46 protein-coding genes are annotated in these 45823 nt (G+C 59.1%); 27 read left to right on the forward strand and 19 right to left on the reverse strand.

Annotated elements, in window-relative coordinates:
• Positions 1 to 106, forward strand: a 106-nt coding sequence (locus tag ACQZ5G_RS24780; protein ID WP_448738599.1) for a hypothetical protein, incomplete at its 5' end; no start/stop codon positions are given.
• Positions 107 to 172: 66 nt separating this feature from the next.
• On the opposite strand, the gene ACQZ5G_RS24785 is transcribed toward ACQZ5G_RS24780, so the two are convergent.
• Positions 173 to 895 (reverse strand): CPBP family intramembrane glutamic endopeptidase, encoded by a 723-nt coding sequence (locus ACQZ5G_RS24785; protein WP_448738460.1) that lies wholly within the window; start codon positions 893 to 895, stop codon positions 173 to 175.
• A 221-nt stretch (positions 896 to 1116) separates the two neighbouring features.
• Between ACQZ5G_RS24785 and ACQZ5G_RS24790 the strand changes: the two genes are divergently transcribed.
• The 6 genes from ACQZ5G_RS24790 to ACQZ5G_RS24815 all read left to right on the forward strand — a co-directional run bounded on the left by ACQZ5G_RS24790 (position 1117) and on the right by ACQZ5G_RS24815 (position 7403).
• Positions 1117 to 2349 (forward strand): ABC transporter substrate-binding protein, encoded by a 1233-nt coding sequence (locus tag ACQZ5G_RS24790; protein WP_448738461.1) that lies wholly within the window; start codon positions 1117 to 1119, stop codon positions 2347 to 2349.
• A gap of 143 nt (positions 2350 to 2492) precedes the next feature.
• The gene (locus tag ACQZ5G_RS24795; RefSeq protein ID WP_059758547.1) at positions 2493 to 3395 is read left to right on the forward strand and encodes a carbohydrate ABC transporter permease; all 903 of its coding nucleotides are present in this window, start codon (positions 2493 to 2495) and stop codon (positions 3393 to 3395) included.
• The gene (locus ACQZ5G_RS24800) at positions 3388 to 4329 is read left to right on the forward strand and encodes a carbohydrate ABC transporter permease (RefSeq protein ID WP_448738462.1); all 942 of its coding nucleotides are present in this window, start codon (positions 3388 to 3390) and stop codon (positions 4327 to 4329) included. The genes ACQZ5G_RS24795 and ACQZ5G_RS24800 overlap by 8 nt, the downstream gene beginning before the upstream one ends.
• Before the next feature lie 5 nt (positions 4330 to 4334).
• A complete protein-coding gene (locus tag ACQZ5G_RS24805) occupies positions 4335 to 5423 on the forward strand; it encodes an ABC transporter ATP-binding protein (protein ID WP_059758596.1) in 1089 nt (362 codons plus the stop codon).
• A 57-nt stretch (positions 5424 to 5480) separates the two neighbouring features.
• Positions 5481 to 6245 carry a sugar phosphate isomerase/epimerase family protein gene (locus ACQZ5G_RS24810; RefSeq protein WP_065656302.1) on the forward strand — a complete coding sequence of 255 codons (765 nt, stop codon included), beginning with the start codon at positions 5481 to 5483 and terminating at the stop codon, positions 6243 to 6245.
• A 24-nt stretch (positions 6246 to 6269) separates the two neighbouring features.
• Positions 6270 to 7403: a Gfo/Idh/MocA family protein gene (locus ACQZ5G_RS24815; RefSeq protein WP_003525105.1), complete on the forward strand. Its 1134-nt coding sequence runs from the start codon at positions 6270 to 6272 to the stop codon at positions 7401 to 7403.
• A gap of 97 nt (positions 7404 to 7500) precedes the next feature.
• Here the strand turns inward: ACQZ5G_RS24815 and ACQZ5G_RS24820 are convergent, their stop codons facing one another.
• Entirely contained in the window at positions 7501 to 7671 is a 171-nt protein-coding gene (locus ACQZ5G_RS24820; RefSeq protein WP_003523777.1) for a hypothetical protein, read from the reverse strand.
• Complete coding sequence (locus ACQZ5G_RS24825; RefSeq protein WP_003523778.1) at positions 7664 to 7801, reverse strand: hypothetical protein; 138 nt, start codon at positions 7799 to 7801, stop codon at positions 7664 to 7666. The genes ACQZ5G_RS24820 and ACQZ5G_RS24825 overlap by 8 nt, the downstream gene beginning before the upstream one ends.
• 224 nt (positions 7802 to 8025) lie before the next feature.
• Between ACQZ5G_RS24825 and queC the strand changes: the two genes are divergently transcribed.
• The 3 genes from queC to queE are packed head-to-tail and all read left to right on the forward strand — an operon-like array spanning position 8026 to position 9844.
• The gene (gene queC, locus ACQZ5G_RS24830) at positions 8026 to 8736 is read left to right on the forward strand and encodes a 7-cyano-7-deazaguanine synthase QueC (RefSeq protein ID WP_448738463.1); all 711 of its coding nucleotides are present in this window, start codon (positions 8026 to 8028) and stop codon (positions 8734 to 8736) included.
• A complete protein-coding gene (gene queD / locus ACQZ5G_RS24835; protein WP_269832188.1) occupies positions 8736 to 9092 on the forward strand; it encodes a 6-carboxytetrahydropterin synthase QueD in 357 nt (118 codons plus the stop codon). The genes queC and queD overlap by 1 nt, the downstream gene beginning before the upstream one ends.
• Complete coding sequence (gene queE, locus ACQZ5G_RS24840; RefSeq protein WP_448738464.1) at positions 9089 to 9844, forward strand: 7-carboxy-7-deazaguanine synthase QueE; 756 nt, start codon at positions 9089 to 9091, stop codon at positions 9842 to 9844. The genes queD and queE overlap by 4 nt, the downstream gene beginning before the upstream one ends.
• A 194-nt stretch (positions 9845 to 10038) precedes the next feature.
• Here queE and ACQZ5G_RS24845 read toward each other — a convergent pair whose 3' ends face one another.
• The 6 genes from ACQZ5G_RS24845 to ACQZ5G_RS24870 form a co-directional block, all read right to left on the reverse strand.
• A complete protein-coding gene (locus ACQZ5G_RS24845; protein ID WP_142780458.1) occupies positions 10039 to 11088 on the reverse strand; it encodes a Gfo/Idh/MocA family protein in 1050 nt (349 codons plus the stop codon).
• A 6-nt stretch (positions 11089 to 11094) separates the two neighbouring features.
• A complete protein-coding gene (locus tag ACQZ5G_RS24850; RefSeq protein WP_046801358.1) occupies positions 11095 to 11880 on the reverse strand; it encodes a ThuA domain-containing protein in 786 nt (261 codons plus the stop codon).
• A 57-nt stretch (positions 11881 to 11937) separates the two neighbouring features.
• Positions 11938 to 12966: an ABC transporter ATP-binding protein gene (locus ACQZ5G_RS24855; protein WP_448738465.1), complete on the reverse strand. Its 1029-nt coding sequence runs from the start codon at positions 12964 to 12966 to the stop codon at positions 11938 to 11940.
• Positions 12967 to 12976: 10 nt separating this feature from the next.
• Positions 12977 to 13810 (reverse strand): carbohydrate ABC transporter permease, encoded by an 834-nt coding sequence (locus ACQZ5G_RS24860; RefSeq protein WP_046801356.1) that lies wholly within the window; start codon positions 13808 to 13810, stop codon positions 12977 to 12979.
• On the reverse strand, positions 13807 to 14781 hold the full coding sequence (locus ACQZ5G_RS24865) for a carbohydrate ABC transporter permease (RefSeq protein ID WP_059758565.1): 975 nt from the start codon (positions 14779 to 14781) through the stop codon (positions 13807 to 13809). Before ACQZ5G_RS24865 ends, ACQZ5G_RS24860 begins: the two co-directional genes overlap by 4 nt.
• 64 nt (positions 14782 to 14845) lie before the next feature.
• Positions 14846 to 16111 carry an ABC transporter substrate-binding protein gene (locus ACQZ5G_RS24870; RefSeq protein ID WP_448738466.1) on the reverse strand — a complete coding sequence of 422 codons (1266 nt, stop codon included), beginning with the start codon at positions 16109 to 16111 and terminating at the stop codon, positions 14846 to 14848.
• Positions 16112 to 16380: 269 nt separating this feature from the next.
• Between ACQZ5G_RS24870 and ACQZ5G_RS24875 the strand changes: the two genes are divergently transcribed.
• The 3 genes from ACQZ5G_RS24875 (at position 16381) to ACQZ5G_RS24885 (ending at position 18190) form a co-directional block, all read left to right on the forward strand.
• Entirely contained in the window at positions 16381 to 17394 is a 1014-nt protein-coding gene (locus ACQZ5G_RS24875; RefSeq protein ID WP_448738467.1) for a substrate-binding domain-containing protein, read from the forward strand.
• Positions 17395 to 17568: 174 nt separating this feature from the next.
• On the forward strand, positions 17569 to 17766 hold the full coding sequence (locus ACQZ5G_RS24880) for a hypothetical protein (RefSeq protein ID WP_003523793.1): 198 nt from the start codon (positions 17569 to 17571) through the stop codon (positions 17764 to 17766).
• A gap of 229 nt (positions 17767 to 17995) precedes the next feature.
• Positions 17996 to 18190 carry a hypothetical protein gene (locus ACQZ5G_RS24885; protein ID WP_448738600.1) on the forward strand — a complete coding sequence of 65 codons (195 nt, stop codon included), beginning with the start codon at positions 17996 to 17998 and terminating at the stop codon, positions 18188 to 18190.
• Here ACQZ5G_RS24885 and ACQZ5G_RS24890 read toward each other — a convergent pair.
• Positions 18159 to 18740 carry a DNA-3-methyladenine glycosylase gene (locus ACQZ5G_RS24890; protein ID WP_448738468.1) on the reverse strand — a complete coding sequence of 194 codons (582 nt, stop codon included), beginning with the start codon at positions 18738 to 18740 and terminating at the stop codon, positions 18159 to 18161. The two genes, ACQZ5G_RS24885 and ACQZ5G_RS24890, sit on opposite strands and share 32 nt — an antisense overlap.
• Positions 18741 to 18837: 97 nt before the next feature.
• On the opposite strand from ACQZ5G_RS24890, the gene ACQZ5G_RS24895 reads away from it, so the two are divergent.
• The 4 genes from ACQZ5G_RS24895 to ACQZ5G_RS24910 all read left to right on the forward strand — a co-directional run bounded on the left by ACQZ5G_RS24895 (position 18838) and on the right by ACQZ5G_RS24910 (position 22040).
• Entirely contained in the window at positions 18838 to 19221 is a 384-nt protein-coding gene (locus ACQZ5G_RS24895; protein WP_020811489.1) for a hypothetical protein, read from the forward strand.
• 2 nt (positions 19222 to 19223) lie between these two features.
• A complete protein-coding gene (locus tag ACQZ5G_RS24900) occupies positions 19224 to 20003 on the forward strand; it encodes an SDR family oxidoreductase (RefSeq protein ID WP_448738601.1) in 780 nt (259 codons plus the stop codon).
• Between the two features lie 176 nt (positions 20004 to 20179).
• Positions 20180 to 21235, forward strand: a complete 1056-nt coding sequence (locus ACQZ5G_RS24905) for a L,D-transpeptidase family protein (protein WP_020811491.1) — start codon at positions 20180 to 20182, stop codon at positions 21233 to 21235.
• Between the two features lie 19 nt (positions 21236 to 21254).
• On the forward strand, positions 21255 to 22040 hold the full coding sequence (locus ACQZ5G_RS24910) for a L,D-transpeptidase (protein ID WP_448738469.1): 786 nt from the start codon (positions 21255 to 21257) through the stop codon (positions 22038 to 22040).
• Between the two features lie 94 nt (positions 22041 to 22134).
• On the opposite strand, the gene ACQZ5G_RS24915 is transcribed toward ACQZ5G_RS24910, so the two are convergent.
• Complete coding sequence (locus tag ACQZ5G_RS24915; RefSeq protein ID WP_448738470.1) at positions 22135 to 23955, reverse strand: methyl-accepting chemotaxis protein; 1821 nt, start codon at positions 23953 to 23955, stop codon at positions 22135 to 22137.
• A gap of 143 nt (positions 23956 to 24098) precedes the next feature.
• On the reverse strand, positions 24099 to 25433 hold the full coding sequence (gene aptA, locus ACQZ5G_RS24920; RefSeq protein ID WP_448738471.1) for an omega-aminotransferase AptA: 1335 nt from the start codon (positions 25431 to 25433) through the stop codon (positions 24099 to 24101).
• 144 nt (positions 25434 to 25577) lie between these two features.
• Here aptA and ACQZ5G_RS24925 point away from each other — a divergent pair, with 144 nt between their 5' ends.
• From ACQZ5G_RS24925 to ACQZ5G_RS24940, 4 genes are all read left to right on the forward strand, one after another.
• The gene (locus tag ACQZ5G_RS24925; protein ID WP_003523802.1) at positions 25578 to 26126 is read left to right on the forward strand and encodes a cupin domain-containing protein; all 549 of its coding nucleotides are present in this window, start codon (positions 25578 to 25580) and stop codon (positions 26124 to 26126) included.
• A 619-nt stretch (positions 26127 to 26745) separates the two neighbouring features.
• Complete coding sequence (locus ACQZ5G_RS24930) at positions 26746 to 27426, forward strand: sugar transferase (protein WP_003523803.1); 681 nt, start codon at positions 26746 to 26748, stop codon at positions 27424 to 27426.
• Positions 27427 to 27620: 194 nt separating this feature from the next.
• Entirely contained in the window at positions 27621 to 28877 is a 1257-nt protein-coding gene (locus ACQZ5G_RS24935; protein WP_448738472.1) for a polysaccharide biosynthesis/export family protein, read from the forward strand.
• Positions 28878 to 28884: 7 nt separating this feature from the next.
• Complete coding sequence (locus ACQZ5G_RS24940) at positions 28885 to 30153, forward strand: O-antigen ligase family protein (protein ID WP_448738473.1); 1269 nt, start codon at positions 28885 to 28887, stop codon at positions 30151 to 30153.
• Here ACQZ5G_RS24940 and ACQZ5G_RS24945 read toward each other — a convergent pair.
• The 5 genes from ACQZ5G_RS24945 to ACQZ5G_RS24965 form a co-directional block, all read right to left on the reverse strand.
• Entirely contained in the window at positions 30150 to 30644 is a 495-nt protein-coding gene (locus tag ACQZ5G_RS24945) for a hypothetical protein (RefSeq protein ID WP_003523808.1), read from the reverse strand. The genes ACQZ5G_RS24940 and ACQZ5G_RS24945 overlap by 4 nt on opposite strands.
• An 85-nt stretch (positions 30645 to 30729) precedes the next feature.
• A complete protein-coding gene (locus tag ACQZ5G_RS24950; protein WP_142780450.1) occupies positions 30730 to 32088 on the reverse strand; it encodes an HlyD family type I secretion periplasmic adaptor subunit in 1359 nt (452 codons plus the stop codon).
• A gap of 8 nt (positions 32089 to 32096) precedes the next feature.
• A complete protein-coding gene (locus ACQZ5G_RS24955; protein WP_448738474.1) occupies positions 32097 to 34295 on the reverse strand; it encodes a type I secretion system permease/ATPase in 2199 nt (732 codons plus the stop codon).
• 83 nt (positions 34296 to 34378) lie between these two features.
• A complete protein-coding gene (locus ACQZ5G_RS24960; RefSeq protein ID WP_448738475.1) occupies positions 34379 to 36397 on the reverse strand; it encodes a hypothetical protein in 2019 nt (672 codons plus the stop codon).
• A 152-nt stretch (positions 36398 to 36549) separates the two neighbouring features.
• The gene (locus ACQZ5G_RS24965; protein WP_003523814.1) at positions 36550 to 37515 is read right to left on the reverse strand and encodes a hypothetical protein; all 966 of its coding nucleotides are present in this window, start codon (positions 37513 to 37515) and stop codon (positions 36550 to 36552) included.
• A 912-nt stretch (positions 37516 to 38427) separates the two neighbouring features.
• Between ACQZ5G_RS24965 and ACQZ5G_RS24970 the strand changes: the two genes are divergently transcribed.
• The gene (locus ACQZ5G_RS24970) at positions 38428 to 39201 is read left to right on the forward strand and encodes a helix-turn-helix domain-containing protein (protein WP_035239795.1); all 774 of its coding nucleotides are present in this window, start codon (positions 38428 to 38430) and stop codon (positions 39199 to 39201) included.
• Between the two features lie 59 nt (positions 39202 to 39260).
• Here the strand turns inward: ACQZ5G_RS24970 and ACQZ5G_RS24975 are convergent, their stop codons facing one another.
• Positions 39261 to 39611 carry a hypothetical protein gene (locus ACQZ5G_RS24975; RefSeq protein WP_003523817.1) on the reverse strand — a complete coding sequence of 117 codons (351 nt, stop codon included), beginning with the start codon at positions 39609 to 39611 and terminating at the stop codon, positions 39261 to 39263.
• Between the two features lie 393 nt (positions 39612 to 40004).
• On the opposite strand from ACQZ5G_RS24975, the gene ACQZ5G_RS24980 reads away from it, so the two are divergent.
• The 5 genes from ACQZ5G_RS24980 to ACQZ5G_RS25000 are packed head-to-tail and all read left to right on the forward strand — an operon-like array spanning position 40005 to position 45440.
• Complete coding sequence (locus tag ACQZ5G_RS24980; RefSeq protein ID WP_003523818.1) at positions 40005 to 41027, forward strand: UDP-glucuronic acid decarboxylase family protein; 1023 nt, start codon at positions 40005 to 40007, stop codon at positions 41025 to 41027.
• 1 nt (position 41028) lies between these two features.
• Complete coding sequence (gene galE, locus ACQZ5G_RS24985; RefSeq protein WP_020811999.1) at positions 41029 to 42012, forward strand: UDP-glucose 4-epimerase GalE; 984 nt, start codon at positions 41029 to 41031, stop codon at positions 42010 to 42012.
• The gene (locus ACQZ5G_RS24990; RefSeq protein ID WP_448738476.1) at positions 42009 to 43946 is read left to right on the forward strand and encodes a glycosyltransferase family 2 protein; all 1938 of its coding nucleotides are present in this window, start codon (positions 42009 to 42011) and stop codon (positions 43944 to 43946) included. Before galE ends, ACQZ5G_RS24990 begins: the two co-directional genes overlap by 4 nt.
• A 14-nt stretch (positions 43947 to 43960) precedes the next feature.
• Complete coding sequence (locus ACQZ5G_RS24995; protein WP_003523821.1) at positions 43961 to 44464, forward strand: DUF995 domain-containing protein; 504 nt, start codon at positions 43961 to 43963, stop codon at positions 44462 to 44464.
• A gap of 13 nt (positions 44465 to 44477) precedes the next feature.
• Positions 44478 to 45440, forward strand: coding sequence for a glycoside hydrolase family 26 protein (locus ACQZ5G_RS25000; RefSeq protein ID WP_448738477.1), 963 nt, complete (start codon positions 44478 to 44480; stop codon positions 45438 to 45440).
• Positions 45441 to 45490: 50 nt separating this feature from the next.
• Here the strand turns inward: ACQZ5G_RS25000 and ACQZ5G_RS25005 are convergent.
• Positions 45491 to 45823, reverse strand: a 333-nt coding sequence (locus ACQZ5G_RS25005) for an AGE family epimerase/isomerase (RefSeq protein ID WP_448742687.1), incomplete at its 5' end; no start/stop codon positions are given.

Genomic DNA, 45823 nt, shown 5'->3' on the forward strand with positions numbered 1-45823 from the left:
TGCCAATGAGGGGCAGATCCCGCTCGAACTGGTCGAAATCCAGACCGGAGCCTATATCGGCGAGGATGATGTCATTCGCATCGAGGACGATTATAAAAGGCAATAGAATTGCCGCAAGCGCTGAAGGTTCAGAGAAGGTGAGACGGATAGTTGTCCGGCTCGCCTTTTCGGCTCAGGAGATCAGCGCGTTCACGCAATGGGCAAGGGCATGGGAAAGCATCGCGGCCTCCAGCCCCCGACGCCAGAACAGCCATCCGAACAGCAGGCCGGGAATGAAATTGGTGAGCAGGACTGCAAGGATCAGCGCCGCCTGCGGCTGAGCGACAATTGCAAACAGAAACGGCAGATGACCGGCAGCGAAGAGTGCCGCCGCCATAAGAATGGCGGCCCACAAAATCACCGGTCGAATCTGTCCTCTTCCTCTCATGCGCCAGAGTGCCCAGGCGAAAAACGACATCAGGCCCCATCGGGTCAATAACTCTTCCGTAATCCCGCCATAGAGGATCCGGGTCACCAGCGGGATATTGAAAGCGGTCATTTTTGCCACGGTGGCCGCATCCGCGACCGATGGCAGGATCGCCGATGAATAGGCGATCATCAGCAGGCCGACGGCAATGCCTACCGCCAGCGCGGGCGGCACCTGTGTTCGCAGCACCGCGCGCGGGTTGCCGCCTGTCAGCCAGCTATCGACCAAGGGGGCGCCAAGCCCGAGTTTTGCGGCCAGAGCCTGACCGGTCGCAACCGCCGCAACGGTCAGTATTGCCGGCTGGATGAGGATCAGCAGGCGCATTCCGAATGAAAGTTGCTGTCCCGGTACAAGCTGCTCAAATGCCGCCAATAAAAGCGATGCGACGCCGGTTAGTCCGATGATCAAAAGAATATGCCAGCGTTTCATGGTCTCTTCACCTGTTTTCCTCGCTGCGAAGTTTTGTAAGCGACTGGCATTGCGTGTGGATTACGCAGCGCAATCCCCTGTGTCGAACGCTTATCCGGCGCATTTTCCAATCGTGCGAAATGCCTCCTGCGGGCGCTGTGAGATTCGTATTTTAGGCGGTTGCCTAATCAAAAATCTTCGCATACGTTCCAACTGCAACGTTTCAGTGAGGGAGGAGACTCATGCGAATGCGTGTTATTTCTGCGGCCTTTTTGGCCAGCGTCATGATTCCGGCGGGTATCGCCGGGGCCACCGATCTTGAGGTGACCCATTGGTGGACATCGGGCGGCGAAGCCGCCGCCGTCGCCGAACTGGCCAAGGCTTTCGACGCAACCGGCAATAAATGGGTGGACGGCGCGATTGCCGGTTCGGGCGGCACGGCCCGTCCGATCATGATCAGCCGTATCACCGGCGGCGACCCGATGGGTGCGACCCAGTTCAACCACGGCCGTCAGGCGGAAGAGCTTGTCCAGGCAGGCCTGATGCGCGATCTTTCCGATGTCGCCGCAAAGGGCAACTGGAAGGACGTCATCAAGCCGGCAAGCCTGCTCGACAGCTGCACCATCGACGGCAAGATCTATTGTGCACCGGTCAATATCCATTCCTGGCAATGGCTGTGGCTTTCCAATGAAGCCTTCAAGAAGGCGGGCGTTGAAGTTCCGAAGAACTGGACGGAATTCGTCGCAGCCGCACCGGCGCTGAAGAAGGCCGGCATCCAGCCGCTCGCTCTCGGTGGGCAGGCGTGGCAGGCCAACGGCCTGTTCGACACGCTGACGCTTTCGATCGGCGGCAAGGACCTTTATCAGAAAGTCTATGGCGACAAGGATGCCGAAGCGGCGGCCGGGCCTGAGATGGCGAAGATTTTCGCGGCTGCCGTCGAGGCGCGCGATATGGCCAAGGGCACCAATGTTCAGGACTGGAACCAGGCCACCAACATGGTCATCACCGGCAAGGCCGGCGGCCAGATCATGGGTGACTGGGCGCAGGGTGAATTCCAGCTGGCCAACCAGAAAGCCGGCACGGATTATTCCTGCCTTCCCGGTCTGGGTCTCAGTGAGTATCTCACCACGGGTGGCGACGCCTTTTACTTCCCTGTTTTGAAGGACGAGGCGAAAACCAAGGCGCAGGATGTTCTCGCCGCAACCATCGTCGATCCCAAAACGCAGGTGGCCTTTAACCTGAAGAAAGGCTCGCTGCCGATCCGCGGTGACGTTGATCTCAATGCAGCCAATGACTGCATGAAAAAGGGTCTGGCAATTCTGGCCAAGGGCAATGCGCTGACCAGCACCGACCAGCTGATTTCCGCCGATACGCAGAAACAGAAGGAAGACCTGATGGCGGAATTCTTCGCGGGCTCGATGTCGGCGGAAGACGGGCAGAAGCGCTTCTCGGACATTATCGGTTCGGCGGACTGAGTGTGATCTCTCCGGGTGGGAAAGCGGTTCGCCGCTTTCCTTTCCAGCGTCCTGCCTGTGCAACAATGACCAGCACGGGCAGGGGTTTCATGCGGTGAGGCTTTTGCCTGACTGTTGACTGTAACGTTACAGGAGGAGGTAACATGGCAGGTCAAGCGCGCTCGGGGCGCCCCAACCAGCTTTTCCGCAATCTCAATTCCAAGATTGCCTCCATTCCCATGATCTTGACCGCCATGGTGATCTTCCTCGGCGGAACGATCTGGACGGTGGTTTATTCCTTCACCAATTCAAAGCTTCTACCGCGCGCGAGTTTCATCGGTTTCGATCAATATGAGCGTTTGTGGGCAGCACCACGATGGATCGTGTCCATCCAGAATCTGGCGATCTACGGCGTGTTGTCGCTGATTTTCAGCCTCGTCATCGGTTTCGTGCTGGCGGCGCTGATGGATCAGAAAATTCGTTTCGAAAACACCTTCCGCACCATTTTCCTCTATCCTTTCGCCCTGTCCTTCATCGTCACCGGCCTCGTCTGGCAATGGCTGCTGAACCCGGAATTCGGCATCCAGTCCGTGGTCCGCTCGATGGGCTGGGAAAGCTTCACCTTCGATCCGCTTTATAATTCGCAGATCGTCATCTACGGCATCCTCATTGCGGCGCTCTGGCAGGGCACGGGACTCGTCATGTGCCTGATGCTGGCCGGTCTTCGTGGCATTGACGAGGACATCTGGAAGGCGACGCGTGTTGACGGCATTCCCATGTGGAAGACCTATATTCTCATCATCATTCCCATGATGCGGCCTGTCTTCATCACCACCCTCGTCATCATCGCCAGCGGCATCGTCAAGGTCTACGATCTGGTGGTGGCGCAGACGAGCGGCGGGCCGGGTATCGCGTCCGAAGTGCCGGCGAAATATGTCTATGACTACATGTTCCAGGCGCAGAACCTGGGGCAGGGCTTCGCCGCCTCGACAATGATGCTCCTGACAGTCGCGATCATCATCATCCCATGGGCCTACCTCGAATTCGGAGGCAAGAAGCGTGGCTAATATCAGCACATTGAACACGGTCGTGGCCGCCACCGATGCGGTTACCAAAGACCTTTCCGGCCCGCGCGGCAGGAAGCCGAGGAAAACCTTTTCCCGCCGCAACATCGTTCTTTACGGCACGCTGTTCGTGGCTGCCGCCTATTACCTGCTGCCGCTTTACGTGATGGTCGTCACCTCTCTGAAAGGCATGCCGGAAATCCGGCTCGGCAACATCTTTGCGCCGCCGGTGGAAGTCACTTTCGAACCCTGGGTGAAGGCCTGGGCCAATGCCTGCACGGGCCTGAACTGCGACGGGCTCTCGCGCGGCTTCTGGAATTCGGTGCGCATCCTCGTGCCTTCGGTGGTGATCTCGATCGTCGTCGCCTCCGTCAGCGGCTACGCCATGGCGAACTGGAAGTTCAAGGGATCGGAACTGTTCTTCTCCATCCTCATTATCGGCGCCTTCATTCCCTATCAGGTGATGATCTATCCGATCGTCATCGTGCTGCGCGAAATGGGCGTTTATGGCACGCTGACCGGCCTCGTCATCGTGCACACCATTTTCGGCATGCCGATCCTGACGCTGCTGTTCCGCAACTACTTCGCCTCGCTGCCGGAAGAACTGTTCAAGGCGGCGCGCATCGATGGCGCCAATTTCTGGCAGATCTATTTCCGCATCATGCTGCCCATGTCGCTGCCGATCTTCGTCGTGGCGATGATCCTGCAGGTGACCGGCATCTGGAACGACTTCCTGTTCGGCGTGGTGTTCACGCGGCCGGAATATTACCCGATGACGGTGCAGCTCAATAACATCGTCAACTCCGTGCAGGGCGTGAAGGAATACAACGTCAACATGGCCGCAACCCTTCTGACGGGTGCCGTGCCGCTGATCGTTTATTTCGTCTCCGGCAGGCTTTTCGTCCGCGGCATTGCCGCAGGCGCAGTAAAAGGTTGAGCTATATGAACAAAAGCGTTTCCATTCGCGATCTTTCCCTGTCCTTCGGTGCCGTCACCGTGCTGAAAGACCTCAATCTCGATATTTACGACGGCGAATTCCTCGTGCTGCTCGGCTCTTCCGGCTGCGGAAAGTCGACCCTTCTCAATTGCATTGCCGGCCTTCTGGAGCCGACCGATGGGCAAATCTTCATCAAGGACCGCAACGTCACCTGGGAGGAGCCGAAGGATCGCGGCATTGGCATGGTGTTCCAGTCCTATGCGCTTTATCCGCAGATGACGGTGGAGAAAAACCTGTCCTTCGGCCTTCAGGTCGCAAAGGTGCCGAAAGAGGAAATCGACCGGCGCGTGAAACGGGCGGCGGGCATCTTGCAGATCGAGCCGCTGCTGAAACGCAAGCCTGCCGAACTGTCCGGCGGCCAGCGTCAGCGCGTGGCGATCGGCCGGGCGCTGGTGCGGGATGTGGATGTGTTCCTGTTCGACGAGCCGCTCTCCAACCTCGACGCCAAGCTGCGCTCGGAACTGCGCGTCGAAATCAAGCGGCTGCACCAGTCGCTGAAGAACACCATGATCTATGTGACGCATGATCAGATCGAGGCGCTGACGCTGGCGGACCGCATCGCCATCATGAAAAGCGGCGTCATCCAGCAGCTCGCCGATCCCGTCACCATCTACAACAAGCCGCGAAACCTCTTCGTCGCCGGTTTCATCGGCTCGCCATCTATGAATTTCCTGCGCGGCGAGTTGATCGAAAAGGACGGCAAGGTGGTCTTTACCACCAATGGCGTGACTTTCGCGCTGGACGGTTATCATGCGGAAACGCCGCTCGCCGCCGGCCGTGCCGTCGTTCTGGGCGTTCGCCCCGAACATGTGCGTGTCGATGCCGATATTGTCGGTGGCGAAGTGCATGAGGCGATTGTCGATATCGAGGAGCCGATGGGCGCCGACAATCTGATCTGGCTGAAACATGCCGGGCATACCATGTCCGTGCGTGTCGGTGGCCACAGGCGGTTTTCGCCGGGCACCAAGGTGCGCCTCGGCCTCGACATGACGATGGCCTCACTGTTCGACGCGCAAAGCGAGGACCGGCTCTAGAACAGCTTCGATTTACCCCCACACAATCCCAAGACCCAGATATCTATGGAGGAGACAATGACAGAACTCGGTTTCCAGCTTTACAGCGCCCGTAATTTCCAGCCTTTTTCCAATATTCTGAAGAAGCTTTCGGCGGCGGGTTATAAACATGTCGAAGGTTATGGCGCGATGTACGCTTCGCTGGATGATGCCGGTTTGAAAGGCCTGCGCGCCGAACTCGACGCCAATGGCCTTGCCATGCCGACCGGTCATTTCGGCCTCGACCTTCTGGAAGGCGATCCGAAAAAGGCGCTCAATATTGCCAAGGTTCTGGGCGTGGAGGCGATCTATTGCCCTTATCTGATGCCTGACCAGCGCCCGACAGATGCCGCAGGCTGGTTCGCTTTCGGCAAGCGCCTGCAGGAGGCGGGCAAGCCTTTCGTCGATGCCGGGCTGGTCTTCGGCTGGCATAACCACGATTTCGAGTTCAAGACGCTTGGCGACGGTTCCACCCCACAGGAGCAGATTTTTGCCGGCGGCCCGGATTTGAAATGGGAGGCGGATATCGCCTGGATCATTCGCGGCAATGCCGATCCGCTGGCCTGGATCGAAAGCTACGGCAAGCGCATTACTGCGGTACATGTGAAGGATATCGCACCAGCAGGCGAGAATGCGGACGAGGATGGCTGGGCCGATGTCGGCCATGGGACCGTGGACTGGAAGGGCCTCGTCGCGGCGCTGAAGGCGAAATCGGCCACGAAACATTTCGTGGTCGAGCACGACAATCCCAAGGATATCGACCGACTGATCACCCGCTCGATCGCATCTTTCAAAACCTACTAAGTTTCAATTTTCGGAGTTTGAATCATGGCCAGGGATCTTGGCGTCGGCATCATCGGATGCGGCAATATCTCGTCTGCTTACTTTTCGCTGGCACCGCTCTTCAAGGGCATCAAGGTGCTGGCCTGCGCCGACCTCAACCGCAATGCGGCGGAGCTGAGGGCGGAAGAATTCGGTGTTGTCGCGCAGTCCATCGAGGAGCTGCTCGCCAACAAGGATATCGACGTGGTGGTGAACCTCACCATTCCCGCCGCGCATTTTCCGGTGTCGAAAGCCGCCCTCGAGGCAGGCAAGCACGTCTATTCGGAAAAGCCGCTGGTGCTTTCGCTGGAGGAAGGCGAGGAGCTGCGGCGCATCGCCCGCGAGAAGAACCTCTCCGTCGGCTGCGCGCCGGATACCTTCCTCGGCGGCGCGCATCAGCTTGCCCGGCAATATATCGATGACGGCAAGGTCGGGCGCATCACTTCCGGCACCTGCCATGTGATGAGCCCCGGCATGGAGATGTGGCACCCCAATCCGGGCTTCTTCTTCCTGAAGGGCGGCGGGCCGATCCTCGATCTCGGTCCCTATTACGTCGCCAATCTCATCAACCTCATCGGACCGGTGAAGCGCGTCGGTGCGCTGACCAGCATGGCAAACCCAACCCGTACGGTGACCAGCCAGCCGCTGAACGGCGAAATCATCCCGGTCGAAACGCCGACCAATATCCATGCTCTGCTGGAATTCGTGAACGGCGCGACGATCACGCTTTCGGCAAGCTGGGATGTCTGGTCGCATCGCCACGCCAATATGGAGCTCTATGGCACGGAAGGCTCGATCTACGTGCCGGACCCGAATTTCTTCGGCGGTGTGGTGGAAGCGAGCGGACGGGACAAGAATATCCAGCCACTGGAAGACTGGGCGCATCCTTTCGGCATCGCCAATCAGGAAAGCCCCAACGGCCCACGCGCCAATTACCGCACGGCGGGCCTTGCCGATATGGCGATTGCGATTTTGGAGGGGCGTGATGCCCGCTGCTCACTCGACCGCTCATTGCACGGCATCGATGTGATGACCTCGGTCCTCAAATCCGGGGAGGAGGGCCGTTTCATCGAAATGACGACGACCTGCACCCAGCCGGCAGCACTCGGTATCGAGGAGGCGCAGGCGCTGCTGCGCTGAGCCCAAAGCCAACGAAAAAAGGCCCGGCGCACTGCCAGTTCGCCGGGCCTTTTCCGCTCAGCCATTTGGTGGCGAGCGTCGCGTGTTCATCAGATTTTCATAGGCCGATAAAAAGGCCCAGCCAGCGCGCAACGGTCCTGACCATCCAGATCAGGAACACGAAAGGGGCTATGCCAACAGCCGCGACGAGCGCCGCCGAGGCGACAACGAGCGCCGTGGTGAAATTACGCCTGAACCGGTGGCGTTTTGTGTCGAGAGCCTTATCCATGACGTATGGCGGTGATCAGCCCGCGAATGGTGAGCATGACATAAAGCATGCCCGCCATCGCCATCAGCAGGCCGGTGCCGAGAGAGCTGAGGTTGCTCAGCGAAAACAGAAATGTATCAGCCGCCACCATTGGCAAGACCCTTCAAGAACAGCAGATTTCGCATCGTTCTAGATCGTGCCGGTTTCCCGCATATGTCCCGATTGTTTCATCTTGTTGCTGCCGAGGGGCGTTTTCGTGATGGCGTGGCTTTGCGCGATTTCCGCAAAGCCCTTCACAAGCCCGTCGGTTTGGTTTAAAGCCGCTCCCCGTAATCCGGTCGCAGCCCACCCGGTCAAAACAAGGGATCCCAAATTATGAAAACCATCGTCATCTGCTCCGGCGGATTGGACTCCGTTTCGCTTGCGCATAAAATCGCGGCGGAACACGAACTTCTCGCTCTCGTCTCCTTCGATTATGGCCAGCGCCACAGGAAGGAGCTGGAATACGCGGCCGATTGCGCAAGGCGTCTCGGCGTGCCGCATCATGTCATCGATATCAGAACCATCGGCGCCCATCTCACTGGTTCTGCGCTGACCGACGACGTGGAGGTGCCGGACGGGCACTATGCGGAGGAGACCATGCGCTCCACCGTGGTGCCGAACCGCAACGCCATCATGCTCACCATCGCTTTCGGGCTGGCCGCCGCGCAGCAGGCGGATGCCGTGGCGATTGCCGTGCATGGCGGCGATCACTTCATCTACCCCGATTGCCGGCCGGGCTTTATCGACAGCTTCAATGCCATGCAGGCGCATGCGCTGGAAGGTTATGCCGACGTCAAGCTTTTCGCCCCCTATGTCACCGTTTCCAAGGCTGCGATTGTGACCGATGGTGCGAAATACAGCACCCCGTTTGGCGAAACATGGTCCTGTTATAAGGGCGGCTTGCGCCACTGCGGCCGCTGCGGCACCTGCGTGGAACGGCGAGAGGCCTTTCATCTGGCCGGCGTTACCGATCCGACTGACTACGAAGACCCGGATTTCTGGGTGGCGGCTACCCATGCCTATGCGGCGCAGGAGGTGCGCTGATGTTCCGCATCACCAAGGAATTTCACTTCTCCGCCTCGCACCAGTTGAAAAGCCTGCCGTCGGATCACCAGTGCAATCGCCTGCACGGGCATAATTATATCGTTGAGGTCGAACTATCAGGCGAAGAGCTGAACGAGCACGGTTTCGTGCGCGACTATCACGAGCTTGCCCCGCTGAAACGCTATATCGACGATCATTTCGACCATCGCCACCTGAATGACGTTCTCGGCCATGACCGGGTGACGGCGGAATGCCTGGCGAAGCATTTTTATGACTGGTGCAAGGATCGCCTGCCGGAAACCAGCGCCGTGCGCGTCAGCGAAACCGCCAAGACCTGGGCGGAATACCGGCCATGACGGCGGCTGCACACAAGATTGCAGCGAAGGAAACCACGATCCGCATCAGCGAAATCTTCGGACCGACCATTCAGGGCGAAGGCGTGTTGATCGGTCTGCCGACAGTCTTCGTGCGTACCGGCGGCTGCGATTACCGCTGCTCCTGGTGCGATACGCTGCATGCCGTTGACAGCGAGTACCGCGACACGTGGAAACCGATGCCGGTCGAGGCGATCTGGCAGGAGGTGCGGCGGCTTTCCGGCGGGGTGCCGCTGACGGTCTCGCTTTCCGGCGGCAATCCGGCCATCCAGCCGCTCGGAGCCTTGATCGCGAAGGGGCAGGGCGAGGGGTATCGTTTCGCGCTGGAAACGCAGGGCAGCATCGCGAAAGACTGGTTTGCTGCTCTCGACCATCTGGTGCTGAGCCCCAAACCGCCATCGAGCGGTATGGAAACGGACTGGCAGGCCTTCGAAGACTGTCTTGCCGCCGCCGGCGACGGACCGCAGGTGGCGCTGAAGATCATAGTGTTCGACGATGCGGATTATGCCTATGCCAAGGCGGCATCCGCGCGTTTCCCGCATCTGCCCGTCTATCTCCAGCCTGGCAACCACACTCCGCCGCCGCCCGATGATGACGATGCACGTGTGGATATCGATGGGGTGATGGACCGGATGTTGTGGCTGGTGGAGAAGGTGAGCGAAGATCGCTGGTTTTCCGCCCGGCTGCTGCCGCAGCTGCATGTGCTGTTGTGGGGGAATAAGCGCGGGGTTTGAGGGAGTTATAAGTTCCCTCCGTCATGCCGGACTTGATCCGGCATCCAGCCACGGCGCGTCTGCGCCGTGAAAAAGTCTTTTTTGATCAAAGACTTGATCGCGCTGGACCCCGGATCAAGTCCGGGGTGACGGAGAGCGAGGAGCGTCCTTCGCAGTAATCCAAGCAGCGGCTTGCGCCGCCGCTCTTGTGCAAATCAGGCCGAAACGGCCAGCTCGCGCCGTTCCCGATCCGCAATGATCGACAGATCGAGCACCTTCTGCAGATTGGCCGCATGACGGAAATCCGGATCGGCGGGGCCGCCTTCCATGACGGCCTTGGCGAATTTTTCGTAATTCGTCGGCACCGGGTCGACATCGATGGTCTTCCAGATTGCCTTTTCCACATCCTCGCCGATGCAGGCGCGCAGGCTGGAATAATCCGGCGTGTGGATCACTTCCAATGCGCCCTTGTCGCCATGGATGCGCAGGCGAAGTTCGTTGAGGTGACCCGTCGCCCAGCGGCTGGCATGGATGACGCCCATGGCGCCGTTTTCAAGCTCGGCGGTCATGGTGAAGCTGTCATTGGCGTCGAGGTCGTAGACGCCGATTTTATTGCCTTCATATTTGTCGAAGGTCTTCAGCCGCGTGAAGATGCGCTCCACATCGCTGCCCGCGCCGTAAGATGCGAAGTCGAGAATGTGGATGCCGACATCGCCCAGCACGCCGTTCGAGCCATGCTTGGTGGAAAGCCGCCACAGCCACTTGCTCTCCGTCATCCAGTCGCCCCAGGCTTTGGAAACGAGCCAGCTCTGGAGATAGGAGGCTTCGAGATGCCGCACCTTGCCGATCTTGCCTGCCAGCACCATCTCGCGCGCCGCCTGCAAGGGGGCGACGTTGCGATAGGTGAGGTTGACCATGGCGACGAGGCCGGCCTTTTCGGCGGCATCGGCCATTTCGGCGGCCTTGGCGTAGTTTTCCGCCAGTGGCTTTTCGCAGAAGACATGTTTGCCGGCCGCCAGAAGCTTCAGGCTGGTGGGATGGTGGATCGCGTCCGGCGTGACATTGGCCGCCGCGTCGAATTCACCCCAGGCAATCGCATCATCCAGCGAGGTGAAGGAGAGCGGAATGTTGTGGCGCAGCGCAAAGCCGCGCACCACCACATCGTCCACATCCACCGCTGCGACGAGTTCGACGCCGGGGATTTCAGAGAAATATGTGGCATGGTTGTTGGCCATGCCGCCGGTTCCGAGAATGAGAAGTCTCATGGCTGTTTACCTGTAACCTGCTTCGCCTGCCTTGTGCAGCTTGGGGCCGCGTTCTTCGATGGGCTCCAGAGCCTTGTCGACGGGAACATTGGGGGCGTCGTGAATGCTTTTCAGTGCGCCAACGGGATTATAGGCCCATTTCACAGAGTTGCTGATGACCTTCTGCACATTGGCGTCGTGATAGGTCGGATAGGTCTCGTGGCCGGGGCGGAAATAGAAGATATTGCCCGCGCCGCGACGCCAGGTGAGACCGGACCGGAAGACTTCGCCGCCCTGGAACCAGGAGATGAAGACGGTTTCCAGCGGCTCCGGCACGGAGAACTGTTCGCCATACATTTCCTCGTTTTCCAGCTCGAAATGTTCCGGCAGGCCGGCGGCGATCGGGTGGCGCGGATTGATGGTCCACAGGCGCTCGCGTTCGCCCGCCTCACGCCATTTCAGCGCGCAGGGCGTGCCCATCAGGCGCTTGAACGGCTTGGAGAAGTGGCCGGAATGCAGGACGATAAGGCCCATGCCTTCCCAGACGCGTTTGGCGACACGCTCGACGATTTCATCCTGAACCGCACCATGGTCCTTGTGGCCCCACCAGACGAGAACGTCGGTCTTGTCGAGGCGCTCCTGCGAAAGCCCGTGTTCCGGCTCCTGCAGCGTGGCGGTGGTGGCGTTGATCTCGGGATTCTGGTTCAGCGCGTCGGCAATGGTGTTGTGCATGCCGTTCGGATAGATCGAACGCACCGTCTCATTGATGTGTTCGTGGATATTTTCGCCCCATACAACGGTGTTGATGGTCATTGTCATGCTCCTCGGTGAAAGCCGGGACCTTGGGTGAGCCCGGCGAAAGTTGAATGTTCAGGCGGCACCCCGGGCAGGGTTGCGGGCAAGCGCCCGGCCCTCGGCGTCGAAACGATGTATCTGCGTCGCATCCGGCGCGATGGCGATGCGTTCACCGGCCGTGCGGCCGGTCACGCCCTCTTCACGAACGACGACGGGTTCATCCGCGCCGATCTCGACATAGATATAGCTGTCCGATCCCAGCATTTCCGAATGCACGATCTCGCCGCTCCAGCCGCTGCCATCGGTGGCGATGGCGATGTGTTCGGGGCGGATGCCGATGGTTTTCGCCCCTTCGGCCTCCGCATATTTGCCGGTGAGGAAGTTCATCTTCGGTGAGCCGATGAAGCCGGCGACGAAGGTGTTGACCGGGCTTTCGTAAAGCTCCAGCGGCGTGCCGATCTGCTCGACCCGGCCGTCACGCAGCACACAGATACGGTCGGCGAGTGTCATCGCCTCCACCTGGTCGTGCGTGACGTAGATCATCGTCGTGTCATGCATCGAGCGATGCAGCTTGGCGATTTCGAGACGCGTGGCGACGCGCAGCGCCGCATCGAGGTTGGAGAGCGGCTCGTCGAACAGGAAGACCTTCGGATCGCGCACGATGGCGCGGCCGATGGCGACACGCTGGCGCTGGCCGCCGGAAAGCTGCTTCGGCAGACGTTCCAGATAGGGTGTGAGCTGCAGCATCTCGGCCGCCGCTTCGACGCGCTTCCTGCGCTGTTCCTTGTCCGCGCCTGACAGTTTCATGCCAAACGCCATGTTTTCGAACACGGTCATATGCGGATAAAGCGCATAGGACTGGAAGACCATGGCGACGCCGCGCTTGGCGGGCGGCAGGCGGTTCACCGTCTCGCTGTCGAAGGAAAGCGTGCCACTGGTAATTTCCTCCAGCCCGCAGATGAGGCGCAAAAGCGTGGACTTGCCACAGCCGGAGGGGCCGACGAAGACCATGAATTCGCCGGAGCGGATATCCATGTCGATGCCCTTGATGACATCGAAAGCGCCGAAGGATTTGCGAAGATCGCGCAGTTGAATGGTGGTCATGAGATTTCTCCTAGCCTTTGACGCCGCCGGCGGTGAGGCCGGAGATAATGCGTCGCTGGAAGATCAGAACGAGGACGACGAGAGGTGCTGTGACGATGACGGATGCGGCCATGATCGTTCCCCAGGGGATTTCGAACTGCGAGCCGCCCGACAGAAGCGCGATGGCGACAGGCACCGTGCGCTGCTCGTTCGATGAGGTGAAGGTAAGTGCGAAGAGGAACTCGTTCCACGCGGCGATGAAGGCGAGAAGCCCTGTCGTGACGAGCGCCGGCCACATCAGCGGCATGAACACCTGGGTGATGATGACCCACGGTGTTGCACCATCGACGATAGCCGCTTCCTCGATCTCGATAGGCAGGTCGCGCATGAAGGTCGTCAGCACCCAGACCGTGAAGGGCAGGGTGAAGATCATGTAGGAAAAGATCAGCGCCAAGGGCGTATTGAAGATTCCAGCCCAGCGGATCAGTTCGAACAGGCCGGCGAGAACGGCGATCTGCGGGAACATCGAAACCGACAGGATGGTAAGGAGCAGCAGCGAACGGCCACGGAAGCGGACGCGGGCCAGAGCATAAGACGCCGTTACCGCAAGGAACAGCGAGAGTATGACGACGGAAGATGCCACGAACAGCGAATTGCCGAGATTGCGCAGGAAAGTGCCGTTGCCGATGACGAAGCTGTAATTGGTCAGCGAGAAATCACGCGGCCAATAATTGACCTGGAACAGCGCCGAGCCGGATTTCAGGCTCGTCAGGATCGCGTAATAGAAAGGGAATACCGAAATCACCATGATGATGGCGACCAGCGCATAAAAAGCGGTGGTTTTCAGGATGCTTGGCAGGGTCATCGCGCTGCTCCATCGGTGTTGACGCGCCCGAGCCACATGTAGATGACGGTGATCGAGGCGATGATGAGGAACAGCATGGTGGAGGCAGCAGCACCGTAGGAGAACTTGTCGAAATCGAACAGGTTCTCGCGCGCCAGCACCGACATGGTGCGGGTCTGGGCGTTGTTGGGCGTCAGGATATAGATGAGATCGAAGACGCGCATCGCATCCAGCATGCGAAAGATGACGGCGACCATGAGGGCCGGGCGGATCATCGGCAAAGTGACGCGGAAGAATACCTTGACGGGGTGGATGCCATCTACCTTTGCCGCCTCATACATGTCCTTCGGCACCATTTGCAGGCCGGCGAGAATGAGCAGCGCCATGAAGGGCGTGGTCTTCCAGATATCGACGATCAGCACGGCGATCATCGCGGTCTCGGGATTGGCCGTCCAGGCGATCTTGCTGGAGATCAGCCCGAGATTGAGGAACAGGTCGTTCAATATGCCGAACTGGTCGTTCAGCATCCATGCCCACATCTGTGCCGAAACGATTGTGGGAATGGCCCAGGGTACGAGGATCGCGGCACGCACGAGGCCACGTCCCTTGAATTCGGCATTCAGCACCAGCGCGACGATGAGGCCGAGCACGGTTTCGAAACTGACAGAAAGGATGGTGAATTTGAGCGTGTTGAGAACCGCGCCCCACCATGCGGGATCGGCAAGCAGGCCGCGATAGATGGTGCGGCCGCTGCTGAGCGTGATCCATGTGAGGTAGTTCTTGAGGCCGACGAACTGCGCCCCGTCGAGATTGGTGAGCGAGGCGTCGGTGAGGCTGAACCAGACGGTGCGCACCAGCGGCCAGCCCGCCACCAGCGCCAGCACCAGAAATGTGGGGGCAAGAAACAGCCAGGCGGATTTCAGTCGTTCCGACTGCAGGTCGGAGCCGGTGCCGGATGCCGCGACCGGTCTTTGAAGGGCAATGTCGTTCATGGGGATATCTCGCGGTTGGGGCGCGGGAAACGATCAGGCGAGACCGCCTCCCGCGCGGGCCGGATTACCAGCCGTTGCCTTTGAGATCGGTCAGTTCAACCTCGAGAAGTTCGAGATTTTCCGCTGCCGTGCCGTTGCCGGAGAGCGTGTTGTGCACGGCGCCCCAGAATTTGGCGGAAACCTCGTTATATTTCACCTTCGCCGAGGCGGAAGGACGGGGAACGGCGGTCTGGAAGATCGGCTTCCACGTCGGCATGAAGGGCTGCGCGGCACCGACATCCTTGTCGTCGTAAAGGGATGCGATCGTCGGCATGTTGGAGAGCTGGATCGCGCGCATCTTCTGGGTGTCTTTCGACGCCAGGAATTTCACGAGCTGAATAGCCGCTTCCTGATCGTCGGAATATTTCGAAACGGCGAGGTTCCAGCCGCCGAGTGTCGAAGCAGGGGCCTCGCCTTCCGCGCCAGCTGGCAGCGGGGTGACGCCGAACTTGCCCTTGATGGCGCTGTCGTCGCCATTACCCAGCGCATATGCATAGGGCCAGTTGCGCATGAAGACGGAATTGCCGGTTTGCCAGACGCCGCGCGCTTCCTCTTCCTTATAAGCGAGCACGCCCTGCGGCGCGATGGTGCCGACCCAGCCCTTGGCGGTCTCGATGGCGGCTGCGGCCTTCTCATTGTTGACGGAGATATCGCCGTTGGTCTCGACAATATGGCCGCCGCCGGCGGAAGCGATCCATTCCAGCGCGTTGCAGGTCAGGCCCTCATAGGCGCTGCCCTGGAAAACGAAGCCCCAGAGGTCCTTCTGGCCAGCCTCGCGCTCCTTGTCCTGGATTTCCTTGGCGGTCTCGCTCAGTTCCTTCCAGGTCTTCGGCGGCTGCTTGCCGTATTTTTCCAGAAGGTCCTTGCGATAGAAAAGCGCCGGCGCGTCGGTGAACATCGGCATGGCGACGAGCTTGCCGTCAACCGTCTGCGAGGCGACGATGGAAGGGAAATGATCGCCGATGACATCCTTTGTCGCTGCGGTCAGATCCACGAACTGGTCGGCCAGCTGCGGCGCCCAGATCACGTCCGTCTGGTAGACGTCGACATCCTTGTTGCCGGCGGCAAGCCACAGCCGGTACTGGCTGAACTGTTCGCTGGACGATGACGGCATGGTGACGAGATTGACCTTGTGACCGGTCTCTTTCTCGAAGGCGGCGATCCGTTCGCGGAAGAACGCTACGTTCTTGCCGGTCGAATTGGCGGCGATGGAAAGCTCGGCCGCCTCGGCCGAAACGGCGGCGGAAAACGCCGCTCCGCACAGGAACAAAGTCTTCATGGAAATATTCATTGTCAAACTCCTCCGTTGACGCTTCCGATTGTCCTCAAAATTGAAAGCGCTTTTGACCGACGCGAGGCTCTCAAAAGCCGAGCAATCTGTCAATACTCTTTCTAATTGCCCGGAAATCGGCTGTTTTCGCCTGCAATTTTTAGGCGTTTGCCTTTGGGAATGATCAACTGTAAGGTTTCAGGTGGAGGAAAATTGAAATCGTTTTCAATTTTTGTCGGCTTGAAAAATCCGCGGCGGCGACGCATGCAGGGGCAAATTGGCAAAAAATTATGAAGCTCAAGGAATTCGCAGAGAAAGTCGGGCTCTCGCCCACCACCGTCAGCCGGGCGCTGGGCGGCTACCCCGAGGTGCGCGAGGAAACGCGCCAGCGGGTGATGGAGGCTGCGCTGAAATACGGTTACCGGCCGAATGCCAATGCTGTCAGGCTGGCGACGGGCAGGGCAGGCGCCATCGGTGTCGTCATGGGCCGTTCGGGCGGAGGGCACTTCTTTTCCGAATTCATGGGCGGCATGGCGACCCGGCTGGAACGGGAAGAGACCGACATTCTCGTCAGCGTCACCGTCGACAATAATCTCGATGAGGAACTGGCGATTTTCAGCCGGCTGGCGTCGAGCGGCCGGGTGGATGGCATCATCGTGCATTCGCCGCGTCCGGAAGATGAACGCATCGCTCTGCTCAACCGATTGGGTGTGCCCTTCATCGTGCATGGCCGCTCAAAGACGCCTTTCGAACATGCCTGGCTCGATATCGACAACCACGATGTGACCTATCGTCCGACGATCCATTTTCTGGAGCGCGGACACAGGCGCATCGCCCTTATCAATGGCCCGGTTGGCCGCACCTTCGTGCAGGACCGCGAGCAGGGTTTTCGGGAGGCGCTGGCCACGCACGGCATTACGCCGGATCCGCGTTTCATGATGAATGAGCACTTCAGCGAGGAGACGGCCTTTCGCTTCGCTCGCTCGCTGCTGGAACAGACGCCGCGCCCCACGGCCTTTGTGGCGGGTGCGATGATGACGGCGCAGGGTGTCTATCGCGCCGCGACGCAGATGGGGCTGACGATCGGCAAGGATGTCTCCGTCATCGCCCATGACGACGTGTTTCCTTACCTTACACCGGAAAGCATGATGCCGCCGCTTTCCACCACCCGCTCGCCCATGCGCATGGCGGGCATGCGAGTGACGGACCTGCTTTTGCAGATCATCGGCGGCCGTCCCGTTCGCGAGGTTCAGGAATTGTGGCCGGTCGAGCTGATCTTGCGGGAATCGGTCGGCCCCGCCTGAACTTGTCGGCATAGCTCACTGATTCCACTCCATTTTGTGAACGTCAGTTGATAACGTTCGCCTTTCGTCATCTATACGTCCGCGCCGTCTCATGTATAATCGGAACAGTCACGGGCGTTATGGAACAGGACCCGGGCCGGCGCGTTGAGGGGACGTGTCGAAGGAGGTGGACGGATGTTTGAATTTTTAAAACCGCAACAGCAGACTGTGATCGATGATGTCGAGGCGACCGGCACCTATGCCGATGCGCTGCTCAACGTTCCGAGCCCCGAACTGAACCGTTCGACCGCTCGCGAACATGGTCATGAAGCCCATTCCCGCGACTATTGCGAAAATCGCGATATTTCCCGCAGCGCGCTCGGTTTCGCCTGAGCGATCGCAAAAGCTTTCCTAACAAACGGAACGGACAGGCCGTGCCCGCGTTTTCCCTGTACGACCCGCAGGGCGGCGCAACCGGACCGAAGGGACCTGACCGGCATTTGACCGATGGGCGAATTAGGCGTTGCGCCGCCTGATTGACGACAGCGCAAAGGCGCTGTCGCACGAGATAAAAACGCAGCTTGTGCCCATCGTGGCTAAGCGTGTTTATCAGGAGGCCGCGATGCCAGCCGTTCCCGTCGAACCCTATCCCGAACCGCCGATGCCCGTGCCGCCGCAGCCGGATATCCCGCCGGTGGAAGAGCCGGAACCCGATAGGTTGCCGGACGAAGTGCCGGTACCCAACCCCGACGAAAATGACGGGCCGCCGAAGGTGCTCTCGTCTTTCACGCCTCTCCATTCTCGAATTTCTTGCTGAGGAAAGCCGAGCCCTTGAGCCCGAAGCGCCACGGATATTCCGTCGCGCGGCTGATGCCGATTCGTCTGCCGCTGGTGACGGCGGCGGCTTCTTTCGGCAGCCGCAGGAAAAAAGGCGCTGCGTTCAACGGCGCGCCGTCCATCTCCCCCGTAATCGCCAGCGCCTGACAGAGCCTGCCCGGACCTGAGCAGAGAAGTTTCGGCTTGTCAGTTCCGCGTCGCAGTTTCATCATGTCTATGCCGGTCAGGGGTTCGATGGCGCGCAGAAGCACGGCGGAACCCGGGGCGCAGACAAAGTTGGCGCACCAGTGAATACCATAGGACCGGTAGACATAAAGACGGCCGGCCGGGCCGAACATTGCCCTGTTGCGCGGGGTCTGCCCGTTGAAACTGTGGGATGCCGGGTCGTCCGGATGATAGGCTTCGGTCTCCACGATGATGCCGCCGGTATTGCCGACGCGGAACTCCGCGCCGATGAGGGCGCGGGCCACATCCAGCGCATCGCGCAGGAAGAAACTCTCCTGCATTTCCGGGCCAAAGGCCTGATCCATCTGGAACCCTTCCGCTCTGCCGTCGTTGTGAATTCAGGTTCTAACCGTTTTCCAGCATCGGATTCGTACCGGTGCTTTCCAAGCCGGAGGGCATGTCATGCAACTTTCGACGACCTATGTAAAACGCAATAACGGAGTTATCTCCGTCGAGTTCGTCGGCAACGACGGCGATCAGGTCTCGGTTCGCCTCGCCGACGGTCTTGAAGGGATCGACGATGCCGAGGCCATCAAACGGGCGAGCGCGGTGATGGTGCAACTGACCGCGTTCGGAACGCGCCATGGGGCAGATGCGCCTTCGCAATTTTCCGCTCTAGGTACGGCGCAGGATGAAGCTCCGCACGGACAGGCGAGCGCCCGCACATCGAAGGATCGCGACATTCTGGAGGAAGAGTTGGAAGAGGGGCTGGAGGACAGCTTTCCGGCGAGTGATCCCGTCTCTGCTACGGTCACATCCATTGCTTCCCGAAAAGGAGGGCGGTGACATTGGTTGTTCGCGAAGTCGCTCTGGTAACCGGCGCTGGCTCCGGCATTGGGCGCGCCGCCGCCCTTCATCTGTCGGCGCAGGGTTTCTCGGTCGGTCTGTTGGGCCGCACCGAATCGGAATTGAACGATGTCGCCCGGGAAATCGGCGCAGCATCCGGGTCTGCGAAGGTGCTTTTGGCCGATGTGGCGGATGAAGCGGCCATGCGTCACGCGGTCGCAGCGCTGGTTGAGGATTTCGGCCGGCTTGATGTCGTGGTGGCCAATGCCGGCGTCAACGGCGTCTGGGCGCCCATCGATGAGCTGAAACCGTCCGAATGGGACGATACGATCCGCATCAACCTGCGCGGCACTTATCTCACCGTCCATACCAGCGTGCCGCATCTGAAAGCGGCCGGCGGCGGGTCCATCGTCATCATTTCGTCAATCAATGGCACCCGCACCTTCACATCGCCCGGTGCTCCGGCCTATTCCGTGACGAAGGCCGGGCAATTCGCCATGGCGCAACAACTGGCGCTGGAACTGGGGCGTCACCGTATTCGCGTCAATGCGGTGTGTCCGGGCGAAATCGAAACGGCAATCGATGAAAATACCGATATACGCGGGCGGGAAAAAACGGAGGTTCCAGTCCGTTTTCCGGCTGGGGATATTCCGGTAACCGGCGGCTTGGCCGGGACGAGCGAAGATGTCGCTGCGCTGATCGGTTTCCTGGCGTCGGATGCGTCCCGCCACATTACCGGCACGCCGGTTTGGATCGATGGCGGCCAAGGGCTGCTCCGATAATCTGCAGACTTTAAGCTCAACGCCAGCGGCATCACGGGCTTGTGTCCTTATGATTAACGAATGGGTAACGTCTGTTCACGAGACTTTGTCCATGGGCGAGGTTGCCGTGTTGTGGCCACCTTCGATAGTTAAGCGTCTGCCGGAAAGGCGGGCAAATCAGGCGGGCAGAACGATCCATGGGCATGCAGGCATTGCTGGATTTCGCGGTTGCGGGGTTGCGGCAAAAGGTAAGGGCAGGGGCAAGAATGGCCGCGATCGTCGCGATCGGTGGCGGCCTTGCCGCGTGCACTTCCATGGGGCTCGACAGCGTCAAGAAAGACCCGCCGAAACTGTCGTCCAAGATGATGGCGCAGATGTCGGCCAAGAGCATGCGCCCGGAAAGCCCTGTCCTCGTTCGCATTTTCAAGCAGGAAAGCGAGCTTGAGGTCTGGAAGGTCGACAAGACCGGAAATTACGCCTTGCTCAAGGCCTATCCCATGTGCCGCTGGTCCGGAAAGCTCGGCCCCAAGATGAAGACGGGCGACCGGCAGGCGCCGGAAGGGTTTTATCATGTCTCGGCCGGCATGTTGAATCCGAACTCACAATATTACGTCTCCTTCAATCTCGGTTATCCCAACCGGCTGGAATCGGCGCTCGGTTACACCGGGGAGGCGCTGATGGTGCATGGCGCCTGCTCCTCTTCCGGCTGCTACGCCATGACGGATGCCCAGGTGGGCGAGATTTACGCCATCGTCGCGCGTGCGCTTCAGGGCGGGCAGGACCGTTTTCAGGTACAGGCCTATCCCTTCCGCATGAGCGCAAGGAACATGGTGGCACATCGGGACGACCCCAACATGCCGTTCTGGAAGACGCTGAAGGAAGGTTACGATTATTTCGAGGTGACGCGCCGGCAGCCCAAGGTTTCCGTCTGCGGCCGTCGTTATGTCTTCAACAGTGAATTTGCCGAAGGCGAACCTGCCGATCCGCTGGCGGCTTGCCCACCGGCCATCAACCAGCAGGATCCGCTGGTGGCTTCGAAACTGGCCGAAGAGCAACAAAAATTTGCCGCCGCCATGAGTGAGGGAACTTCCAGCCCGCTCAGCGCGTATGTAGACGGCGGCATGCATCCGAGCTTCCGGGCCATTTTGAAATCGAACGGCGCCAAGGCCATGGCATCGCAGGTTTCCGGCACGAAGTACCCTATCAGCCGCCCAGAGGCGGCGCTGGCAGATCCCTTTGCCGGCGTGAGATGACGTAAATGAGGTTTTTCAATTGAACGAGACGACGACGACCCGGCGGGGTTTCCTGCTTGGAGCAGGTGGACTGGCGCTTGCCGGCCTTGCGGGCTGCAACACAACTGCGCGTGAGGCCGCCCGGCCTGCAGCACCCGCGGACGACCCGATGTATGCCCTGATGTACGGCCCCAAGCCGGACGAGCAGTTCCCGCTGCCGGAAATTCCCTACAAGCGGATTCCGCGTCAGTTTCTGCGGCAGATGGTGGCGAACCCGACGGGTGAGCGCCCCGGCGTCATCGTCGTCGATACCGCCAATCATTTCCTCTATCTCACCTATGAGAACAATCAGGCCATGCGTTATGGCGTCGGCCTCGGCCGCGCGGGCTTTGAATGGGCCGGTCGCGGCGTCATTCAGTATAAGCGGCAATGGCCGCGCTGGACGCCGCCCGATGAGATGATCGCGCGCCAGCCGGAACTGGAACCCTATAGCAGCCGCAATGGCGGCATGGAGCCGGGCCTCAAGAATCCGCTCGGTGCGCGTGCGCTCTATATCTTCAAGGATGGCAAGGACACGATCTACCGCCTGCACGGCTCGCCGGAATGGTGGACCATCGGCAAGTCGGTATCCTCTGGCTGCGTGCGCCTGCTGAACCAGGATATCATCGACCTTTATAACCGTGTGCCCGATGGCACGCCGATCGTGGTGACGGCGCTCGGCCCCACACAGCAGGGCGTGCCGATCGGCCAGGAAGGTGTGCCCGTGGCGCAATATGGTAACGGCGTGATCGGCGACGGCCTCTCGCAACCGATGCAGGCTTATTGATCGCTAAAGTTCCACCCACGGCGGAGGCTTGCCGTGGGTGCGTGCTGGCTGATTTCCTGCATCTGGCGGAGATATCCGCGCCTCGTCGCAGACATCAAGCTACTCGGCGTGGCTGATCCGGACTGCCGGCCGTTTCCATTTCCAGGCGGAAGCGCGACACCAGGGCACGCAACTTTGCTGTTTCCGAGGCAAGCGTTGCTGACGCGGCGGTGGATTGCTCCACCATGGCCGCATTTTGCTGGGTAGCGTGATCCATGGAGTTCACCGCCGCGTTGATTTCGGACAGACCGGTTGATTGCTCGGTGGCCGATGTGGCGATGGCATTCATATGGCGGTCGATGCCGGCGATGCGTTCACTGATATCCTTCAGTGCTGTGCCGGTATCGAGAACCAGCTTCACGCCGCTCTCGACCTCCACGGACGATTGCCGGATATGGTCACGGATTTCGCTTGCGGCCTTTGCCGAGCGCTGGGCGAGATCGCGCACCTCCTGTGCAACAACCGCAAAGCCCTTGCCGCTCTCGCCGGCGCGGGCAGCCTCAACCCCGGCATTCAGCGCCAGAAGATTGGTCTGGAAGGCGATTTCGTCAATGACGCCGATGATGCCGGTGATCTGCCGCGACGAGGCCTCGATACGGCGCATCGCTTCCTCGGCATGGCTTACCACCTCCACCGATTTCAGGGCGCTATGGTTGGCATCGGTGGCAGCGAGCCGCGCTTCTGCGGCGCGCTTGTTGGCATTCGAGACATTGACGGTGATTTCATCGAGCGCCGCTGCCGTCTGCTCAAGGGAAGCGGCTTGATTTTCCGTGCGGCGGGAAAGATCGCCGGCACCTGCGGCGATTTCCCGACTGCTGCCGTCGATTGTGCCTATCCCGTCGGAAATGGCAAAAAGGGTCTCGGCCAATTGCCGGACCGAACTGTTGAAATCATGACGCAGGGCCTCGAATTGTGGGGCGAAGGCGTCATTCAACTGGAAGGCCAGATCACCGGAGGCGAGCCGCTTGAGACCGGCCGCAAGGCCGGAGGTTGCGATGCGCAGCCTTTCCGAAGCGTCTTCTTCCGCCTGCCGCCGCGTTGCTTCCTGATCGGCTTCCGCCTGTCTGCGGGCCGCCGCTGCCTGCTCCTCTAGTGCCCGGTTGGCGATGGCGGCCTGTCGGAAAATCTCGACAGCGCTGGACATGGAGCCGATCTCGTCCTTGCGGTCCGTGCCTGAGGGCGGTTGAGACGTATCGCCGCCCGCCAGGGTCTCCATATTTTTCGACAATTGCAGGATGGGACGGATAATCGATTTGCGGGTGAGCAGAAAAAGCCCGGTGGAGAAAAGCGCTGCCAGAACCAGAAGTCCCTGTAAGGCGAGGTTGATTGCCGCCTTGGTCTTTTCGCTTTCGGCCGATGCGGCGTCGGAGAGCGCCTGAATCTGGTCGCCCGCCGCTTCCATCGCTTTTTCAAGCGCGGAGAATTGCCGCATGAATTCCGGCATCAGCCCGATGGCCTCTTCGGGGCTGGAGCCGGCAAGTCCGACCACCGCGTTGGCGGCATCCATATAAGCGAGAAGCGGCTTTTCGACCCCGTCTATGACGGCTTTGACATTCGTGCCTGATGACAGTGACTTGTTTGCCTCGATCACTTCGCGAAAACTGGCTTCGTGTTCGGTAAGATCAGCCTTAACGGCCTTGAGGTCGAGGTCCATTCTGGCATCGGCGGAAAGAATGGCGGCAAGCACGTCTGACCGCAGCGCGTCATGCATCATGTCCGCCTGCATGTGGTTGCGAAGCACGTCCGCCGAAAGTGCCACATATTCGCTGTTACGGTTGAGCGTCTCCGCCGCCCATATGCCGACACCCGCGGCGCTGCCGGTGATGGAAAAGATTGCAATGCTTGCCAATATTATCTTTTTTTGAATCGAGGCCATATGAGCGTTCCCACGCAATTGTTATACTTTAGGAACATAATAGAACATGCTTAATAAATGTTCTATTTTCGCTGAAGGCTCGATAAATGCAAAAAAGGCTGCATTTTGTATTGCAGCCCTTTCTATATTAGTAATTTGTACTTTTACTGCGCGCGTTTCAGTGCGTCGCCTAGAATGGATACAATATCGTCGAAATGGGATTTTTCGGCGATCAACGGCGGCGAGAGGGCGATGATGTCGCCGGTAACGCGAATGAGCAGGCCGCGCTCGAAGCAATCCACGAAGACATCATAGGCGCGTGCGCCGGCAGCACCTTCGCGCGATTGCAGCTCGATGCCGGCGATGAAGCCGATGGTGCGGATGTCGATCACATTCGGCAGGCCCTTTAGGGAATGAATGGCGTCGTGCCAGACATTCTGCAATTCGGCCGCGCGGGTGAAAAGGCCCTCATCGCGATAGATGTCGAGCGTCGCGATACCGGCAGCGCAGGCGACCGGGTGGCCGGAATAGGTATAGCCGTGGAACAGCTCGATCTGGTTTTCCTGCCCATGCATCAGCGCATCGTGCACCTTGCGGCTGGTGAAGACCGCGCCCATCGGGATCGCGCCGTTGGTCAGCCCCTTGGCGGTGGTGACGATATCTGGGGTAACGCCGAAATAGTTGGTGGCGAAGGTGGAGCCCATGCGGCCGAAACCGGTGATGACCTCATCGAAGATCAAGAGGATGCCGTGCTTGTCGCAGATGGCGCGCAGGCGCTCAAGATAACCCTTCGGCGGCACCAGCACGCCGGTGGAGCCGGCGACCGGTTCGACGATGCAGGCGGCGATGGTTTCCGCGCCATGCAGGGCGACCAGACGTTCCAGGTCGTCCGCAAGCTCGGCGCCGTGCTCGGGCTGGCCCTTCACGAAGCTGTTCTTCGCCGGATCATGGGTGTGACGCAGGTGGTCCGCGGGGATTTGCGGGAAAACGCGACGGTTGTTGACGAGGCCGCCCACGGAGATGCCGCCGAAACCGACGCCATGATAACCGCGCTCACGACCGATCAACCGGCTGCGGGTGCCCTGGCCGATGGCGCGCTGATAGGCGATGGCGATCTTCAGCGCCGTATCGACCGATTCCGACCCGGAGCCCGTATAGAAGACACGGTCGAGTTTTGCACCTTCCGGGCCGGGCGCAATCTCCGCCAGCCGCTCGGCGAATTCGAAGGCAACCGGGTGGCCCATCTGGAAGGAGGGCGCGTAATCCATGGTCGAAAGCTGGTGCTTGACGGCAGACGCGATCTGCTGGCGGCCGTGGCCGGCGTTGACGCACCACAGGCCAGCCGTGCCGTCGAGAACCTGGCGACCGTCATTGCTGGTGTAATACATGCCTTCGGCGCTCGTCAGCAGGCGGGGATTGGCCTTGAACTGCCGGTTGGCGGTAAACGGCATCCAGTAGCTGTCAAGCGAGGTGGAATTGGATCGGCTCGGGTTGTCCATGGTGGTCTCCTGTTCGTTGCCGGTGATTGAATGCTATTTTCGCGACTGAACAAGCCCTTTTCTCTCTGTGGCCAAGCCATTGAAAATGCTATAGGCCTGAACTCAGGTTTTCGATATTTCGAACAAGGGCAACGGGGGGCAGGCATGTCGGTGGATATAGGCGGGCGTTTGCGCCATTTGCGGCTGCGCCACAATATTTCCCAGCGGGAACTGGCAAGGCGTGCCGGTGTCACCAATTCGACGATTTCTCTGATCGAATCCAACACCTCGAACCCTTCCGTCGGCGCGCTGAAACGCATTCTCGACGGCATACCGATAGGCCTTGCCGAGTTTTTCGCTTTCGAGCCGGAGACGAGCCGCAAGGCTTTTTACCGGGCGGATGAACTGGTTGAAATCGGCAAGGGGCCGATATCCTTCCGGCAGGTGGGTGAGAATGTTTTCGGCCGCAGCCTGCAAATCCTCAAGGAATGTTACCAGCCGGGCGCCGATACCGGCAAGGTGCCGCTGGTTCACGATGGCGAGGAGGGAGGAATCATCCTCTCCGGACGGCTGGAAGTGACGGTCGATGAAGAGAGGCGGGTGCTCGGGCCGGGGGATGCCTATTATTTCGAAAGCCGCAGGCCGCATCGTTTCCGTTGCGTCGGTCCCGTGCCCTGTGAGGTCATCAGCGCCTGCACACCGCCAACCTTCTGATTCCAGCGGTTTTTGCGCCGCGTAACGGTCGTAGAGCTGTCAAGTCGGGGCAATTCGGTAAAAAATGGCCGTAAGCCACGGCAATTTTGCGTGGCTGCCATGACTAGAATGCAGTTTCTTGCCACTCTTTTGCCGTGTTTGCGCCCTTTTAGCAATTTTTCCATCGCTTTTTCTTGGCGGCCTGGCAATGTCAGGCAAAAAAATCCCTACGGATATGTCAAATTTTATATGCATTGCCACAATCTTGCTGCGATGCAAAAAATTTTTATATTCTGTTACAGACGTAGGTGTTCTTAACGTTCCTGTCTCATCTCGCCAAGTCATAAGAAACACATAAGAAAAGACTGTCGCTGGCACAAAACCCAATACATGCCGGGGCGGTACCCATGCTCTCAACACATGGCCGTCGGCACATTTGTTGCTTTTTTATGCAACCGTTAATATTGCCCGGACGTTGATCGGCCGCTCGCGCAAGAAATCGCATAGACGGTTATGGCCAATGTGCCTTACAAAAAATCCATTAGCATCAAATTCCGAACACAGACTTGTTATCTCTTTTAGACGGAAAGACGCGCCTCCGGGCACCGACCAATCGCAAAACATAAATGGAGTTCTCTCTATGAAGTCCGCGACCCAATCGGCTGAACAGACACTCAGCAGCTCCGAAGATTTCGATGTCAGTTTCCCTATCGGGGGCATCGCAAAACGCAGCTTCGATATGACATCGGCTGCGCTTGCGCTGCTCATCTTCAGCCCGATATTCCTGTTGATCGCCGCGCTGGTGAAATTGTCTGATCCCGGCCCGATCTTTTATGGCCACCGGCGTGTGGGACATAATGGCCGCTATTTCCATTGCCTGAAATTCAGGACGATGGCGATGAACGGCGATGAGATTCTGCGGCAATATCTTGCCGCCAATCCGGAAGCCGCCGAAGAATGGCGCGCCACCCGCAAGCTCAAGAACGACCCGCGTGTTACGGCTGTCGGCGCCGTGCTGCGCAAGCTCTCGCTTGACGAACTGCCGCAGCTCCTCAACATCATTCGCGGCGAAATGAGCGTGGTTGGCCCACGCCCGGTCGTCGATGAGGAACTGAGCTATTATGAAAGCGCTGCCGCTTATTATCTCAGCACCCGCCCTGGCCTGACCGGCCTGTGGCAGATCAGCGGCCGCAACGACGTATCCTACAAGACCCGCGTCGCTTTCGACACGCACTATGTGCAGAACTGGTCGATGCGGCAGGATGTCTTCATCATCGTCAAGACCATTCCCGCCGTGTGCCTTTCACGCGGAAGCTACTGAAAACCGATATTGAGTTCGGCTTTATCGATCTTCGTTTCGACACGCACCCCGACCGGGATCCCAAGTCCGGTCTTTGGGTGCGTCATTGGTGCTAATCATACCGGCCGCTTTTCGCGGCACTGTGCAGCCGGCCTTGCCCAGTTGCGCGACGGCCGGATCGCCCGTGTGGCGATCCGCTAACAGGGAGTTTCCCGATGAACGGCTTGTCTGCCGCCCGCCGCCCGTTTGTGGCCTTCGTATTTGCCGCTTCCGTCGCCCTTGCCGCGCCGCTCTCCGCCATGGCTGCGGATGGCGCTCAATATAAGCTCGGTACCGCTGACAAGCTGCGTATCCGTGTTGCCGAATGGCAGCCGGCGGATGGCAGCATCCGCAACTGGGATGTGATCAACGGCGATTATTCCGTCGGTCCATCGGGGGCGCTGTCGCTGCCTTTCATCGGTCAGCTGGATGTTGCGGGCAAGACCCCATCGGAGGTCAGCGAAGAGATTGGAGCCCAGCTTCAGAGCAAGTTCGCCCTTCGCAACCTGCCTTCGGCCTCCGTCGAAATCGCGCAGTTCCGGCCGATCTTCTTGAGCGGCGACGTGCAGACTCCGGGTGAATATCCCTATGCCGCCAATCTTACCGTGCTGAAGGCGGTCAGCCTTGCCGGTGGCCTGCGGCGCTCGGATGCCGGGCAGCGTTTTGCCCGCGACTTCATCAATGCCCGTGGTGACGCCGCCGTCTACGACAACCAGCGTGCAAGGCTGCTCGCCCGTCAGGCGCGACTGGTCGCAGAGGTCAAGGGTGACGCGACCATCGCCAAGACGCCTGAAATGGAAAAGATCGGCGAGATCGACGTGCTGCTGGCCAGCGAAAGCGCGCTGATGAAATCGCGCACTGAACGTTACACCCTGCAGCTCAAGGCGCTGACGGACCTGCACGCCCTTTTGCAGAGCGAAGTCGAATCCCTGAAGAAGAAATCGGAGACGCAGAATCGTCAGCTCCAGCTTGCCAACGAGGACCGCGACCGCGTCAACCGGCTGAACGAGCAGGGGCTTGCGCTGTCGCAGCGGCGTATTTCCGCGGAAGAACGCGCCGCGGAAGTGGAATCCAACCTGCTCGATATCGATACGCAGTCGCTGCGCGCCAAACAGGATATCAACAAGGCGACCCAGGACGAGATCAATCTGCGTAACGACTGGGTGGCGCAGCGCTCCAAGGAATTGCAGGACACGGAAGCGGAACTGGACAAGCTCAATCTGCAGCTCACCACCAGCCGCGAATTGATGTCGGAAGCGCTGGCGCAATCGGCCGAAGCGATCCGTTTCGATCCCTCGGGCAAATCAGCGACGATCAGCTATATCGTGGTGCGTGAGGAAAACGGCAAGCCGAAGGAGCTGAAGGTGGATGAAAACGCCATGCTCCAGCCCGGCGATGTCATCAAGGTCTCGTCTGAAATCCTGATGCAGTGAGGTTTCAATGCGGATCGCCAAATCGGCGCTGATCGATCCCGAACGCAATGAGATTTATGGAATGGCAGCGGTTGCGCTGTCATTCTTCGTCTTCGCTTACTCGTCGCGTTTCGGCCAAATCTCGGTTCTGGCCTATTATGGCATGTGGCTGCCGCTGGTGGTGGTCGATTACCGGCGCGTGCTCGGCAATTATCCGCGCTATCTCTGGATATTCGCGTTCGGCATACTGACCGTGCTATCCAGCTTCTGGTCGGAAGCGGCGTCGGTGACCATGCGCGCCTCCATCCAGTATATGACGCATATCGTCTGCGCGCTGATCGCCATGCGGGTGATCTCGATCCGGACGCTGACGCGTGGTGCGCTGATCGGCATCGCCGTCGTTCTGCTCTATTCGCTGCTATTCGGCATTTATCTCTTCGATGCGCTGGATGGCACCTATAGTTTCGTCGGCGCTTTTTCTTCCAAGAACCAGCTCGGCTTTTATGCCTCGCTCGGCGTCATTTTTGCCGCCGCATCGGTGCTGGTGCTCAAGCAAAGGGGCATCTGGTGGCCGATCGCCGGCGTCACCGGGCTACTGTCGGCCTATAGCCTCCTTGCGTCCCAATCGGCCACATCCACTATTACCACGGCGGCGGTGGTCGCCCTGATCATCGGCTTCATTCCCATCGGCATGCTTTCGCCGGCGAACCGAAAGATGACGTTTTTTGTGCTTGGTGGTCTCGGCGCATTGCTGGCGGTCGCTTCCCTGCAATTCGGCCTGTTGGACGCCATTCTCGGCATTTTCGGCAAGGATTCGACGCTGACTGGCCGAACTTACCTCTGGCAGCAGGGCATCGAGGCGGCGAAACAGACGCCGATCCTCGGCGTCGGTTATCAGGGGTTCTGGGTTGCGGGTTTTCCCGATGCCGAACGGTTGTGGAACGATTTCTTCATTACTGGCCGCAGCGGCTTCCATTTCCATAATACCTATATCGAAACCGTGGTGGAAAACGGCTTTGTCGGCATGCTCCTGCTTGGCATGGTGCTTTACGGAACGTTGCTCGGGCATCTGCGCTCGGTGCTGATGCTCAAGAGCGATCCGCAGGGCGTCATCCTGTTTGCGATCTGCTCCCTGTTTGTCGTGCGTTCCTTCGTGGAGATCGACATCATCTTCCCCTACCAGATCGGCTCGTTCATGCTCTATTTCGCAGCCGGTAAACTGTGCCTCCCGGCAAGGGCTGCGGAGGGGAGCGAACCTCACCCGGCAATCGGCATGCGGTTACAAACGAGAGCCTAGAGATAATCCGCAGAGACATGCGGACTGGCATGGATGAAACTCCACATGTCCTTGCTGACATCGACGATGTCGGCGATGGATTTTTCGAGCTGCCCGATTTCCTTCTCGTCCATGCGCTCCACCTTGCCGTAGCGCACCTGGCTGTCATCCTCCACCAGCCGCATGAGCTGCGTGCTGGCGATTTCGCCTTTTTCGTCGAAGGAATAGATGCAGTGATTATATTTGTTGCGCGTCTTCGCTTCCTTCTTCAGCCGCGCCATGATGGAGAGGATGGTCTTGCGGTCCTTCGCATCGGTGGAAGGAAGCTTCGCCAGGCGCTCGATCAGATCCATGCGCGCCCGCGTGGTGTTGAGCGTCAGGAACACGACGATGGCCGCTTCCTTTTCCACTTTCAGAAGATGGACGATCAGATAGATCATCAGGCTTTCCGTGTTGGTCCACACGTAATTCAGCCTGCCGACCAGCAGCAATACATCCGACATCGCCGCCATGCTGCTTCTCCCGCCCCGACGAAACATATTTGGATATTATATGCCGACCGCTGCGGAAAAGACAGTGTAGGTTACTGATATTTCTTCATCTTTCCTTGAAAGCACGGGACATGCTGTCGGAGATCGGCTTGGTCAGATATTCGAAGAAAGTACGCTCCGAAGTCTGGATCAGCACGTCGGCCGGCATGCCGGGCACGGGGTGGAAATTGTGAACCTTGGCGATTTCCTCGTCGGGTATCTGCACCCGCACGATATAGACGTCCTTGACCTGAAGGCCTGCATTTTCCTCGATGCTGTCGGCTGAAACGTAAAAGACCTTGCCGTTCAGAACCGGTGTGGTGCGGCGGTTGAGCGCCGACAGGCGGATCGCCGCGGTCTGGCCCTCATGCAGCTGGTCGATGGAGGTTCTCAGCACCTGCGCCTCCAGAATAAGGGGCACATGAGCGGGCAGGATTTCCATGATCGGCTTGCCGGTGGTGATGACGCCGCCCGGTGTATGATAATAGGCGCGCACCACGGTTCCGTTGACGGGAGAGCGGATGACGGTGCGCTCCAGCACTTCGGCGGCGCCACGCACCTGTTCACGCACGCTGTCCAGATCGGATTCGGCGGTTTCCAGCGCATCGAGCGCCGCCTGCTTGTTGGCGTTGACGGCGATGACCGCTTCCTGTCGGAATTTGGCGATTTCCGCCTCGCTCTGGTTCATTTCGCCGCTCAGCCGGGCGATATCGCCCATGGCGTCGGCGATGGCGCGCTCCAGGGCCAGCATGTCGGTCTTACGGATGACGCCGTCCTTGGCGAGCCGCTCCTTGGAGTCGCGCTCCTGTGTCAAAAGCGCCAATTGTCGGTCGAAGGACTGTTTTTGGCCGTCATAGCCCGCATAGCGGAACTCCAGCGACCGGATATTTTTGTCGATCAGGTTCATCTGTTCCTCAAGCTTGATGAGCTTGCTGTGGAACACGATGTTCTGGCTCTGGATGATGGAATTGATATCCGGATCGCCGGCTTCCTTCATGACGATATCCGGCACCTTGAAGCTTTTTGCGCCCTGGGCCTCGGCGCGCAAGCGCACCACGATGGTTTCGAGGCGAAGCCGCCGCAGCTGCAACATGCGCTCGTTGGCAAGTGCCGTCGTCTTGTCCAGCGTCAGAAGAACGTCGCCTTCCTTGACCGTGTCGCCTTCGCTGACCATCATTTCCTTGATGATGCCGCCTTCCAGATGCTGGACCACCTTATTGTTGCCGGTGGCGACGAAACTACCCTGGGCGATGATGGCGGAGGAGAGCGGCGCAGTGCCGGCCCAGAATCCGAAACCGCCGAAGGAGGCGAGCAGCACGGCAAGACCGATCGAACTGTGCAGGCGGATCGAGCGCGGCACTTCGCTATACCATTCCAGCTGGCCCTGGGGTTTGATTTCGGCAATGGCGTTTTTCTTCTTGAACATGACGATCCTCAACCCTCGATCTGCGGGGACTGGTTGGCTTGGCGGCCATTGCCGGAAAGCGCCTTCAGCACGTCCATTCTTTCGCCGAACATGGCGACCGATCCGTCCTTCAGCACCATGATCTTGTCGACGCATTGAAGCAGTGCCGGCCGCTGGGTGATGGTGACGGTAGTGATGCCCTGTCTTTTGGCATGCAGCAGCGCCTTGGCCAGCGCCTGTTCGCCCTGCGTATCCAGATTGGAGTTGGGCTCATCCAGCACCACGAATTTCGGATCGCCGAAAAAGGCGCGGGCAAGCGCGATGCGCTGTTTCTGGCCGCCGGAAAGCGGTGCGCCATCGGCTGCGACCACGGTTTCATAACCCTGCGGGAAACCGGCGATCAGCTCATGCACATCGGCCAGCACCGCCGCCTCGTAAATCTGCCGGTCCTCGATATCGTCGCGCATGCGGCAGATATTGGCCTTGATGGTGCCTGGGAAAAGCTGCACGTCCTGCGGCAGATAACCGATGCTTTCACCGAATTGTCGCTGATCCCAGTTGCGCAGATCCATGAGATCGAGGCGCACATTGCCTGACGTCGGTAGAATGGAGCCCACCAGCATCTTGCCGAGCGTCGTTTTGCCGGAGCCGGAATTGCCGATGATGGCGAGCGACTCTCCCTTTTTCAGCGAAAAGGAAATGCCATTCAAAATCACCTTCTTCTGCGGCGGCGGCACGAAGAGGATGCGCTCGACGTCGAGACGCCCTTCCGGATTGGGCAGGCGCAGGCGGGGGAAATTCAGTGGCGAATTGATGAGAAGCTGCTTGATGCGGCCATAGGAGGCGGCAGATTTGTTGAACTGGTGCCAGCCTTCTATCGCGCCTTCGATAGGCGCCAGCGCCCGGCCGGAAATGATGGAGGCTGCAATCACCATGCCGCCGGTCAGTTCGCCGGATAGCGACAGATGCGCGCCCCAGCCGAGCAGCGCCACCTGGGTAATCATGCGCGCCGCCTTGGAAACGCCGGAGAACATGATGTTGCGATCCTGCGCCGCCACATGCGATTTCAGCGAGCCGGCGGTTTCGCGGCCCCACATCTTCACCGCTTCGGGGATCATGGCGAGCGCATTGATGATCTGCGAATTGCGCGACATGGAATCGAGGTGGAAATTGGCGCGGCTGAGATAACCGGACGCCTCGGAGAACTGTCTTGCGGTGAAGCGCTGGTTCAGCCAGGCGATGCCGAACAGCACGACGCAGCAGACCATGATGATGATGCCGAGATGTGGATGGACGAGATAGACCACCACGATGAAGAGTGGCATCAGCGGCGCATCGAGAAAGGCGATGAGCGTGCCGGAGGTGAGGAAGGAGCGCAATTGCTGCAAATCCTGCAAGGTCTGGTAGTCCTTGCCGCTGCCATGCAGGGAGGCGCGGGCGGCGGCGGACAGGATCGGCGCGCCAAGTTGCACCTCGAGTTCGACGGCGGTTCGCATCAGGATGAAGCGGCGGATGGCGTCCATGAAGGCCTGCAGCAGAACCGCGCCAAGGACGGCGACCGTCAGCATCACCAGCGTATCCATCGAGCGGCTGGTCAGCACCCGGTCGGAAATCTGGAACAGATAAAGCGGAATGGCGAGCAGCAGGACATTGATGGCGACCGTGAACAGCATCACCACCACCATGTTGCGCCGCACGGCGGCGATGCCCTTGGCAAGGCTTGCGGCGAAATTGATCGGCTCGCTGCGTTTGTGAAAACCGCTCTGGCTTCCACCGCCGCCGCCGCCGCCACCGCCGTTGTCCGTCGGCTCCTTGCCGCCGCCGCCCGTCACTGGCCGGCGTTCGTTTTCACGGATCGGTCCGTCGTTATTGTCGATGGTCTTGACGAAAGGTAGGTCGGCATTGTCGATCTTGGCCTGCGGTTCCGGCGGGGAGGCGGGTTGCCGGTCCCGTTGCGGTGCCGGCCTTTCTGCGGGAACATCCCGCAACTGTTCCGCCTGCTCCGTTTTTGCATGCGGTTGGGAGAGAACTTGTGGGGAGGCGGTCTGTGCAGGGGTGGAAGCTTCTTTTGCCGTCTGTTCCGCGCCGGATAATTGGCGCAGGTTTTCGACGGCTTCATTGATTGCTGAAATACAGGCGTCCGTCAGTTTGCTGTCTTCCGCGTCCTGATCCAGCGGCAAGTCCAGCGAGCGTCCGTCGGCAATGGTTTTTCTAGAAATATGATCCATTTTATATCGGTCCCCTCGGTGATCTAGCGGTGTTTGCGGTTCTGGCTGCGGCGGGGCGCGTTTGCAGCCCCGCCTGCCAGAGGTTACGCAACGACCGTCTGCATGACGTCGGCCGGATGGGCATTCGACCATGACAGGTCGTGACCGGCATTGATGACGCCATTGGATTCGTTTTCGATGGTGGCGGGATCGTCGTGAAGAAAGGCGATGACCTCGTTCGCCAATTGGCCTTGCTGGGGTTGCGACGTGTCGTTTTCGATGATGCCGCCCTGTATCAGTATGGCATCGGAATAAACGCCGCCGGCGACATAGGTGGTGGAGCCGAAGCTGTCGTAATCGACTATCTGCGCCAGATTGACCACGGCGTTGCTGCCGGTATCGATATGGACTGTGGCGTCCTCGTTATTTTCGAGAACCTTGGCGGCGGCCTGCGTCACATCGTCGGAATCGCCGAGCACGCTCACCTGTTTGATGATGCTGACATCGTAGAGATTGCCGGTGATATAGAGGACGTTCAGACCCTCGTAGCCGGCGAAATTGACGTCATGGGCAAGCGCATCCGGCATGTTGGGATCGCGCTCGTTGATGGCGTTCACCGTCTGGTTCATATAGTCCGGCATGGTTTCGAAACGGTCGTTGCTGCCGACATTGTGAATGGCGGCGTCGTTCCACAGCAGGTTGTTGCCGGACTGGATGGTGGCGCCTTCCGGCGCATCGGGATTGGCGCGCGCCCAGTCATTGTCGTAAAGCACGGCGATCTGGCTGATGATGTTCATGTCCAGCACATTGCCGCCGACGATGATCAGATCGTATTGCATGCCGATGCCGAGGAAATTCGCAATGTTGAGCGCGGCGTTGCCGCCAGTCAGCAGGCTGACGGTTGCGCCCGAGGTCGTTATCGTCATCGTGTCGTTGTCGCTGACGAACTGGTATTGCTCGATCCAGTGGACAAAGGAAACGTCGCCTTCCAGCACGCTGACGCGCCAGGCGGTCGGAAATATCGGCGGTTCGCCGTTTTCCTGGCTGCTGTTCTCCGTGCTTTCCGCGCCCGGATAGACGCTGCGCTCGAAGCTGGCGATATTGAAGGCTGCCGTCGCCGCCTGATCTTCCGACCGTGTGAAAACGGAGTCGATCTCGTCCCGGTCGCTATAGATATACGCCTGGGTGATCGCGTCGATCTGGTGATAGTCGCCCATGACGGCGGTTACCGATGTCATGACGCCGGTATTGACCAGGGTGGCGATATTGGCGACGACATTGGCGCCTGCGGCGACGTCGAGGCTGTTGCCGGCGGGGCTGTCCTCGTGCAGCGAAACATCGCTCTTTTCCGGCTCTTCCGCCGGCTTGGCGATACCGCGATCAGGCATGTAGTCGTCGAGCATCGGCTTTTCGCTGGCTATCGAGCCATTGATGTAAAGCCCGTGGATGTCATTGCCGGCCAGAACGAAATCCTGATCCGCACCGGTGCCGAGCGACGTCACGTCGTTTTCGCGGGCATGGTCGATATAGTCGTGTGCGGATTTGGCGAGCGCCTGCAGGGCGTCGTAACTGTCGGTGCGCTGGAAACCGGCGAAAGGCGTGAAGACGGACGCTTCATTGTAGAACTCGACGGTGCGCTCTGTGACGAAGCTCGTGTCGCGCCACACATAGGGGCCGTCCGTCATGTTCAGATAGTCGTCGTCCTGAAGAATATTGACCTGCGCCACATGCGCGATGACCGAACCGGGACCGGTGTGAACCACCAGCTCATATTCCTCCTCAAAGGAAAGCCGGCCGGGAAAACGGAAATTGACGCCGGAAATATCGACAGGGATGGCATCTGCGAGCCGCTGCATGTCGTGTTCGACCATGCGCGCGAAATGCGGCTGCAGATAATCGAAATCATAATAGCCGGCGCGGTAGTTGACGCCGGGATCGTAGTCCTTGAGCGGAACGTCATAGTTCTTGTCGAGCAGCTTTGCTGCTTCATCGTCCGGCAAACGGTCCGGATCGGAATGCGCCGGGCCTTCGCTGTAGTTGGTTCTCAGACGCGCTTCCTCGATCACGGTGTCGAACAGGCCGATGAAATGCGCAATCATGTCCGAAATCTTGTCGATATGCATTGGAGGTCCCTCCCTGATCATCGCGGCAGAGCCTTAAGGCTGCGGAGGGCACACGTCCTGGAGGCGGTGCTTCGTTTTACGCGACCCCGGTCCTTCAACCGCGAACTGCACCGGCGGGTGCCGGTGCAGCTCTTTTCGTCAAGAGGTGGTTATCAGGAGTGATCCTCACCGACATCGGACACATGCGAGTTACCGCCTGTGATCGTGACATCAACTGCGTTGGAGAGCATGTTGGCGCCCTGCACCAGTTCCAGATGGAAGCCGGAATTTGCAAGGATTGCCGATGCATCCGCAGTGCTGGTACCTGCTGCGTCGTCGCCGGCCTTGAGGTCCCATCCCTTGCCGTCGATGCCTTCGGCGCCGAAGGCGTCACCGGCATTGGCGCTCAGGTGGTTTTCCGCACCGCCATTCTGCATCTTGATGTCGTAGGCCTCATCCTGATCTGCCAGGTGGTTGGCCTGCACCATGCTGAAGCCGGTGTCGTTGCCATCGCCGTTGAGCGAGCCGTTGAGGATATTGTCGACATCGAGAGTGAAGGAGAAGTCGTCACCCAGATTGAAGGTGAGGTCTCCGCCGGCGATGCCGAGATTGCCGACATCCTTGACGCCCGTGATGTTGCCGAAGTCGTCATCCGACTTGTAGAAACTGTCTGCGGAGTTGAAGCTGTCGGAGGTCGTCGTGGTCTTGGTGGAGGTGTCGTTGTCGGAATAGTTGGACGTCTTTGTGTCCGTATCCGTGATCGTTTTCACATTGGTGTCGTTGTCGCTGTACGACTTGCTTTCATAGCTCCAGTCGTAATCGACCTTGATGTCGGTGTTGGTTTCGGTGCTGGTCTTGGTGGTCGTGTCGTTGTCGCTATAGGACTTGCTGTCATAGCTCCAGTCATAGTCATTGTCGCGATTGTCACCGTTATTGGCGTCAACATCGATCTTGGCGTCAACATCCACATTGGTGCTGTTGTCGCTGTTGTCGTTGTTGCGGTTTTCACCGTTTGCGGTGCCGACGTTGCTGTCTTCCACCTTGGCGTCATTGGTCGACGTGTTGGCGAAACCATCGGAAAGCGCGCCGATCTTGGTGATATCGTCGTCGCTGCCGGCGGACTTATGATCATAACCCATTTCGATTTCCTCCGAAAAAGCTCGGAGCAGCTTTCGAAATCCCTCTCATCTCAAACGGGATTTTTTCGCGCTTGCTCCAGGTAGCATGAAGATTGATGTTTTGCAGATGCACTCGGTACGCATCATCTGCGGTTCGGTATTGGCCCGTGATCGGGCTCTTTTCGTTCAGCCCTTGTGCGCTACTCGGTAAAACGGCGCACAAATCCGTTCCTCGCTCCAGAAGGGGAGCGCGGTGGCTTCGTCTTTTCGCTTGCATGTTTTCTTGAAAAGGGACCGGCGTTTTTCAAACACACGTCAAGGCCGGAGGTGTCTTTCCATCGGCCGCCGTTCAGCGACGGTCAGACTGTGCCGCAGAAAAATCGCGCTTCCTAGATATCAATTCGGGCTAAACATATCGGCGCTTTACCCGAATATATATGTCTCAGGCGGTTGTCCGGCGGGTCGTTTGGCCGGTTTGGCCTCAAAAAAAGGCGCGTCGTCCGGGCAAGGCGGCTTTTTCGAGAAACATGGTTTATTTCGGTGGAAAAAGGCTTTTATCCCGAAAAGGAACAGGCTGCAGCGTGCTTCGCCGGCGAGCTATGTAAAGGGATATCAACTAAAAGTTATATTTTCCCGGAAGGCAAAACCACAGCGAAAGCTTTTCCGATGTGATTGTTTTTGCAGCGCTTACGGAATGAATGATTCTATCTCGGCGTAACCTATTTTGTATGTCAATTGTAAAAAATAACCCGTTTGGGCCATTTATTTACACAGCTTTTCGTATTAGCGTGTGTTAATTAACGGGTAATTAATGATAGTTGACATGGCCTAAAGCGGAGAATCGCCCCCAAGTATTCAGGGGAAAGATAGCCGGCGGACAACAGACTGCACAACCAAAAGAAAGTAATGCGTAAGCGCTTGAGGGAGGCGTCAATGTTCATGGGAACGTCAGATTATGCGGCAAAACAAAAAAACGCCGTTGCTCCTATAAATGGAACTTTATTGGTCATAGCGGATCCGGACCTGTTTTCCGAGTGCCTCATGGAGGCGCTGGGCAAAAAGTTCCCCACATTCGCGGTGGTGAGCGTAAGGTCGTCGGCGGGCATCGAGGACGACTACGGTAACAATGTACGGCTGGTTTTGCCTTACCGGATGTCGGGAGATCGTCTTCATGCCGTCCTTTCGGAGGTTCGGGAAAAACATCCCGATGCGCCGATCGCGCTCGTCGTCGAAACCATCGATAAATTCGAGGAGCCGCTGAAAAGGCTGGTGGGAATGCGCGTCATCGATGGCGTGCTGCCGCTCAACCTCAGGCTCGATGTCTTCATGGCGGCCGTCGATCTGCTCATGAAGGGCGGGGAACATTTTCCTGCTGCTCTTCTCGGCAAGCTCACGCCCTATTCGCCTTCGGTCAACAGCAAGAGCGTTCAAAGCAGCGCCGTGATCGCCAACCGCGCCGATGCCCTTGCCGCAAGCAGGAGCGACGTGGCGGCGCTGACGACACGCGAGGTGCAAATCCTCGACCTGCTTTGCAAGGGAACGCAAAACAAGATCATCGCTGATCGGCTGCATCTGTCCGAGAACACCGTCAAGGTTCACGTTCGCAATATCTATAAGAAAATGAACGTGCGCAACCGCACGGAGGCGGCGTCGCGCTTCTTCAACAAAGATGAAGACACGACCTTCTCCGGCGGCTGGAAGAACTGAGCGTCAGGACGGTTCGAGCCGTCCGGACGCCAGTTCCCTCCGGTATTTCTCCAGGAGGCTCAGGGCCTCAGGAAGCAGCGGGATTTCTGCCCGAATCCGCTCGGTGAGCAGATATAGGGAGAAGAGCCCGAGTAGGACTGCCGCGATGCCGCGGGTGTGCCCGAGGCATCGGCAACAAGCGTAACGGCCGCGTTGCCGGTTTTTTGATAACCGTAGGACGCCTTCGCCGGAACGACCCGGCTCTTGGTCGTGGCGGTATTGGCCGACGCGGTCTTGATGAGAACGGCGTCTTCGACCACGGAGCATGAAGCCGTCGCGAAGGTGAAAGTTACAAGTGCTGCGGCAACAAGCGTGAAGCGACAATGGCGGGCTGCTTTGCCGCTATGGGAATAAGGCATTTCATTCGTCATGTGTGTCCCCTGAAATCGACTGTCTGTCGCATCTCGCCGGGCGGTTTTGTTCCCGGTGGACCGAGCCTTACAAAACCAGGATAGCCCCGACTGGTTGAGCGAAGCTTGCGCTAATGCTCAATAAGAAAGGCATAATAGAGGCATAGTTAAAAAGTATTAAATCAAGGGGCTATTTTGAGTAATTTTGGGTAATCAATTGTAATATTTTGATAAAATGAAGTTGACCTGTTTTCTGCTGCGCCTATCATGAAAGTTGAAATTTATCCGATCAAAATATTAAGCCTCCAGAAGAAGTAAAAACCGGAGGATGATATTCAAGATAACGTACAATCGGGAGTTTGATCCAGTTTAGGTGAATCAGCTGCGCTGATTCCTCATGGGGAGGAGTGTGTAATGCGTAATTTCGTTCCCAACGAACACGACAACGGCGTCACCATCTACTCCGAATGGAGACCTGGCCAACGCGTTCTCGTCAATGGCGGCGCCGGTTTTCTCGGTTCCCATCTTTGCGAGCGCCTGTTGAGCTGCGGTCACGAGGTGATCTGTCTCGACGATCTTTCGACCGGGCGCACCGCGAATGTGGCGCATTTGCGGGACAATAAGCGGTTTTTGCTGGTCGAGCACGACGTGCGCAAACCCTATGACATCGATGTCTCGCTGATCTTCAACTTCGCCTCGCCGGCTTCACCGCCCGACTATCAGCGCGACCCTGTCGGCACGCTGCTCACCAATGTCCTGGGTGCGGTCAATGTACTGGAAGTAGCACGCAGATGCGGTGCAACCGTAGTGCAGTCGTCGACATCGGAAGTCTATGGCGATCCGCACGTCAATCCGCAGCCGGAAACCTATTTCGGCAATGTAAATACAATCGGGCCGCGAGCTTGTTACGATGAAGGGAAACGCAGCGCCGAAACGCTGTTTTTCGATTATCACCGTAGCTTCGGTGTCGATATCAAGGTGGGACGCATCTTCAACACCTATGGGCCGCGCATGCGACCCGATGATGGACGTGTGGTTTCGAACTTCATCGTCCAGGCTCTGAAGGGCGCCGACATCACCATTTACGGCGATGGCAGCCAGACCCGCTCCTTCTGTTATGTCGATGACCTGATCGACGGTTTCCTGCGCTTCTCGGCCAAGCCGAAGGATTGCACCGGGCCTATCAATCTCGGCAACCCGAGCGAAATTCCGGTGCGGCAGCTCGCCGATATCGTCATCCGCATGACGGGTTCCCGTTCGCGCATCGTGCATCTGCCCGCCGCGATCGACGATCCGCAGCAGCGCCGCCCCGATATTTCGCGGGCAAAGGAACTGTTGAGATGGCAGCCGCGCGTGCCGCTCGAAATCGGCCTGGAAAAAACCATCGTCTATTTCGATGCATTGCTGGCTGGCAAGACTGTGGCGGAGGCCGTATGAGATGCCCCGCACAATCCTCGTCACGGGCGGGGCCGGATTCATAGGCAGCCACATCTGCAAGGCGCTGGCCCAATCCGGCTTCAAGCCCATCGCTTACGACAATCTCTCGACGGGTCACGCGGATTCGGTTCGCTGGGGTCCCTTCATAGAGGGCGACATTCTGGATCGCGGCCTTTTGAAAGCCACGCTGAAGGAGTTCTCGCCAGCCTTCGTCATCCATTGCGCCGCCAATGCCTATGTCGGTGAGTCCGTCGAGGATCCACGCAAATATTACCGCAACAATGTCGGCGGCAGTCTTGCGCTGCTGGATGCCTGTCTCGACCAGAATATCGGCGGGCTGGTGTTTTCTTCCAGCTGCGCCACCTATGGCGTGCCGCCGCAATTGCCCATCCGCGAGGAAACGGCGCAAATGCCGGTCAATCCTTACGGGCGCACGAAACTGATCTTCGAAATGGCGCTCGATGATTATGCCGCCGCCTACGGTCTGCGTTTCGTGGCGCTGCGTTATTTCAATGCCGCCGGGGCCGACCCGGACGGTGAGCTTTACGAGCGCCATGAGCCTGAAACCCATCTGATCCCGCGGGCACTGATGGCGGCTGCCGCAAGGCTGCCGCAACTGGATGTCTTCGGGGCGGATTACGACACCAGCGACGGCACTTGCATTCGCGATTACATCCATGTCAGCGATCTGGCCGATGCCCATGTGGCTGCCGTCAATTATCTTGCCGAGGGCGGAGAGACGCTGCGCGTCAATCTCGGTTCCGGTCACGGTACATCGGTCGGGGATATCATCCGGGCGATCCACCGCGTAACGGGGCAGGAAGTTCCGGTCCATTTCGGCGCAAGGCGCGCCGGCGATCCGCCAGCCCTGTTTGCGGATATCAAACGTGCGGAAGAGACGCTCGGCTTTATCCCGAAGCGTTCGGATATCGACACCATCATCCGGACGGCAGGTCCCGGCTTCGGACTGGAGGTGCGGTCATGAAAGCCCATTCCACCCCTTCCATTCCATCGGCCCGTACGGTCACAGTCGCCGGCGATTTGCGGATGCTGCCGGTCTTTGCCGGCTGGAACCGCACGGCCTATCTTCTCGGCATTGGCGGCTGGCTGGTGACGCTCGCTTATTTCTGGATCTGGTGGCTCGATCGCGATCGCGTCATCGACTGGCCCTATTATACCGTCGTTACGATGACGCTCGCGTGGATCACGCTTCTGCCATCCTATTTCATCTTCATCTTTCTGAACGCGAAGGTTGTCGACCGGCGCTCCCCTCTGCCACGGGGCAGGGTGGCAATGGTCGTCACCAAGGCGCCGTCGGAACCTTTTGCGGTGGTGCAGAAGACGCTGCTGGCGATGCTGGAGCAGAAGGGCCTGGAATTCGACGTCTGGCTTGCCGACGAGGCACCGGATGCGGAAACGCTGAAATGGTGTGGCGCGCACGGCGTTTTCGTTTCCACCCGACAGGGTGTCGCGGAGTATCATCGCAAGACCTGGCCGCGGCGCACACGCTGCAAGGAGGGCAATCTCGCTTATTTCTACGATCACTACGGTTACGAGCGTTATGATTTCGTCGCTCAGTTCGATGCGGATCATGTGCCGGAACCGGATTATCTGCGCGAGATCATCCGTCCCTTTGCCGATCCGAAGGTTGGATATGTTTCGGCCCCGAGCATCTGCGACGCCAATGCCGGTGAAAGCTGGGCCGCGCGCGGCAGGCTTTATGCCGAGGCGAGCCTGCATGGCGCGCTGCAACTGGGTTACAATAATGGCTGGGCGCCGCTCTGCATCGGTTCGCATTATGCGGTGCGGACGAAAGCCCTGCGGGAGGTCGGCGGCCTTGGGCCGGAGCTTGCCGAGGATCATTCCACCACGCTTCTGATGAACGCCGGCGGCTGGCGCGGCGTTCACGCCGTCAACGCCATCGCCCATGGCGACGGGCCGGTGACCTTTGCCGATCTCATCGTGCAGGAATTCCAGTGGTCGCGCAGCCTGATGACCATTCTGCTGCAATATTCAAGGCACTATGTGCCGAAGCTGCCGCCGCGGCTGAAGTTCCAGTTCCTGTTTTCGCAGCTCTGGTATCCGCTGTTTTCCGGCTTCATGGCGCTGATGTTCGTGCTTCCCGCCGTTGCGCTGATGCGCGGCGACGTGCTGGTCAACGCATCCTATCCGGCATTTCTGGCGCATTTCCTGCCGGTTTCGCTGATCATGATCGTGTTTGCCTTTTTCTGGCGGGCCACGGGCGCATTCCGCCCGCATGATGCGAAGCTCTTCAGCTGGGAGGCCATGGTATTTCTGTTCCTGCGCTGGCCCTGGTCGCTGATGGGCGTGCTGGCGGCTATACGCGACACGATCCGTGGCGATTTCGTCGATTTCCGCATCACCCCCAAGGGCACGCAGGCAAAACCGCCGCTGCCGCTGAGGGTCGTAGCACCCTACATTCTTCTGGCGGCGCTCAGCCTCGTGGCCATGGTTCTGGCGCCGCGGGAAAACGGGGCGGAGGGCTTCTTCGTCTTCGCCGCCATCAATGTGGCGATCTATGCGGGCCTTTCGGTGTTTCTGCTCATCCGCCATGCGATGGAAAACGGTTTGCCAAGGCTGCCGGCATTGCGCGGGGGAGCGACTGCCGCCGCCTGTTCGTTGCTGCTGGTGGCGGGCAGTGCCGTACAGCTCAGCTCCCATGCGATCGGCGGGCTGGAGGCCCTGTCGCACGGGCAGCCCTATGTCAGTTTTACCGAAACGCGGTTCACGGTCGCCGGTGCGGGCGTGGAAGGTGCGAGATCGGTGCGTCTGAAACTGCGCATTACCGTACCGGGATTGCGCGGACCGCAGGAAATGCAGGCGGAACCGATCGTGGCGCCGCCGCCGGCGGTGGCGACCGGAGAGATCATGCTGGCCGACAATAGGGTCGGACAATGAAGGAGGAGGCTGTGATGAAAACAACAATAAGCAAATGCGGATTCTCCGCTTTCGTACTCTGTCTTGCGGTGGTCGTGCCAAGCGCGGTCCACGCTGCAGGCGGCACGAAGACGCCGAAACCGCTCAGAACCAGCGAAGTCGTGGACATGTACTTCGACAAGACCTGGAAATGGGAAACGGGCGGTGGACGCTTCATCGCCCAAGACCGCAAATTCATCGCCGCAACGGAAGAAAAGGGCAAGAAGTCCATCGGTGAAGGCCGCTGGACCGTCGATGCCAACGGCACCCTGTGCATGCGCGCCACCTGGAAAAGCGCTGCAGGAAACGGCAAGGCCGATACCTGCTTCGACCATGGCCGCATAGGCAAGGTGCTCTACCAGCGCAAGCAGGGCGGGCCATGGTACGTGTTCCGGCACAACCCGCCACGCCCTGGCGATGAATTCCTCAAGCTCGTCCGCAAGGACGATGTCACGCCGCAGATCGCCGCCTACGACAAGGCGATGACGGCAACAAGGTAGGGAGTAAGGTGTCATGCAGATAACAAGAAGAAAACTTCTGTTCGCAGGTGGTGCCGCCGCAGCCTTTACCGCCGGCATGTATCCGGTGCTCAAGCTCGACGCACAGGGTGTCGCCCCCATGACGTCGACGGGCATGAAGACACTTGCCGACAAAAGACCGACATTGCATGCGGACGGCATCCGTTTCGGTGCCTACGATCCGCACGGCGATTTCACGGCCCAGACCGGGGTGGCGTCGGAACATCTGTTCCTGCCCTGGGAAGACGTGGATCTCGACAGTCTTGCACTTGCGGATGCTTACGCTCTGGAGCGCAAGCGCAACGTGCTGATCACGGTCGAGCCCTGGTCCTGGGACGTTAACTGGCGGCTCACCTCCGACGAGTTGCGCCGCAAGGTGATGAGAGGCGACTATGACCAGAACATGCAGGCGATCGCCGCACGCATGTCGGCGATGAAAAGTCCGCTGATCCTGCGCTGGGGACAGGAAATGGAAGACACGTCCGGCCGCTTCTCGTGGTCGGGCTGGAACCCGCGTGATTACATCACGGCGTATAAACGCATGGTGGACATGACCCGCAAGGCGGTTCCCAGCGTCAAGGTGATGTGGTCACCGAAAGGTCTGGACGGTTTGCAGGCCTACTACCCAGGTGACAGCTACGCCGATCTGGTCGGCCTCTCGGTCTTCGGTCTCGAGGAATACGACAAGATCGAATATGGCGGACCGAAGACCTTCACCGATCTGCTGCGCAAGGGCTATGGACTTGTCGAAACCTTCAACAAGCCGGTCTGGGTTGCCGAGCTGGGTTATGAAGGCGGCGATTCCTATGTTCGTCCGTGGATGAATGACGTGACGCTGAAACAGGCGGATTTTCCGAAGCTGGAAGAGGTCGTCTATTTCAACGACAAGGATGTTCATGCCTGGCCGCACAATCTCGGCAGACCGGACTGGCGCGTCGTGCGCCCGGCCAAGGTCTGATCTACGCCCAAAACCGGCGAGCGGCGATGCCGCTCGCCGGCGGTCCAATATTAGTTAGCTGCCGCCAGCACGGCCTCTGCCTCATATATGGCGCAGACGATGTGATAAAACGTGCTTGCCGGCGCCGGCTCGTCGAGCATCGGCCTGTCGGCCGGCCATTTGTCGAACCACAGGCCCTTGACCGGCGTGTCGAGAAAAGGCTGCAGCGCGCCGATGGCGCTGAGACCGGAGGCGAGGTAACGCTGACGCTCCTCGCCGCCCGTGACGCTTGCAAGCCGCACCGCAGCCTTCAGCCATTCCGTCTGCGGCCATAACCGCGCCAGCCCGTCATGCACCGAAAAATCGTCGTAGAGGCTCATCACCGCCACCTTGCGGCGCGGGCA

This window comes from Agrobacterium sp. 22-214-1 (assembly GCF_053522465.1).

What these genes read in the sequence shown, in the direction of transcription:
- ACQZ5G_RS24785 (WP_448738460.1), bottom strand. Translation starts at nt 895, where the DNA reads ATGAAACGCTGGCATATTCTTTTGATCATCGGACTAACCGGCGTCGCA.
- ACQZ5G_RS24790 (WP_448738461.1), top strand. Translation starts at nt 1,117, where the DNA reads ATGCGAATGCGTGTTATTTCTGCGGCCTTTTTGGCCAGCGTCATGATT.
- ACQZ5G_RS24795 (WP_059758547.1), top strand. Translation starts at nt 2,493, where the DNA reads ATGGCAGGTCAAGCGCGCTCGGGGCGCCCCAACCAGCTTTTCCGCAAT.
- ACQZ5G_RS24805 (WP_059758596.1), top strand. Translation starts at nt 4,335, where the DNA reads ATGAACAAAAGCGTTTCCATTCGCGATCTTTCCCTGTCCTTCGGTGCC.
- ACQZ5G_RS24810 (WP_065656302.1), top strand. Translation starts at nt 5,481, where the DNA reads ATGACAGAACTCGGTTTCCAGCTTTACAGCGCCCGTAATTTCCAGCCT.
- ACQZ5G_RS24815 (WP_003525105.1), top strand. Translation starts at nt 6,270, where the DNA reads ATGGCCAGGGATCTTGGCGTCGGCATCATCGGATGCGGCAATATCTCG.
- ACQZ5G_RS24820 (WP_003523777.1), bottom strand. Translation starts at nt 7,671, where the DNA reads ATGGATAAGGCTCTCGACACAAAACGCCACCGGTTCAGGCGTAATTTC.
- ACQZ5G_RS24825 (WP_003523778.1), bottom strand. Translation starts at nt 7,801, where the DNA reads ATGGTGGCGGCTGATACATTTCTGTTTTCGCTGAGCAACCTCAGCTCT.
- queC (WP_448738463.1), top strand. Translation starts at nt 8,026, where the DNA reads ATGAAAACCATCGTCATCTGCTCCGGCGGATTGGACTCCGTTTCGCTT.
- queD (WP_269832188.1), top strand. Translation starts at nt 8,736, where the DNA reads ATGTTCCGCATCACCAAGGAATTTCACTTCTCCGCCTCGCACCAGTTG.
- queE (WP_448738464.1), top strand. Translation starts at nt 9,089, where the DNA reads ATGACGGCGGCTGCACACAAGATTGCAGCGAAGGAAACCACGATCCGC.
- ACQZ5G_RS24845 (WP_142780458.1), bottom strand. Translation starts at nt 11,088, where the DNA reads ATGAGACTTCTCATTCTCGGAACCGGCGGCATGGCCAACAACCATGCC.
- ACQZ5G_RS24850 (WP_046801358.1), bottom strand. Translation starts at nt 11,880, where the DNA reads ATGACCATCAACACCGTTGTATGGGGCGAAAATATCCACGAACACATC.
- ACQZ5G_RS24855 (WP_448738465.1), bottom strand. Translation starts at nt 12,966, where the DNA reads ATGACCACCATTCAACTGCGCGATCTTCGCAAATCCTTCGGCGCTTTC.
- ACQZ5G_RS24860 (WP_046801356.1), bottom strand. Translation starts at nt 13,810, where the DNA reads ATGACCCTGCCAAGCATCCTGAAAACCACCGCTTTTTATGCGCTGGTC.
- ACQZ5G_RS24865 (WP_059758565.1), bottom strand. Translation starts at nt 14,781, where the DNA reads ATGAACGACATTGCCCTTCAAAGACCGGTCGCGGCATCCGGCACCGGC.
- ACQZ5G_RS24870 (WP_448738466.1), bottom strand. Translation starts at nt 16,111, where the DNA reads ATGAATATTTCCATGAAGACTTTGTTCCTGTGCGGAGCGGCGTTTTCC.
- ACQZ5G_RS24875 (WP_448738467.1), top strand. Translation starts at nt 16,381, where the DNA reads ATGAAGCTCAAGGAATTCGCAGAGAAAGTCGGGCTCTCGCCCACCACC.
- ACQZ5G_RS24880 (WP_003523793.1), top strand. Translation starts at nt 17,569, where the DNA reads ATGTTTGAATTTTTAAAACCGCAACAGCAGACTGTGATCGATGATGTC.
- ACQZ5G_RS24885 (WP_448738600.1), top strand. Translation starts at nt 17,996, where the DNA reads ATGCCAGCCGTTCCCGTCGAACCCTATCCCGAACCGCCGATGCCCGTG.
- ACQZ5G_RS24890 (WP_448738468.1), bottom strand. Translation starts at nt 18,740, where the DNA reads ATGGATCAGGCCTTTGGCCCGGAAATGCAGGAGAGTTTCTTCCTGCGC.
- ACQZ5G_RS24895 (WP_020811489.1), top strand. Translation starts at nt 18,838, where the DNA reads ATGCAACTTTCGACGACCTATGTAAAACGCAATAACGGAGTTATCTCC.
- ACQZ5G_RS24905 (WP_020811491.1), top strand. Translation starts at nt 20,180, where the DNA reads ATGGGCATGCAGGCATTGCTGGATTTCGCGGTTGCGGGGTTGCGGCAA.
- ACQZ5G_RS24915 (WP_448738470.1), bottom strand. Translation starts at nt 23,955, where the DNA reads ATGGCCTCGATTCAAAAAAAGATAATATTGGCAAGCATTGCAATCTTT.
- aptA (WP_448738471.1), bottom strand. Translation starts at nt 25,433, where the DNA reads ATGGACAACCCGAGCCGATCCAATTCCACCTCGCTTGACAGCTACTGG.
- ACQZ5G_RS24925 (WP_003523802.1), top strand. Translation starts at nt 25,578, where the DNA reads ATGTCGGTGGATATAGGCGGGCGTTTGCGCCATTTGCGGCTGCGCCAC.
- ACQZ5G_RS24930 (WP_003523803.1), top strand. Translation starts at nt 26,746, where the DNA reads ATGAAGTCCGCGACCCAATCGGCTGAACAGACACTCAGCAGCTCCGAA.
- ACQZ5G_RS24935 (WP_448738472.1), top strand. Translation starts at nt 27,621, where the DNA reads ATGAACGGCTTGTCTGCCGCCCGCCGCCCGTTTGTGGCCTTCGTATTT.
- ACQZ5G_RS24940 (WP_448738473.1), top strand. Translation starts at nt 28,885, where the DNA reads ATGCGGATCGCCAAATCGGCGCTGATCGATCCCGAACGCAATGAGATT.
- ACQZ5G_RS24945 (WP_003523808.1), bottom strand. Translation starts at nt 30,644, where the DNA reads ATGGCGGCGATGTCGGATGTATTGCTGCTGGTCGGCAGGCTGAATTAC.
- ACQZ5G_RS24950 (WP_142780450.1), bottom strand. Translation starts at nt 32,088, where the DNA reads ATGTTCAAGAAGAAAAACGCCATTGCCGAAATCAAACCCCAGGGCCAG.
- ACQZ5G_RS24955 (WP_448738474.1), bottom strand. Translation starts at nt 34,295, where the DNA reads ATGGATCATATTTCTAGAAAAACCATTGCCGACGGACGCTCGCTGGAC.
- ACQZ5G_RS24960 (WP_448738475.1), bottom strand. Translation starts at nt 36,397, where the DNA reads ATGCATATCGACAAGATTTCGGACATGATTGCGCATTTCATCGGCCTG.
- ACQZ5G_RS24965 (WP_003523814.1), bottom strand. Translation starts at nt 37,515, where the DNA reads ATGGGTTATGATCATAAGTCCGCCGGCAGCGACGACGATATCACCAAG.
- ACQZ5G_RS24970 (WP_035239795.1), top strand. Translation starts at nt 38,428, where the DNA reads ATGTTCATGGGAACGTCAGATTATGCGGCAAAACAAAAAAACGCCGTT.
- ACQZ5G_RS24975 (WP_003523817.1), bottom strand. Translation starts at nt 39,611, where the DNA reads ATGACGAATGAAATGCCTTATTCCCATAGCGGCAAAGCAGCCCGCCAT.
- ACQZ5G_RS24980 (WP_003523818.1), top strand. Translation starts at nt 40,005, where the DNA reads ATGCGTAATTTCGTTCCCAACGAACACGACAACGGCGTCACCATCTAC.
- galE (WP_020811999.1), top strand. Translation starts at nt 41,029, where the DNA reads ATGCCCCGCACAATCCTCGTCACGGGCGGGGCCGGATTCATAGGCAGC.
- ACQZ5G_RS24990 (WP_448738476.1), top strand. Translation starts at nt 42,009, where the DNA reads ATGAAAGCCCATTCCACCCCTTCCATTCCATCGGCCCGTACGGTCACA.
- ACQZ5G_RS24995 (WP_003523821.1), top strand. Translation starts at nt 43,961, where the DNA reads ATGAAAACAACAATAAGCAAATGCGGATTCTCCGCTTTCGTACTCTGT.
- ACQZ5G_RS25000 (WP_448738477.1), top strand. Translation starts at nt 44,478, where the DNA reads ATGCAGATAACAAGAAGAAAACTTCTGTTCGCAGGTGGTGCCGCCGCA.